Origin of the sequence: Elongatibacter sediminis, assembly GCF_037892215.1 — a bacterium.
Lineage (GTDB): Bacteria > Pseudomonadota > Gammaproteobacteria > Xanthomonadales > SZUA-36 > Elongatibacter > Elongatibacter sediminis.
The window spans coordinates 173,014-216,680 of record NZ_JAZHOG010000010.1; the positions used below are offsets into that span (position 1 = coordinate 173,014).

Here is a 43,667-nt window from a genome sequence, read left to right on the forward strand (position 1 = left end):
ACCATGGCCGAAGCGACCGGCGCGCCAAATGCCGCGCTGTCTTCAGCGACCGCCACCAATAGATCGGACTCGTCGACAATACCGACCAGCTGCCCGTCTTCGATCACCGGGAGCTGCGACACATCGTAGAGTTTCATGCGGCCATAGGCGTTGGCCAACGGTTCGTCCGGCCCCACCGTGACGGTTTCGTGCTCACCGTACGGGCGCGCGATCAGATCACGCAGGTCGCCGTGCCTGGCGCTCTCGATGAATCCCTGATCGCGCATCCAGAAATCGTTGTACATTTTGGACAGGTAACGATTGCCCGTATCGCAGCAGAAGGTGAGCACCCGTTTGGGCTCCGTCTGGTCGCGGCAGTACCTGAGGGCCGCAGCCACCAGGGTTCCGGTGGATGATCCGCCCAGTATCCCCTCGCGATTGAGCAGTTCCCGCCCGGTCAGCATGCTTTCCCTGTCGGGGATGGAGTAGGCGCGGGACACCCGCGTGAAGTCGCTGATCAGCGGCAGAAAATCCTCGCCGATACCCTCCACCATCCAGCTGCCGCTCTTGGCGGACAGGGTGCCTTCGTTAATGTACTCGGCCAGGATGGACCCTTCCGGGTCGGCGACCACCAGCTCCAGCTCCGGCGCCTCGCGGGCGAAATAGCGCGACAGTCCGGTGACGGTCCCGCTGGAACCGACCCCGAGAACGACCGCGTCGAGCTTTTCATCCATCTGCCGCCAGATTTCCGGACCGGTCACTTCCTCATGCGCCTTCGGATTGGAGGGATTGCCGAACTGGTTGACGAAGAAAGCGCCCTCGATTTCATCGGCCAGCCGCCTGGCCATATCCTGGTAGTACTCCGGATGCCCCTTGGCCACGTCGGAGCGGGTCAGCACGACTTCGGCTCCCATGGCCTTGAGATTGGAGATTTTTTCCCGGCTCATCTTGTCCGGGATCACCAGGATCAGGCGATAGCCTTTCTGTTGCGCCACCAGCGCCAGGCCCAGGCCGGTGTTGCCCGCAGTGCCCTCCACCAGGGTCGCGCCGGGCCGGATCAGACCGGCCTGCTCGGCGTCTTCGATCATTTTCAGGCCGATTCGGTCCTTGATGGATGCGCCGGGATTCTGGCTTTCGAGCTTGATGAACAGCTCGCACGGCCCGGTATCCAGGTGATTGATTCGCACCACGGGGGTGTTTCCGATCAGGTCCAGTACGTTGGCGAAAACTTCCATGCTGGGATGTACTCCGGTCCGGAGCGGCCACGATAGCCGCGGGCGCCGGCCGCGCGGGCCAGCCGACAGGATTCAGGTGGGGGCATTAGACGGGAAAAAAAGCGGCCGGGTCAATGACCCGGCCGCGAGCAGGACCCAGCAAGGCCTCATTCAGGCACTTTGCGAATCCATCATTCGAGCCAGCTGGTCCTTGGCCCAGAGTTTTTCCTTCTTGAGCTGGGTCAAAGCCAGATCTTCCATCGGAGCCGTGCCTGTTTCAGCCGCGGTCACCCGCTTGTCGAGTTCCTGATGGCGATTGAAGATGCGAAGAAAGTCTTCGTCTTCCTTCATGAGTCGTTCCATCTCGTGCTGGCGGTGTTCGAACATCGCAATCCTCCATATTCATGCATCGTCGACACGCCGGCCGGACACGGGCAAACGCCCGCATACCCGTCGAGCGGGGCGGTAGATGCGAAATGTTTAGGTGGAGCAGGTCGAAGTTCTGTTGCAGGCATGCCGAGTATATTCACCGGCAATGCCATTATCCGCGAACTTCGTTTTTGAAAGGAAAAACCATAATTACGCTTTCACACTAGCGCAAAATTCCACGGTCGGCAACCGGTCCGGACACGGCGTCCCAATGAACGAAAAACGATTCGCGGTTCTGGGTTCGGGGTTGGTAAAAAGGGTGACGTCAGTCGTCGAGCAGGATGACGTCGACCCGCCGGTTGCGGCTGCGCCCTTCCTCGGTGTCGTTGGAGGCGATCGGGAAATCTTCGCCCATGCCAGCGGTGGTCACCCGGCCGCGGTCCACGCCCAGCGAAACCAGCGTATCGAGCACCGAGTCGGCACGACGTTGCGAAAGCTGGAGGTTTCCTTCCGCGCTCCCCACGGAATCGGTATGCCCCTCGATGCGGATTTTCTTGTCGGGCTCACTCTGCAGCAGGTCCACGACTTCGACCAGGCTGGCCATGGCCTCTTCCTTGAGTTCGGCCTGGGCGGTTTCGAACAGAACATCGCCCAGGGTCACGACAACACCACTCTCGGTCTGACGCAACTGCAGGTTTTCGAGCTGGCGGCGCAGAGACTGCGCCTGCTCGGAGGCCAGTTCGGCTTCCTGACGCGCCAGGTCCGCGGCACGCGCGCTGGTCTCGGCCAGCGCCTTGGCCTGTTCGGCTTCCTCTCGTGCCTGTTCGGCAGTCCGCGCGGATACGGCTTCACGCTGACGGGCTTCCTGGGCCAGTTGCCGGGCACGCTCGGCGTCCTCGGCGGTCGCCTGCGAAATCAGCCGGGCACGCTCGGCTTCCATGCGGGCATTTTCGGCCTCCAACTGACTCGCCCGAACCAGCATGCGATTACGCTCGTCCTCCAGCGCCTGCAACTCGTTCTCGAGTTGTTGACGCTGAGCGACGGTTCGCGCGATCTGAATGCGACGGTCCGCCATGTACAGCAAATGGTTACGGTAGGTGGCGTTACCCGTCGCGGCTTCCGCGGCGCGCAGGGCCCGTTCCGCCTCGCCCAGCGACAGCGGTGCGTACCCCGACAGATCCGAATTCGACTTCAGCTCTTCGAGCTGGTTACGCACCTGTTCCAGCGCGAGGTCCTTCTTGGGCGCGCTGGTGCAGGCCGCGAGCGTCACGGCCATCAGGACGGCGGTCAGTACCGCACCGCGCGTCATTCGAACGACTCCCCGAACGTGCGTTCGAAATCCTCGCGCAAAATTTCATTTTCCCGCGCCTGCTCACCCAGACGGGCCCGCACCTCAGCCGTTCGTGATTTCTCGATGGCGAGTTCGGAATTGATTTCCGAATGCTCGATCAGGTACAGCGCCTTGTCGAACTGCTTGTACTCCATGCCTTTACGGGCCTCGGCCAGTTTTTCACGCGCAAAACGCAATTCCACGGGCGAGTGCTGCTCCGCCCCCGCGCGCACGGCGGCGGCAATGGCCTGCTCGGCCGAAGTGAATGCTTCAGGCTGCGGTTTGACGCTGGCGCAGGACGTGAGCAGCGAGGTGAGAGCGATCAGGAACAGTAAACGCATATCGGATGGACCTGGCACGCGGAATGAGCAAGGCTGCGATTATGACCCATAGCGGGCCGGGATTTAAGTCCCGGCAGCGACGATCTCCTGCTCGATGGTGCCAAAAATGCTGACGCCGTCCGCGTCGAGCATCTCGATCTTCACCGAATCACCAAAGCTCAGGAAGGGCGTGCGCGGCGCTCCGTCGGCGATGATTTCAAGCACCCGGCGTTCGGCGAGACACGACGCGCCGCGGCTCTCGTCCTGGTTCGCCACCGTGCCGGAACCGACTACAGTGCCTGCCGCCAGCGGCCGGGTTTTGGCCGCGTGGGCGACCAATTGCCCGAAATGGAACTGCATGTCCTCGCCGGCCTGCGGTTCCCCGAACCATTCCCCGTTGATGTGCGAACGCAGCGGCAGGTGCACCTTGCCCGCTTGCCAGGCATCCCCCAACTCATCGGGCGTCACCAGCACCGGGGACAGCGCGGATCGCGGCTTGGACTGCACGAAGCCGAAGCCTTTCGCCAGTTCGGCGGGGATCAGGTTGCGCAGGCTGACGTCGTTGACCAGGCCGAGCAACTGGATGTGATCCAGGGCGGCGTCGGCGCCCACGGCCATCGGCACGTCGTCGGTCACGACGATCACTTCGGCCTCCAGGTCGATTCCGTACTCCTCGCTGGTGACCACAACGGGATCACGCGGACCCAGAAAACCGGCCGAAACCGCCTGGTACATCAGCGGATCTTCATAAAACGACTCCGGCACCTCGGCGCCGCGCGCCCGCCGTACCCGCTCGACGTGGGGCAGATAGGCGCTGCCATCCAGAAATTCGAAAGCGCGCGGCAGTGGCGCCGCCAGCGATTCGACGACAAGGGGCTCTGCGCCTTCAGCCGTCCCCGCGTTGAGTTCTTCGTAGCGCGCGTTCAGGCGCGGCGCGGCCGCCGACCAGTTGTCCAGCGCCTGTTGCAGCGTGGGCGCGATATCCGCGGCGATGACGTAGTGCGACAGAGCGCGATTGACGACCACCAGGGTGCCATCGCGACCGCCGGCTTTGAGAGATGCCAGTTTCACTCGTTACTCCTTGAGCCCTGCCGGACAGGGCATGCTTGAATTCAGGTTTGCCAGGACCGGACGTAATCGCCCCACTCGATCGAACGGGCGGCTTCATCGATGTCCAGCCCGTCTCGCGCGTCGAGCATCACCGCCACCTCGTCGGTCGCATCGTTGCGGGGCGTCAGGGCATTTTCCAGGGCTTTGGGGTGCGGGCCGTGCGCGAAGCCGACCGGATGATGAGTGATCATTCCCGGATGGATGTTGTCACGGCTGAAGAACTCACCCCGGTGGTAGAAAATGACCTCGTCGTAGTCGTCGTTGCTGTGGAAAAACGGCACCTTCAACGCACCCGGATCGGATTCGAACGGCCGCGGCACGAAGGTGCAGACCACAAACCGGTTGGCCACGAACGTGGTGTGGGCCGACGGGGGCAGATGATAGCGGTGGCTCATCAAGGGGCGAATGTCACGCCAGTTGACCCGCACCGGACACAGGTCGCCCTTCCAGCCGATCGCATCCAGCGGATTGTGCGGAAACACGATGCGGGTGTCGTCGCCGCGCCGGCGCACGCGCACTTCCCATTCGTCCTCACCCTGCTGTGCCAGAAAGACGTCATCGATGGCCGGCGCGTCGAGCACGGCTTCGTCGAAGATGGCATTCGGGCCGACCAGCCCCTTCTCCGGCAGCATGTACGCACCGTTGGTGGCTTCGATCAGCAGCAGGCGCATCGGCTCATCGCTCTCAAGTCGCCACATCGTACCGCGGGGCAGCACCACGTAATCGCCGTCGCGAACGGCCAGGTGACCGTAGTCGCAAAACAGGCGGCCGCTGCCACTGTGGATGAACAGCAACTCGTCACCATCGGCGTTGCGCACCAGGTGGTCCATCGACCGGCGCATCTCCCAGATGCGCAGTTTCACGTGCGCGTTATGCAACAACGCGCGCGCATCCCATGGCGACGGCCCGAAGTCTTCGAAGTGGTTGGTGTCGAAAGCTCGCGGTTTAACGTCACCCTCGATGCGGGCCCAGCCCGTCGGGGGGTGGCGGTGGTACATGTGGGTCGCCGGCCCGAAGAAACCCTCGCGCCCCAGTTCGCGCTCGTAGCTGCCTTCCGGCAGGTCGCAATGCGCCTGCCGCGAGGCCTCGCCCTCGACGCGGGGATGCGATATCCACTTTCTGCTCATGACCTACTCCGCGAGCGGCGAATTACAGGACACCGCGCCGCATCTGATCGAGTTCGATGGAATCGAACAGCGCCTGGAAATTTCCTTCACCGAATCCGGTGTTCCCTTTGCGCTTGATGATTTCGAAGAAAATCGGGCCGATGCAGGTATCGGTGAAGATTTGCAGCAATTGCTTGCTGCCGGTTTCCGGATCCGCATCCAGCAGAATCTGGTTCTTCTTCATGCGCGCGATGTCCTCGCCGTGCTCCGGCACCCGCTGTTCGATGAGTTCATAGTAGGTATCCGGCGTTTCCATGAAACCCAGACCGGCGGCACGCATCGACTCGACCGTCGCGTAAATGTCGTTGGTGTACAGCGCGATGTGCTGAATGCCTTCACCGTTGTAAGCCTCCAGATATTCGTTGATCTGGCTGTTGGCTTCCGACGACTCGTTGATCGGGATGCTGATCTGCCCGTTGGGCGCGGTCATCGCGCGCGAGCGCAGGCCGGTCTGTTGACCGCGAATATCGAAATAACGTGCTTCGTAAAAGCCGAACAAGCGTGTGTAGTAGTCCGCCCATTCATCCATGTGACCCTCGAACACATTGTGGGTCAGATGGTCCACGTGCACCAGGCCGAAGCCCTTCGGATTCACGTCGGCGCCTTCGACGGGAACGTATTCGGCATTGAAGGGGCTGCCGTCCCGACCGTCAACGAGATACAGCAGCGAACCGCCGACCCCTTCGATCCGGGGACAATCCATGGCGCAGCCAGCGGCCTCGGTCATCGCTTTCGCACCGTTGGCCACCGTGGACTGAAAAGCGGTCTGCCGATGGGCGACACGCAGTGCGAAACCGGTGCAACTCGGGCCGTGTTTTTCCGCGAATTTCAGGGCGAAGGAACCGGGTTCCCGATTGAGGAGAAAATTCACGCCTCCCTGGCGGTAGAACACGATATCCCGGCTTTGATGCTTCCCGACCGCGGAAAAACCCATCTGCGTGAACAGTTCATGCAATTGCTCTGGCTCGGGCGCGGCGAATTCAATGAACTCGAAGCCCGCGACCCCCAGCGGATTATCGTGTTGCTCGTCCAGTTTCAAGGCTTCCACGGGCTGACGCTCCTCCACAGGTTGAGTTGCAGGAAGCCCCCATATTAGTTACATTTGCAACTACTTTCAAGCAGGCGAAAGGAACACGGCCCATGAGTGACGGCAGGCGCAACGGCCACTATCGGCATTTTGATCTCGAGGAATTCTTGCCTTACTGGCTGTCCGTGCTCAGCAACACCGTGAGCCAGGGCATCGCCCGGTTCTACCAGCAGACCCACGGCCTCAGCGTTCCCGAGTGGCGTGTCATGGCCGTTCTCGGCCGCTATCCCGGCATTACCGCGAGCGAGGTGGGTGAGCGGACCGTGATGGACAAGGTCACCGTGAGCCGTGCGGTCAATACGCTGCTGGACAAGGGCTACCTCGAGCGCGTCACGGACGCCAGCGACCGCCGCAAACGCCCCCTGCGCGTCAGCGCCCCCAGGGGCACCGCCATCATGGAAGCCGTGATCCCCTATGCTCTGGACTACCAGGCCGCCCTGCTGGCCGACCTCACCCCCGCCGAACTCGAAACCTTCCAGGACCTGTCAGCCCGCCTGCTGCAAGCCGCCGGCACCCTGAACGAGCACCACTCCCCCAACGAACCCAACATCCCCAAACCCCGCCCCAAAAAAACCGCCAACGGATAACCCAACCCACATCTTCCACTACGACACCCCTCCCAGACCAGGCGCCAAGCCCAAGCCCACCCAGTGGCAGCAGCACGTCCCGCCCGCAAGAAGTAAAGCCGATGGGGCAGGAGTGAGAGAGCGCAGCCGGTTTGCGGCGCACAGCGCCGTAAGAAGGCAAACGATCGAACGACATCCCCCTCACTTACGAAGTGCCACTCTCAAAGAGCCGATGGGGTAGGAGTGAAAGAGCGCAGCCGGTTTGCGGCGCGCAGCGCCGTAAGAAGGCAAGCGAATGAACGACATCCCCTTCCCATACGAAGTGCCAAGTCAAAAAGAGGCCGGGAGATCATCTCTCCCGGCCATTTAACGTCCCGGAAGAAGGGAGTCCAGGACGTCTCGCTTCAAGTCCGCCGGCACAGGGATCGTGAGAGATGGCGAACCCGCAGGAGCCCGTATTGGGGGACAGGCTCCAGCGCGAGAAAATCGTGAACTACCCCGTGCCGCCGCTCTCGACGAACGACGCAGGAACCGGGAAAGCAGATGTTGAAAGCGGGTTGCGCGCAGCAACCGCGAAGATGCAGCTAGTCATTGTGACCTCCATGTCAACTCAATTGTGACGGGTTGGCCGAACCGCCGCGATGGCGTGGAACTTCGGTTTCCCCTTGGCGGATCTTCATCCTGAAAATCCGACCGGAAAGCGTAGCAAAGCAAAAACCCTGATACAAATCCGGCTCGTATGCCCTGATTTTTCATACAAACTTTCGACCACAGGGCAAAGGATCGAAAGTCCGCGCCGCTGACGGGCGTCCCGGCAGCGGCACGGAACGGGCTGCGACCAGGCCGCAGGCCCCCCCGAAAATTCAACCGTGCGACGTCAAGCGCCGCCCGATCAGGCCGGTCCGTTCAGAACTGGCAAAGTGTTTCGATATCCGCCCGGCAGGCAGCTTCCTCGCCTTCCTGCAGCGGCAACTGGAGGTAGGTTTCATCCCCGTTGTTGGGCACGAAATCCGGGTCCAGCAGATAGGCGCAAGTCGAGGCATCCGTCGAAAAAGCCTCGTAACTGGGAACGCCGAAATCGATGAAAACCGCTTCCGCCGCATCATCCGACATGCAGGAAACGGGCGTGGCACTGCCATTGAGCACCGCACCGACCATCTCAGCGCTCCAGCACGGGCAGACCGGGTCCGGCTCGACCAGGCACGGCATGTCCGGATCGTCCTCGTTACGTTTGCGCTCGTAGTTGGCCAGCACCTTGTCACTGCGGGCCTCGGCCTGGCAGTAAGCAACGCACAGACCGTAAAGGCCTTTGGTGTAGTCACCATCACGAAGAACGTCGCAGACCTCTTCGCCGGCGTGTGCCGCGCCGCCGCGTGAACCCGCTTGCAAGGCGGTCGAGAACACGGCAACGAGAATAATGAGAATAACGCAAATTGAATGACGCATGATGAGCCTCCCTTTTGATCGTCAAATACATTCCCTTGCAAAGCAGTTATTCTAATGCATGTTCCATGCCAAAGAAAAGCCACGCATCGCGCCGGTAACAAAAAAACCAAAAACACATTATGTTACAGAGCCTTATAGAAATTCTTGGCAATTTCCGGCGGTAACGGACCCATCCGGCCCGGGATGAGCAGAACCAGAATTCGGTGCCCTTTTTCGTCCGACATCGGACATTTTGCGGCATTCCCTTGCCCAGGCGCTTCCGTTCTGGTATAAATCGCCGGCTCGATTGACCGGCAACACACCCGGGTTTCACCCGGACCAGGCGCCGAACATTCGAAACAAGCGGCGCGACGGACCGATCTGGATCGGCCGGCATCGCGCCAAATACGCACACGCACCGCAACGGTTCAGAGGGGTGCCCGTCACCATAAACGGGTCTCTGCAACGGGTGCGTGGAGGATTAACCCCGGACTCCAGCGCTACGGCGCTGCGATTCCTATTGCATACAGGAATTACCATGGCAAACGTCACGATGCGCCAAATGCTCGAAGCCGGCGTGCACTTCGGTCACCAGACCCGCTACTGGAACCCCAAGATGGCCCCTTACATTTTCGGGGCACGCGGGAAGATCCACATCATCAACCTCGAAAAAACGCTGCCTCTGCTGAACGACGCGATGAGCTACATCAGCAAACTGGCGGCCCGGCGCGGCTCCATCATGTTCGTGGGCACCAAGCGCGCGGCGAGCAGCGCCATTGAAGAAGCGGCGCAGAAATGCGGTATGCCGTACGTCTCCCACCGCTGGCTCGGCGGCATGCTGACCAACTACCGGACCATCAAGGCTTCGGTGAAGCGTTTGCGCCAGCTTGAGGAAATGGGCGAGAACAACGGTTTCGATCACCTGGTGAAGAAAGAAGTGCTGCAGCTCAGCCGCGAACAGGACAAGCTGGAAAAAAGCCTCGGCGGCATCAAGAACATGAAGGGTCTGCCGGACGCCCTGTTCGTGATCGACGTGAACCATGAAGACATCGCCGTCAAGGAAGCCCGCAAGCTTGGCATTCCCGTGATCGCGGTGGTCGACACGAACTGCTCGCCGGAAGAAGTCGAATACATGATTCCCGGCAACGACGACGCCATCCGCTCCATCCGCCTGTATACGCAACTCGCGGCTGAAGCCGTTCTGGAAGGGCGTGCTTCGGCACCGGCGGTGGACATCGACGACGAATTCATCGAATTGGATGAAGACGGCAATCCCGTGAAGTCCAAGAGCGACAAACCCAAGGGCGGAGCCCGCAAGGCACCGCGCAAGAAGGCCGCCAAGAAGAAGGTCGCCGCACGCAAGGCGCCGGTCGCCGCTGACGCTCCGGCCGATGCCGAAAAGGCGCCCGCCGAGGCCGCCGAAGCTTCCAGCGAGACCGCAGAGCCCGCTGCGGAAGCCGAAGCCAGCGCCGAGAAGGCGCCTGAAGCCGAAGCCAGCGCCGAGAAGGCGCCTGAAGCCGAAGCCACGCCTGAAGCCGAAGCCGCACCTGAAGCCGCGAAGGCCGACAGCGAAGCCGAATCGGAAGCCGAAACAGCTCCGAAGACGACCAAGAAAGTCGCCAAGAAAAAAGTCGCCAAGAAGGCCGCTGCCAAGAAAGCGGACGACGAATAAACCGGCAAACCCGCCACCACGGGCGCCGCGCGGCACAACCGCGTGGCGCGCCTGAACGTTACAGATACAGTGAGGTAAACCCATGGCAGTGACAGCTGCACAGGTCAAGGAACTACGTGAGCGCACCGGCGCTGGCATGATGGAATGCAAGAAGGCTCTGGTGGAAACCGGCGGTGATCTGGAAGCCGCGGTCGAACACCTGCGCAAGTCCGGGCTGGCACAGGCCGACAAGAAGGCCGGGCGTGTCGCGGCCGAGGGCAAAATCGCCATGGCCGCTGCCGACGACGGCAAGCGCGCGGTGCTGATCGAGATCAACTGCGAAACCGACTTCGTGGCCAAGGATGACGCGTTCAACGCGTTCGCCGACGCCGTGGCCGCGAACGCGCTGCCGCTGGAGTCGGACGACATCGCCAATCTGATGGATTCGCGGATCGGCGACAGCACGGTTGAAGAAGCCCGCCAGGCCCTGGTCGCGAAAATCGGCGAAAACATCCAGGTGCGGCGCTTCGTCACGCGCGCCACCGACGGCGTACTCGGCGCCTACCTGCACGGCGGCAAGATCGGCGTGCTGGTCGATCTCGAAGACGGCGATGCCGAACTCGCCCGCGATCTCGCCATGCACGTTGCCGCGCTGAGCCCGGCCTATGTTTCCGACGACGACGTTCCGCAGGACGTCATCGAAAAAGAGAAGGAAATCCTCGCCGCGCAGGCCGCCGACAGCGGCAAGCCCGCCGAAATCATCGAGAAAATGGTCAGTGGCCGCTTGCGCAAACAGCTCGCCGAGATCACACTGCTCGGACAACCCTTCGTCAAGGATTCCGACGTCACCGTGGGCAAGCTGCTGTCCCAGAAAAATGCGCGGGTCAAAGGCTTCAACCGGCTGGCGGTGGGCGAAGGCATCGAAAAACGTGAGAGCAATTTTGCTGACGAAGTCATGCAACAGGTGAAGGGTGGCTGAAGAGGCCTATCGCCGCATTCTGCTCAAGCTCAGCGGCGAAGCGCTGCTGGGCGACGAAGACTATGGCATCGATCCGAACATGATTCAGCGGATCGCGGCCGAAATCGCGGAAGTCTCGCGCGCCGGAGTCGGAGTTGCCGTCGTCATCGGCGGCGGCAACATTTTCCGCGGTGCCGGGCTCGCCGAGTCCGGCATCGATCGCGTCACCGGAGACCACATGGGCATGCTGGCCACGGTGATGAACGCACTGGCGCTGCAGGACGCCCTGGAGAGCATCGAAGCCGATGCCCGCGTGATGTCCGCGATCTCCGTTCATGATGTCTGCGAAGACTACATCCGCCGCCGGGCCATCCGGCACCTGGAAAAAGGCCGCGTGGTTGTCTGCGCGGGCGGTACCGGTAACCCGTTTTTCACCACCGATACCGCCGCCGCGCTGCGAGCCATCGAGGTGGGAGCGGACATCCTGCTCAAGGCCACCAAGGTAGACGGGGTCTACACTTCCGACCCGGTCAAGAATTCCGATGCCGAACGGTTCGACTCGCTGAACTACGACCGTGTCATCGAGCACAAGCTGGGCGTCATGGACGCCAATGCCATCGTGCTGTGCCGCGACCAGGGCATGCCGATCCGCGTATTCAACGTGTTCGAGGACGGCAACCTGATGCGGCTCGTCCGCGGCGAGGCCATCGGCACGCTCGTTTCCTGACCCGGAGCTGCCGCGCACCCGGCGCGGACGATTTTCGGGGAAGCTCTGATAGAATTCATTTCCGGCGCACGGCAGAATGTAGAATCTGCGCCGCGCTGAATCCATCCCAAGGAGTACTGCATGCTCGACGACATCAAGTCTGACGCCCGAACCCGCATGCGCAAGAGCCTGGAGTCTTTGCGCCACGAACTCGCCAAGATCCGCACCGGGCGGGCGCATCCCAGCCTGTTGGAACATGTGCACGTGGACTACTACGGCAGCGAAGTGCCGATTGGCCAGGCCGCCAGCGTCGCCATCGAGGATGCGCGAACGCTTACGGTCACGCCGTGGGACAAGAGCATGGTTCCGCTGATCGAAAAAGCCATCCTCACCTCGGACCTGGGCCTCAACCCCGCCACCGCGGGACAGGTGATCCGGATTCCGTTGCCACCATTGACCGAGGAACGGCGCCGGGATCTCGGCAAGGTCGTGCACCAGGAAGGCGAAAACGCCAAGATCGCGGTTCGCAACATCCGGCGCGACGCCATCCACCACGTCAAGGAACTGCTCAAGGAAAAGGAGATTTCGGAGGACGATGAGCGCCGGGCCGAAACCGAAATCCAGGCCCTGACCGACGATGCCGTGGGCCGGGTCGACGAAATCGTCGAAGAAAAAGAACAAGAACTGCTGGAAATCTGAGCACCGCGTCCGTTGATCGCCAACACCCACCGGACCGCGACAGCCGCATGAAAAGCGCCCGCTCATCGCCGACTGCCAACCCCGGTGCGGTGCCGGACAAGCTGCCACGCCACATCGCTTTCGTGATGGACGGGAACGGCCGCTGGGCCCAGCATCGCAACCGCCCCCGCACCATGGGGCATCAGGCCGGGCTGAAGGCTCTGCGCCGTATCATCGAGCACTGCGGACGACTGGGTGTACCGGAAGTCACGCTGTTCGCTTTTTCGAGCGAGAACTGGAATCGTCCGCAGGCCGAGGTGAGCCGCCTGATGGATCTGTTCATGCGGGCTCTGGACAAGGAAGCCCGGGAACTGCACGAAAACGAAGTGCGGCTGCGCTTCATCGGCGAGCTTTCCGCCTTTCCGGAGGCCATGCAGGAGAGCATCCGGAACGCGATGGAGCAAAGCCGGGAAAACGCCCGGATGAAACTGAATGTCGCGGTCAATTACGGTGGACGCTGGGACATCACCCAGGCTGCCCGCCAACTCGCCGAGGCCTGTGTCCGCGGCGACCTCGACCCTGCGGCCATCGACGAGAGCCTGCTGGCCGAACGCCTCGCCCTCGCCGGCAGTCCCGACCCCGACCTGTTTGTCCGAACCGGGGGCGAACGCCGTATCAGCAACTTCCTGTTGTGGAATTCCGCCTACACGGAGTTCTATTTCACCCCCACTCTGTGGCCCGATTTCGACCCGGATTGCCTGGATGAGGCACTGGCGGACTTTGCCGCGCGCGAACGGCGCTTCGGGCGCACCGGGGACCAGGTACGCCGCAGGCAGGCGGTCTGAGGCCGGTGCTACGCACCCGAGTCCTAACCGGTGCGGTCATCGCGGTGGCCGCGATCGTCATCGTCTTTTTCCTGCCGCCGGCCGGTTTTCGCATGGCCATCGCGCTGTTGCTGCTGATCGGCTGCCACGAGTACACCCGGCTGGGTTCGTTGAACCGGCCCGTCCGCGCGCTGGTACTGGGTGCACAGACCGCGATCTTCGGCTGGCTGCTCATCGCCTGGGAAGGTGTGCAGCCCCATGCGGCCGCATTCCTCGTCGCCGCCTGCCTGTCCTGGTGCCTGATGCTGCTGCGCCTGGTCACCTTCCGTCCGCAACGACCACCCGGCCTGAACTACCGCTTCCTGACCGCATTCGCGGCCCTGGCCAGTCTTTCATTCGCCGCCTATGCGCTGTTCTGGTTGCATGACAGGCCTGCCGGCGGCCTGCTGGTCTTGCTGTTGCTGCTGATCATCTGGTCCGCGGACATCGGCGCGTACTTCACCGGCCGGCGCTTCGGCCGCCACCGGCTGGCTCCGGCCATCAGCCCGGGCAAGACCTGGGAAGGCCTGGCCGGCGGCCTGATTCTCGCCACCATCGTCGCGGCGGCATACTCGGCAATGACATCCGCGATCCCGTCGCCCGCACTGCTGGTCGCACCGGTCGCCGTGCTCACCGCCGCGGTGTCGGCAGCCGGGGATCTGTTCATCAGCATTCACAAACGCACGGTCGACCTGAAGGACAGCGGGCGGCTGTTTCCCGGCCACGGAGGCGTGCTGGATCGATTCGACAGCCTGCTGGCGGGCGCGCCGTTCTTCGCCCTGGGCGTTTACCTGTTGCGCGCGGCCACATGAGCGAAGGCGTCAGCATTCTCGGATCCACCGGCTCGGTGGGCGAAAGCACCCTCGATGTGATCCGGCGCAACGGCGACCGCTTCCGGGTGATCGCCCTGACCGCGAACCGGAATGTCGAGCGGCTGGCCGAGCAATGCGCCGAACACGACGCCCGGTATGCCGTCATCGCCGACGAGTCCCTGGCCGGAGCCCTGACCACCGAACTGCAGGCCCGGGGCAGCCGGGCCCGCGTGCTGGCGGGGCCGGAAGGGCTGTGTGCAGCCGCCGATTCCCCTGAAGCCGACACGGTCATGGCGGCGATCGTCGGCGCCGCCGGCCTGGAGCCGACCCTCGCCGCCGCGAAAGCCGGCAAGAAAGTGCTGCTGGCCAACAAGGAATCCCTGGTGATCGCCGGACCGGTGTTCATGCGCGCGGCGCGCGAAGGCGGAGCCCGGGTGCTGCCCGTGGACTCCGAACACAATGCGATCTTCCAGGCCCTGCCCGGCGATTTCGGGCGCGGCCTGACCGCGACCGGGGTGGAACGCATCATTCTGACGGCATCGGGCGGACCGTTCCTGGATGTTCCCGCCGATCAGCTGGCCGACATCACGCCGGAACAGGCGTGCAATCACCCGAACTGGGACATGGGCCGGAAGATCTCGGTCGATTCCGCCACCCTGATGAACAAGGGCCTGGAACTGATCGAGGCGCATTGGCTGTTCACCGCCGACCCCGATCAACTGGAGGTGGTCGTTCATCCGCAGAGCATCGTGCACTCCATGGTCGCCTACCGCGACGGTTCGGTGCTGGCCCAGCTCGGCACGCCGGACATGCGTACCCCCATCGCCTATGCGCTGTCGTGGCCCGAGCGGATTGAAGCCGGCGTCAAACGCCTCAACCTTGTGGAACTGGGTGACTTGTCGTTTCGCGCCCCCGATCTGAAACGCTTTCCCTGCCTGCGCCTCGCGTTCGAGGCCATGCGCGAAGGCGGAAGCGCGCCGGTCACGTTGAACGCAGCCAATGAAATCGCGGTCGAAGCTTTTCTGGACGGACGCATCGGCTTCGACCGCATTCCGGCCCTGGTCGAGGCGGTACTGGAACAGGCCGAAGGCGGGCCGCTGAACGACCTGGAGCAGGTGCTGCACCAGGACAGCCTGGCCCGGACACGGGCCCGGGAATTGATGCAGGAATACACATGAGCGAAGTGCTTGGATCCATCTGGTGGCTGCTGGTCGCGCTGGGACTGCTGATCACCTTTCACGAATTCGGCCATTTCTGGGTGGCCCGGCGCCTGGGCGTGCGCGTGCTGCGCTTCTCCGTGGGCTTCGGCCGGCCGATCTGGTCGCGGCGCGGCAAGGATGGCGTCGAATACGTGGTGGCCGCCATTCCCCTGGGCGGTTACGTCAAGATGCTGGACGAGCGCGACGGCGACGTGCCTGAAGAGTTGAAGGCAGAGGCCTTCAACCGCAAGCCGGTCTGGCACCGTATCGCCATCGTACTGGCCGGCCCGGCCTTCAACCTGGTATTCGCGGTACTGGCATTCTGGGTGATGTTCATGGTCGGAATTCCCGAATCGCGGCCGGTTATCGGCGCGACCGACGGCATCGCGGCCGAAGCGGGCCTGGAAGCCGGCGACGAGATCATCGCCCTCGACGGCCAGTCGACCCGGACCTGGTCGCACGCACTGCTGTCCCTGATCACCCACGCGCTGGATCGCGATCCCGTGCAGATGACCGTGCGGGATGCCAACGGCGGCGAATCCAATCACCGGCTCGAACTGGACCGCCTGGGCAGCGACTTCAGCGAAGAGCGCGTGCTCGAGGCCGTCGGCATCACGCCATGGCGTCTCGAGGTTCCCGCCGTGGTCGGAAGCGTCACCCCCGACAGCGCTGCCGCGCGGGCCGGAATCTACCCGGACGACCGCATCGTGGAAATTGCCGGCGAGGACGTCGAAAACTGGTCGTGGGTGGGTTACCTGGTGCAGGAACACGGCGCGGCCGGGCAGCCGCTGGCGGTGACGGTGGAACGCGACGGTGCGCGGGTCGATCTGGAAGTCCGACCCGAGCGGCAGCGGTCCGGGATGCTGTCCAGCCGGCTTGTTCTCGGAGTCACCAATGCCGAATTGTCAGCCGAACAGCGCGCCGCGTGGGAGCGCGCCTCGATCCTGTTGCGTCATGGACCCGTCGAAGGCATCCAGGCCGCGGTGGGCGAGACCTGGCGTCTGACCGGCGCCACCTTCGGCCTGCTCGGCCGCATGGTGACCGGCTCCGCCTCGGTGAAGAACCTTTCCGGCCCGATCAGCATCGCGCAGTTCGCCAACTCATCGGCCAGCCGGGGGTTGTCCAACTTCCTGTTTTTCCTGGGCGCGATCAGCCTCAGCCTGGGGATTCTGAACCTGCTGCCCATCCCCGTTCTGGACGGCGGTCATTTCATGTATTACCTGATAGAATGGGTCAAAGGAAGCCCCGTCTCCGACCGGGCGCAGATGGCCGGCCAGTATTTTGGACTGGTCGCTCTGGCAGGCCTGATGAGCCTTGCTTTTGTTAACGATATTTTACGGCTGATCGGATAAACTCCCGCATCCGTTCGCGCCTCCGCAACAGGTCATATCGAATAATGAGAAAATGGGCGTTGATGCTGGGCTTGCTGCTGTGGGTCAATTTGGCCTGCGCGGCCGAATCCTTCATCATTCAGGACATTCGCGTTGATGGTTTGCAGCGTATTTCCGAAGGCACGGTCTTCAACTACCTGCCCATCAACGTCGGCGATGAGCTGACGGGTTCCAATACCCGCGCGGCCATCCGCGAACTCTACCGCACCGGATTCTTCCAGGATATCGAGTTTGGCCGCGAGGGTGACATCCTCGTCATTACCGTGCGCGAACGGCCGGCCATCGCCAACATCAACATCACCGGCAACAAGGCCATCAAGGAAGAGGACCTGCTGCGCGTTCTGTTCGACATCGGGCTCTCCGAGGGTGAAGTGTTCGACCGCCTGGTGCTCGACCGGCTGACCCAGGAACTGGTCAAGCAGTACTTCAGCCAGGGCCGCTACGCGGTCGACGTGGACGCGCGGGTGACCGAACTCCAGCGCAACCGGGTACGCATCGCCATCGTGATCGATGAAGGCGACGTCGCCCAGATCCGGCACATCAACGTGGTCGGCAACGAAACCTTCACCGACAAGGAAATCCGCGAGGATTTCGAGTCGGATATCGAGCCCTTCTGGAAGTTCTGGTCCAAGGCGGACCAGTATTCGCGCGAGAAACTCTCCGGCGATATCGAAAAGCTGCGTTCGTTCTACCTCGACCGCGGTTACGTGGACTTCAATGTCGAGTCCACCCAGGTTTCGATCAGCCCGGACAAGGAAAACATCTTCATCACCGCCAACATCATCGAAGGCGAAATCTACAGCGTCAGCGACGTGCAACTCACCGGCGAAATGGTCATCGAGGAAAGCACCCTGCGACGGCTGATCGTGATCGAACCCGATGAGATATTTTCGCGCAGAAAGGTGGAGCAGAGCGTCGAGAACATCACCGCGGTGCTGTCCAACATCGGCTATGCGTTCGCCAACGTGAACCCGATCACCGACGTCGACCGAAACGACCGGCTGGTTTCGATCAATTTTTACGTCGACCCGGGCAAGCGTGTCTACGTCCGCCGCATCCAGTTCACCGGCAATTCCAAGACCAAGGACGAGGTGCTGCGCCGCGAGATGCGGCAACTGGAAGGCGCCTGGTTCTCGCAGGCCGCGATCGACCGTTCCAAGGTCCGCATGCAGCGTCTGACCTACTTCGAATCGGTGGAGGTCGAAACCCCGCCGGTGACCGGGACCGACGACCAGGTGGACGTGATCTTCCGCGTCCAGGAACGTCCGGCGGGCAGCTTTACGGTCGGCCTGGGCTTTTCCCAGGTGCAGGGCCTGATCGCCTCGATGAGCGTACAGCAGGACAACTTCATCGGCAGCGGCAAACGCCTCGGGCTCGGTATCTCGTATTCCAAGATCATCAAGAGCCTGAGCATTTCCTACGACAACCCCTACTGGACCGAGGACGGGGTCAGCCGCGGCTTCTACGCGCGATACCAGGAATTCGATCAGGGCCAGGCCAACATCTCGACCTTTACCAGCAGTGAATGGGCGCTGGGCATGAATTTCGGCATCCCCGTGACCGAGGTCGATTACCTCCGCGCCGGTGCCGGATTCCGCAGCACCCAGATCAATATCGGCTCTTTCTCCTGCGTGGTCGTGGATCCGGAAGACCCCGATATCTGTCAGCAGTTCGGCCTGGTTCCGACCAATGGAGACCCGCTCTCCAATTCTCTGGACAACAATGGTGACGGGATCATTTCCAGCAACGAGCGCGAATTCGACGTCATCGACCTGACCTTGAGCTGGAACCGCGACAGCCGCAACCATTTCCTGAATCCGTCCCGCGGTTCAGTTCAGTCGTTCACCGTGCAGGCCTCCGCGCCGGGCAGCACGCGCGAGTTCTACAAGTTGCTGTATCGCGGGGCCAAGTACTGGCCGATCTGGGGTGGCCTGGTGTTCTCGGTACGCGGCAACCTGGGCTACGGCGATGCCTACGACAGCTACGACGACGACTCCCTGGCCACGCCGCAGGATACCGAACTGCCGCCCGAGCTCGCGGATCGTTGTGACCAGTCGGACGTCGTCGCGCTCGACACCGGGTTGCCGTTCTACGAGCACTTCTACAGCGGCGGTGTTCGCGACCTGCGTGGCTACGACGACAACACCCTGGGCCCGAAGGACCGTTTCTGCCGCTCCATCGGCGGCGATTTCAAGGTCGCCGGCGGCATGGAGTTGGCGTTCCCGACGCCTTTCCTGGGTGGGCAGAGCGGAACGCGCATCGCGCTGTTCGTCGACACCGGCTACGTGTACGAGAACATCGACGCCTTCGACGCCGACAAGCTGCGCGGTTCGTTCGGTCTGTCGGTCACCTGGGAAGCACCGATCGGGCCAATCATCATCAGTTACGCCTTCCCCTTCCGCGACCAGGAAGGCGACCGCACCGAGGACCTCCAGTTCTCCTTCGGAACCACCTTCTAGCGAGCTTTTTCAAGCGACTGCCAGGCTCCGCCCTTCATGATTCCCGGTGTTCGGGTGTACACTATGGATTATGCGGAGTTATGTCCGAACAATTTGCTGTGTCCTCGCCTGCCTCGCCGTGGCGGCGCCGGTGTGGGCGCAATCCCTGCGCATCGGTTACGTGGACATGAAGCAGGTACTGGACAACGCTCCCCAGGTCGTGGCCGGACGGGAAATCCTGGACCAGGAATTCCGTGGCCGCAGCGAGGCCATCGAGGTGGATGAATTCCGGGCAAAAACCCTGGAAGACCGCCTCGCCCAGGGCGACCTCGCGCCGGAAAATGCCCGCCAGACCGAACGTGAGCTTCGCGAACTCCGGCGCAACATCAACCGCCGCAAGGAAGACCTGCGAGACGAACTCTCCTTCCGGCGCACCGAAGAAGTCCAGCGGCTGGAGGAGGAGATCAACGTGGCCGTGCAGGAAATCGCCAAACGCAATGGATTCGACCTGATCCTTTCCAGCCCGGTTGTTTACGCCAGCCCGGCGCTGGATGTCACCGATCTCGTGCTCGAGCAACTGGAAATCGAATTCGCCGCCGACCAGCTCGAACGTCCCGTTCGCTGACTTTCGCGACCCGCCTGATGCCCGCCGGCCCCAGCGCTCACCGCCTGTCCGACATCGCTCAACGATTCGACCTCACCCTCCGGGGCGAGGATGCGGACGTGGACGGCGTCGGAACATTGCGCGGCGCTGCCGGCGGCCAGATCAGTTTTCTGGCCAATCCCGGGTATCGACCCGACCTGCCCGGCACCCGGGCCGCTGCCGTCATTTTGCGCGAAGACGATGCGGCCGACTGCCCGACCCGCTGCCTGATCGCGGCCGACCCGTACCTGGCTTTCGCCCGCGTGGCCGCGTTGTTCGCGCCGGCGCGGGATGTCCCCCCCGGCATTCATGCCGATGCCACCGTCGATCCGACGGCGAAGATCGGCGCCGACGTGCGGATCGGCCCCCGCGCCGTGATCGGCGCCGGTTGCCGCATCGGTGCCGGCAGTGCCATCGGCGCGGGGACGGTCATCGAAGCCAACAGCACCCTGGGCCGCGATTGCCGGCTGTACGCGAATGTCACCATCGGACACGAGGTGCGTCTGGGTGACCGGGTGATCATCCATCCCGGTGTGGTGATCGGCGCCGATGGCTTCGGCATTGCCCTGGCGGATGGATCCTGGGAGAAAGTGCCGCAACTCGGAGGGGTGGTCATCGGCGATGATTGCGAGATCGGCGCCAACACGACCATCGACCGCGGCGCCGTGGATGACACCGTGCTGGAAGAGGATGTGCGGGTCGATAACCTGGTCCAGATCGCGCACAATGTGCGGATCGGCGCACACACCGCAATCGCCGCCATGACGGGTATTGCCGGCAGCGCACGCATCGGTCGCTACTGCCTGCTGGCCGGGGGCTCCGGCGTCCTCGGACACGTGGAGATCGCAGATCGGGTAACCGTCGGAGCACGCAGCTCCGTGCTGGAGCCCATCACCGAAACCGGCGCCACCTGGTCGGCCATCATTCCGGCCCAGCCCCTGCGCAAGTGGCAGCGCAACGTGGCCCTGTTGCGCCGGCTGGAAGATATCTGGCGCCGCGTACGCCGGCTCGAAAAGAACCTGAAGACCGAGGGATCCGAACCCGTATGATCAATAACGTATTGCCCGAACCGGTGGAAGCCGGCCGTATCATGGAGTACCTTCCGCACCGCTATCCGTTCCTGTTGGTCGACCGCGTGATCGCCCTGCAGACGGAACCGGAAAAACGCTTGATCGCCACCAAGAACGTCACGATCAACGAACCGTTTTTCACCGGCCACTTTCCCGGCAAACCGGTGATGCCGGGGGTGCTGATCATCGAATCAATGGCCCAGGCCGCCGGCATGCTGGCGCACCTGGTTGCCGAGCTGGACGGCAAAAAAGGAGCGCTTTTCTACCTCGTGAAATTGGACAATGCCCGCTTCACGCAGATCGTGAAACCGGGCGACCAGCTCGAACTCGATGTCATCCAGAAGCGCATCATGCGCGGCATGGGTCAGTACGTCTGCGAAGCCCGTATCGACGGCCGCAAGGTCGCCAGTTGCGACATCATGTGCGCCGGAGAAAAAACATGAGCGGGATTCACCCCCAGGCCCTGGTCGATCCGGCCGCGGAAATCGCGGACGACGTCGAGGTCGGGCCGTTCAGCATTATCGGGCCCAGGGTACGCATCGGTCCCGGCAGCCGTATCGGGCCACACGTCGTGGTCACCGGCCGCACCACCATCGGCCGCAACACGCGGATTTTCCAGTTCGCGTCCATCGGCGAGGAACCGCAGGACAAGAAGTACGCCGGCGAGGACACCGAACTCATCATCGGCGACAACAACACCATCCGCGAACTGTGCACCTTCAGCCGCGGTACCGCCCAGGGCGGTGGCAAGACCATCATTGGCAACGACAACTGGATCATGGCCTGCGTCCACATCGCGCACGACTGCGAACTGGGCGACAACATCATCATGGCCAACAACGCCTCGCTGGCCGGCCACGTGCGCGTGGGTGACTGGGCCATCCTGTCCGGCTATACCCTGATCCACCAGTTCTGCACTGTGGGCGAACACAGCTTCACCTCGTTCGCCAGCCACGTGAACCAGAGCATTCCGCCCTACGTCACGGTGTCCGGCGAGAAGGCGCGCGCCAAGGGCGTGAACACGGAGGGCCTGAAACGACGCGGATTCACCGCCGAGCAGATCCAGCAGGTGCGGCGCGCCTACCGCGTGCTTTACCGCTCCGGGCTGAAGCTGGACGAAGCCCAGAACAAGTTGCAGGAAATGGCGCGCGACTCCGGCGAAATCGAACCCCTGGTCGAATTTCTGCGGACCACGGAAAAAAGCATGATCCGCTGATGCCTGCGTGACGGCATGCCAGGGGTCGTATCCTCATGAGTTCCCCTCCCACGATTGCACTGGTTGCCGGAGAAGCCTCGGGCGACCAGTTGGGCGCCGCGCTGATCGAGTCCCTGCGCCGCCGGATGCCCGACGCGCGTTTTTGCGGGATCGGCGGGACCGGCATGCAGGCGGCCGGCATGGACGTCTGGTGGGACAGCGAAGAGCTGGCTCTGTTCGGGCTGTTCGAAGTGCTCGGTCACCTGCCGCGACTGGTGCGCCTGCGCCGTGCACTCCGCGCCCGACTGCTGCAGTCCAGGCCGGATGTCTTCATCGGCATCGATGCACCGGATTTCAATCTCGGACTGGAACGCCAACTGCGCGATCACGGTATGTCCACCGTGCACTACGTCAGCCCCACGGTATGGGCCTGGCGACCGGGCCGGGTACGCAAAATCGCCCGGGCGGTCGATCACGTTCTGTGTTTGTTTCCCTTCGAACCCGCCTTCTACGACAGTCACGGCGTGCCGGCCACCTACGTCGGCCATCCAATGGCGGACCAGATCACCCCGGAGGCCGATACGCACCGCGCCCGTGAGGAACTCGGTCTCGCGCCCACCGAAGCACCCGTGGTCGCCCTGCTGCCCGGAAGCCGGGTCTCCGAGGTATCGCGGCTGGCGCCCATCATGCTCGCTGCGGCCCGGCGGCTCACCGAACGCTTCGACGGCATCCGTTTCATCGCGGCGCTGGCCAATGCCCGGGTCGCGGACCGCTTCCGTTCAGCGCTGGAAGCCCTGCCGGCCGGCAGTCGTCCCACGCTCGAGATCTTCGAAGGTCAACCACGCGACGTGATCGCGGCCGCAAACGCCGTGATGTGCGCTTCGGGAACGGTGACGCTGGAAACCCTGCTCATCAACCGGCCCATGGTGACCGCCTACCGGCTGGCTCCGGCCACCTATCATCTGGCAAAGCACCTGCGCCTGGTGCGGCCGCAGCATTTCGCGCTGCCCAACATCCTCGCCAGCGAAACGCTGGTGCCCGAGTTGATCCAGAACGAGGCCACGCCCGAGCGACTGGCTGCGGAAACCGCTCGCTGGCTGACGGACCCGCAGCGCCGGCAGCGACTGGGGTCCCGATTCGAGACACTGGGTACCGAATTGCGCTGCAATGCCAGCGAACGGGCCGCCGATGCGGTGATCCGGGTGCTCGGAGCGTCGGCGTGAACGGGAATCCCGGGCGCCATACCGCCGGTGTCGACGAAGCGGGTCGCGGGCCACTGGCGGGGCCGGTGGTGGTCGCGGCCGTGATTCTCGATCCGGAAGACTCGATCCACGGACTGGATGACTCCAAGCGCCTGTCCGAGGCCGCCCGGGTCGGTCTTTACGAGGAGATCACGGCTCGGTCGCTGGCCTGGTCCGTGATCGAAATCAGCCATGACGAGATCGACCGCTTGAACATTCTGAACGCCACGATGTTCGGCATGCAGCAGGCGGTGGCCGCCCTCACACCTGCCGCCGATGTCGCCCTGATCGACGGCAATCGTGCACCCGACCTGGCCTGCCCGGCCCGCACCATCATCCAGGGCGATCGCCTTGAGCCGGCCATTTCCGCCGCTTCGATCATCGCCAAGGTCACGCGTGACCGCCGAATGCGGGAACTGCACCGAACCTATCCGGATTACGGTTTCGACCGACACAAGGGTTACGGGACCCGCCAACACCTGGAATCCCTGGAACGCTTCGGGCCGTGCCCCATCCATCGACGGTCGTTCGCACCGGTGCGCCGCTTGTTGCAATCCGGCTTGTTCTGAGTCCGGCTTTTCATGGGACCGGCTTGTTCCGGACCCGGCCCGCGCTAGCCCGTTTCAAACCCCTGCATGCCGGGATCGGGATGGTCCTCCGCGTCCACGCTTTCGACCCGCGCCATCGGCGGACCGCGGCGCAGCCAGGCGGCCAGAGCATCCAGTGCCGCCTGCGGACCCGCGGCCACGACTTCGACACTGCCGTCGGCGAGGTTCACCGCACGGCCAGACAGGCCCAGGCGTTCCGCCTCACGCCGCGTGGACGCCCGGAACCAGACGCCCTGAACGCGCCCGGTGACCCGGAACCTGCGACAGGGCCGGTCACTCACGGACCTACAGCTCCGCCATCGATGAAGTCCTCGATGGCCTGACGGGTCACCGGCCCCAGAAAGGCCTTCACCGAAAGCCCTTCGGGATTCAGCACGATCGTCGTGGGCAGGACTTTCGGTGCGCCAAAGGGCTCGGGCGGCGCATAAACGTCCACCAGCAGGATCGGGTAGCTGACATCGAACTCGGCGAGGAAGGTTTCGAAGGCGCTGATGCCGGTATCCTCGAACGCCAGGCCCAGCACCGTGATGTCCTCGCGTTCGATGTGCAGTTCGGAAAGCTCCGGTATCTCCTTGCGGCAGGGGGCGCACCAGGTCGCCCAGTAATTCACGACCACCCACTTCCCCCGGTAATCGGAAAGCGCGGCCTCGCCGCCGCCCAGCACCGGCAGGGCGAAGTCGACGGGAGCATCGGTTTCATAGGCCGCGATGGCTGGTGGCGCCGGGGCGACAACGGCCAGCAGGAGCATCGCAGTGGCGATCAGGGGACGTACCATCATTCATGTTCTCCTTCGAGATAAAGTTCACGCAGGGGCCGGTCCAGATGCCGCAGACCCTCCCGCTGGGCGCGATTGAGCACCGTGGCGTAAACCCGGTCCCAATCCGAATCGATATGAACCGGCTCGCCATCCTGAACCGGCAGATGAAACTGGCCGCAGCGGTAAAGCACCCGCAGGGTGAGATCGCCGGCATCCCGTGCCAGCATCCAGTCCCCCGCATCGTCCCGGACCACGATGCTGGATTCCTCCAGGCGGCCGAGAATGCCCAGCATCTGCCGCTCGCCCACCCGCGGTTCGAGCGCCAGCAGGCCCTCGTGGGTGCAGGTCTGTCCCTGCCGCTGCGCCCGCCACAGGTGTCCGACGAGACGGAAGGCCATCTGCAGTTCCGCTTCCCGCGACCAGTCGCCGCCGGCACGGGGCCGATCGCGAAAGGTGGTGAGCGATGCCGCCAGCGATGCACCCAGCAGCACGACGATCCACACCAGGTACAACCAGAACAGAAAGATCGGCACGGTGGCCAGCGCGCCGTAGATCACCGTGTAGTTGGCATTGCTCACGTAGGCGACGAATCCCACCTTGGCGAGTTCGAACAGCAGCGCGCTGACGAAGGCACCGGCCAGGGCATCGCGAAAACGCACCCGGCGGTTGGGAACCAGCACGAAAATCAGTGCGAACACCATCCAGGTCATGCCGAAAATACCCAGCCGGTACAGCACCGGGTTCTGCGCCGCCTGGACGGCCACGCCACCGAACAGCATCCTCGCGCTGAGCGCCACGGCGGCGCCGATCATGATGGGAGCCAGGGTGAGCACCGCCCAGTAAACGACGATCCGCGCCGTCAACGAGCGCGAACGCCCGACCCGCCAGATCCGGTTGAATGCCACCTCGATGCGGAACATCAGCAACAGCGCGGTGAGAATCAGAAAAACGGTACCGGGCAGTGTCAGCCCGGAAACACTCTCCAGAAACGTCGCCAGGTAGTTTTCAACCTGCTCGCCCGCCGCCGGCATCAGATTGCTGAAAATGAACGACTGCAACTGGCTCGACCACTGTGAGAAAACCGGAAACGCGGCCACGATGCCGAATATCACCGCCAGCAGCGGCACCAGCGCGATCAGGCTGGTATAGCCCAGCGAAGCGGCCTCCTCGAAGCAGCGGTCGTCCTTGAAATGTTGCCACACATGACGCGCCAGCCGCCGGGCGCGGACCAGCAGGTCCTGCACATCGAGCGGACGGTTTTCCGCCGCGGCGAAGATGCGCAATCGCGACTTTCCGATTCTGTCCTGCCCGCCCGCTGGCGTGCGCTTTGCCGGCATATCGAATTACCCGTCCGGTTTACCCACCCGGATTCAATCAATAGAATGGCGGCCATCCGCCATCGTGCGCCATTCTAACCCGAGGCCTGAAATGACCGTCAGAATGCTCCACAACCCACGTTGCTCCAAGTCACGCGCAACACTGGCCCTGTTGCAGGACCGTGGAATCGAGCCGGACCTTTCACTTTATCTCGAAACCCCGCCTACCCGGGAAGAGTTGCAAACCATCCTGCAGCAACTCGGCATGAAGCCCATCGAACTGGTACGCAAGGGAGAAGCCGAATTTCGCGAACTCGGTCTGGGTGAGCCCGGCGTGAGCGACGACCGGATTCTCGATGCCATGATCGAACACCCCCGGCTGATCGAACGACCCATCGTGCTGGCCAACGGCAAGGCGTCCATCGGCCGGCCACCCGAATCCGTACTCGACATCCTCTGACTCCGGCGGCCATCAACTTGGAAATCCTGGTGCTGTATTACAGCCTGCACGGCCACACCGCAGCCATGGCCCGGCAGGTTGCCCTGGGCGTTGAAGAAACCGACGGTACCGCGGCGCGTGTGCGCACCGTGCCGCCGGTGCGGACCGGACTGGAGCAGCACACACCCGATGTTCCGGAAGATGGCCCGCCCTGGGCGCGGCGCGAGGACCTCACCGAATGCGGCGGCCTCATCGTCGGCAGCCCCACCCGGTTTGGCAACATGGCGGCACCGCTCAAGTATTTCATCGACGGAACCGCGTCGGAGTGGTTCTCGGGCGCTTTGGCCGGGCGGCCGGCCGCGGCGTTCACCTCAACCGCCAGCCTGCATGGCGGACAGGAAACCACGCTGCTCAGCATGATGCTGCCGCTGCTGCACCACGGCATGGTGCTGGTCGGTCTGCCCTACACCGAACGCGGCCTGATCGACACGGCCGGCGGCGGCACGCCTTACGGCGCCAGTCATCACTCCGGCTGGGAAGGAAACCGCGAACTGGACCGGCACGAATCCGACCTGTGCCGTGCCCTGGGACGCCGCGTGGCGGACATGGCGCTGCGGCTCAGTCAGTGAGCGGAGCTCGCGGGGTTATCCTGTCGTGGCTGGCCCTGCTGGGCTGGCAACCGGTGTGGTTGCTGGTGCTGCCGCCGCCGCACGGACCCCGCAACCTGGTACTCGCGGCAGTGGCCACAGCACCCCTGCTGATTCCCCTGGCCGGCATTCTGCGCGCCCGGATGCGCGCGATGACCTGGGGCGGATTCATCTCGGTCGCCTATTTCGTCGCCGGCGTGACGGAACTGTGGAGCAATCCGCCCATGCGGCCAGCCGCGGGGGTCGAAGTCCTTCTCGCGCTGGCCTACGTGCTTCTGCTCGCACGCCACGCAAAAAGTCTGAGAACAGGCAAACCCTAGGGACTCGCGGACTCCGTGGACCCAGCCGGTTCAGCACTGTCAGCCGGCGGACCGGTAACGCCCGGCTGGCCAGGCACACCTTGACTGGCCGGAAGCGAGAAATGCTTGCGGCTGAGAAGATGCAATCGGGCCATCGCGTGCGCGACGCTGATCGACACCGAACCCGAACGCATCACCGCCTCGGGCTGGCCGTCCCACAGCGCCTGGAACCGCTGTAAGCGAGCGAGGCCGGCATCGTGGATGTTCCCCACCGGTACATTGGCCGCGCGGAATCTTCGAATCACGGCTTCATCGAGCAGGCCGCTCTGCCCTTCCATCATGGCCCGAATGGCATCGGAATCCAGAACGGTTTCCGGATACAGCAACACCAGCAGGGAGCGCAGCAGGGTCTTGTAGGTCGTAACCTCGATCAAACGATCATGCAGGCTGGGGCCCGAATCCGGACCGAGACGGCCGGACGGCCGAAGCAGCGCACTGTAGAGCGTCTGTTGTTCGGCCTGGTACAGGCCGCGCATGTGCGCCGCGAGGCGGTCCCGGATCCCGTCCCCGGGGGCAATCTCCAGTCTCTGCACGCCGATTCCGGTAACGAACCAGTCACGCCACTCGGCGCCCCGCTCCCAGTTCGCGAGAATCACTTCCGACGGACGGCTGCGGGCGGCGGCCAGGTAGGTCAGGCGGTCCGGCACCAGGTTGAAGCCGGATTTACGCCCGCGTGACGTGACGATTCGGGTTCCGACCCATTCCGTGGGACAGCCGTCGGCGAGCACTTCATCGTCTGCCGCCGCAATGAGATAGTGGTATTCATCCGGGCTCACAAAGTGAGATCCGAACACGTCCTCGGTGCGGCCGCCCTCGTGATAACGACCCAGCAGGTTGAAGCTCAGGCGCCCGAAGTAATTGGCCACGTTCGGATCTTCCGGACGCACGGGCTCGGAACGGCGTTCGACCCATTGCATGTCGTCGTAACAGATTTCGATCCGCCCCAGGCCGGTCTGGTCAGCCAGCAGGTACTCGTCCGGGAACAGCCCGACCAGCGCCCGGGTGGCATCGAGCGCCTGGGTCATTTCGCAGCTTCGTTCGGCGGAGCAGGGCGCAATCGTCAGGTCTGGCGTACGGTAGGCCGTGCGCTGCGTCACCGATCCCCCCAGCATCACATCGGCACCGGGGCGCAGGCGGGCTTCGCGGAAAGTGATCTCGGCGTTGCGAATGCCGCGTACCAGCTCATCGAGCGCGGCCCGGTATTCGGCGAGACTCTCGCTGACGGGATCGTTGATGCCGGCCCCCGATCCGCTGATGCAGTCGACCTGCCGCGACATGGCCCGCATCAGGCGACGGCCCTGTTGTTCCATGCGGTTCACCAGGGCCTCGTTGCCGGGCGTCTGCAGGAACACCGGCTCGACATCGGCAAACCAGGTCACCAGTGAGGCGAATACGGCCCATTCCAGCGGATTGGGTAGCGGCTGATCCGGCAGCGGACAGGTGGCGGGGGCCAGTTCGTGCAGGTAGCCCAGCAGGTAATTGATCCGCTGCCAGGGCATCAGCTCCAGTTCCCGCCGCAGTTGCTCCGTGCCGTACGGACCGCTCGGTTCGCCGGCCAATTCGGAGCTGCGCAACTGCGAATCGACCATGTCCACCATGCTCTGCAGACAGCCGTCGAACTGATGGCGCGTGAACGTGGGCCGGCCATCGCTTCCGCGGGCCGCGGCCACGCTGATGCAGATGTCGATTTCCTCGGAAATCCGCTGCCGCACCGGCTGGTCGAAATAAAACGCCAGATCCGAGGCCATCAGCACCAGCTGCGCGACGGCATCGGCCAGTTCTTCCTGCAAGCCCGACATCCGGTCGGCCGGAAGTTCCCCGTCAGCCAGTTCCTGGGCCACATCGAACGCCGCCGCGATATTCGCGTTGAAGCGCGGATCGATGTCGTTGAACTGGCGCGAAAGGGTGGCCGACAGGCGCGGCAGAAACTCGGCAATCAGCGGGGGCAATCCTCCGGTCGCGGCGGGATCGTGCACATGGGTGTCCAACAGATCGGTCACCGCCCAAAGCAGGCCCTGAATGAACTCCAGGTAACGGCCGGAATGCAGACCCTCGACAGCGGACGCGAGCCGCAGCATCTGCGCGGCCGTTCGGGAAGCGGCCGGATCCAGTTCGGGCAGGGCTTCGTACAAACCGAAACGCAGACGGCGAGCGCCCAGCGCATCCGGCGGTGCCGGCAGGGTCAGTGAAAACATCAGTTCCCGCAACCTCTGGATGCCAACTTCCAAAGGCTCGCCGGCGTCTCCGCTGCGCTCCGGGGCCGGGGGTTCGGCCGCCATCCACGGGTCGAACCAGTCCGCATTCAGCGCGGCGGCGACCTGGCCGAATCCGGGGTCGCCGGCAACCCGGTCGCGGAAGGTCTGCCACAACGCGGGCGCCATCACTTCCACCTGAAACAGGGTTTCGGGCAGGAACGCGGCGGCCAGACGTTCGTCGGAGCGGTCGAACAACTGATGGGACAGTGCGGGAAATCCGGGGCCCAACGGGGAGATGTCGTGCGGCGGATGGATGTTCTGCTGGCCCAGCTCCTGCTGCACGAACCACGAGGCCGGATCCAGGATGGGGCTGCGCGAAGGCAGATGGACGTAGCGGGCCGCCAGCAGGTCCAGCCACCCCCGATCGTCGCGGAACTGGTCGGCCCATTCACCGACCGCCTCTTCATCCACCGGGCTGGTGCGGCCCAGCAGACGGGACACGGCCAGCAAGGTGAGCAAGGTGTCGTTACGCGAAGAGGGTTCGGCCAGCGACGCCGACAGTTCGCGAAGATCCGGCAATTCCGGTGGCTCCCAGGCGGCTTCGGGCGCCTCCTGGGCCGCACCCGTTGCCGCGAACAGCAGCAGCACGAGGACCACCACAAACCGCGGCCATCCGGGCAAGCTGATTTTTCTCGTCCGCCTCATTTACTGCCCACCTCCGGCGGGTACCCGGCAATCGGAGCAGGTTATACTACGCGATGCCGGCACCCGGACGAAACAACCGTTTCCCGGTCACTCTTTCCCCGCAAACGTCACCGCATGCCACCATGAACCAACTGCTGATCATCACCACGGGCGGAACGATCGACAAGATCTACTTCGACGACAAAAGCGACTACCAGATCGGAGAACCGCAGATCAGCCAGATTCTGCACGCCATGAACGTGGGCTTCGAGTTCGAGGTCAATGCCCTGATGCGCAAGGACAGCCTGCACATGAGCGACGAGGACCGCAAGCGGATCCGGGCGGCCATCGTGGAAAGCGATGCCGAACACGTTCTGATCACCCACGGCACCGATACGATGGTCGACACCGCCAGCGTGCTGCAGGACATTCCCGGGCGAACCATTGTGCTGACCGGGGCCCTCAACCCGGCCCGGTTCCGCGATTCCGACGCGGTGTTCAACATCGGCTGCGCGGTCGGCGCGGTCCAGAGCCAGCCCGCGGGCGTCTACATCGCGATGAACGGCCGCGTCTGGGACCCCGCCCGGGTGCGCAAGAACCGCGACGCCAACCGTTTCGAACCGATTTGAGCCAGTCCGCCGCGCCGTGCTCAGCGAAAGCGCGGCGGCACGTAATTGTAGCGGAGCATCTGTTCGCGGTGACGGTCGACGATGCGGGCGACCTGCTCGTCGCTGAGCTGCTCGACCCACTGGTTCTTGGTGCCCTTGCGGAAAAAGGCCTTCGAATTGGGGCAGGGGGCGAGCCAGACGATATTTCCCCTGTCGAATTCCCGTACCTGATATGAGGTTATGCAGGTTTTTTTGGATTTTGACGGAGGGGTTTCGATTTTGATTGCATAAGGTATCACTATTAGATACTTTAAGAGAGTGAAATCGAATGAAGGCCATATCTCTGCAAAAGACCTGATCGAGACTTTGGCCTCGAAGGGACGCTATAGCTTTACTTCCGGGGAAGCGCGAGCAGCCCTGAGGGTCTCTTCCGATGCCAGCAAGCTGGCACTAAACCGGCTGGCCCGCCAGGGACGAATAGCCTCCCCCGCGCGGGGGTTCTATGTGATCGTCCCGCCAGAATACAAGTCTTTGGGCTGCCTGCCCGCCGAGCAGTTCATACCGGACCTAATGAATAGCAAGGGACTGAGCTATTACGCTGGGCTGCTAACGGCGGCGCAATTGTATGGGGCCGCCCATCAACGGCCTCAGGAATTCCAGGTTTTCACCGAGAAAAACCGCAGGCCGATCCGCTGCGGAAGCGTGCGGGTCAGGTTCATCGCAAAAAAGAACATCGATGACGTGGTGGTACGAAAATTCAACACCTCACGCGGTGAACTGAAGGCCTCCACGCCCGAATTCACGGCGATCGATTTGGCCGGATATCCGCAGCATGCCGGTGGACTCGACCAAGTTGCCACAGTCCTTTCTGAATTGGCAGTGGAGATGGATGCTACGGCGTTGGCCAAGGCCGCCGCGACTGCTCCGGTCACTTGGGTGCAGCGCTTAGGATACATGCTGGAACTCGTCGAAGCTGCACACATAGCTGAGGGTATCAAGGAATATGTCGATCAACAGGCCCGTGAGTACACGCTACTCGTTCCCGCGGCCAAGAATGATGTGGGAGAACGTCTTCCAGATTGGAAGCTCATCGTCAATACAGAACTGGAGCCGGATATATGATCCCACGCGATTACATCACGGAGTGGCGCGGGCAGGCACCGTGGGTGGACGATGCACAGGTTGAGCAGGACCTTGTGATTAGCCGGGCGCTGATCGATATTTTTTCCAACGACCTGCTTCATGATGCCCTGGCCTTCCGAGGGGGTACGGCTCTATTCAAGCTGCACTTACCTGCCGCGCGGTATTCCGAGGATATCGATCTCGTTCAAGTAAAAGCGGAAGCGGCCGGCCCGATGATGGCTGCGCTCCACGAAGTGCTGAACCCATGGCTGGGAGAACCCACCTACAATCAGACCGACGCGCGCATCACATTCAAGTACCGGTTCCAGTCTGAAGATGGCCAGCCTCTCCGCCTGAAAGTCGAAATTAATACTCGAGGGCATTTCGCAGTTGAAGGATTCCAGGAAATGCCGTTCGAAGTGAACTCGCGGTGGTACGAAAGATCCTGTTCAATTTCGACTTACGGGCTTAATGAACTATTGGGCACAAAACTCCGTGCCCTCTATCAGCGAAAGAAGGGGCGTGACCTCTTTGATCTCGCGGTGGCGCTCGATGAAACGAATGCTGATCCGGAGAAGATCATCGAAACGTTTTGCGCCTACATGAAGCATGGGGGCCATCACGTAACAAGGAAGCAGTTTGAGGAGAATCTCGCTAACAAACTGGGCGACAGCAACTTCCACAGCGACCTTGGGCCGCTTCTTGCTTCGGGGTACGAATCGGACCTCGATGCGATGTCAGTCAAGGTGAACGACTTGTTGATAACACGGCTTGCTGACTAATCCGCCAATCAGCGAAAGCGCGGCGGCACGTAATTGAAGCGGAGCATCTGTTCGCGGTGACGGTCGACGATGCGGGCGACCTGCTCGTCGCTGAGCTGCTCGACCCACTGGTTCTTGACGCCCTTGCGGAAGAAGGCTTTCGAATTGGGGCTCTTCTCGACGAACCCGCCTTCGCGCTCCTGTTTTTTCAACACCCGGAACGATGAATACTGGATGGCCTTGCGCACGCGCTTGCGGTCGCGGTCCATGCCTAGCAACCGGGCGATCGAACCAAAGGCCTTGGCCGGCTTGTCCTGCATGTCCTCGTAGCGGACGACGACGATCGACGGGTGCGGCTGCACCGTCCAGCTCGCGACGTGAGTCGACCACGAACCCATGTAGCCGGCCACGTTCTCCGGATTGGTGGGCGTGCCGGTTTCCTCGCTGGCCATGAAGTCGATGGCCTCATCAATACCCAGCCCGAAGTGATCGGCGACCGACAGCACCACGTCCAGCGGATTGCGCACCACGTAGATCGCCCCGGCCATCACGGCAATGTTGTGCAGGGACGCGCCGCCGAACTGGCCGAACATGTTGTGGGTTTTGGTGAACACGCTGCCTCGGAGCCGGCTGTCCGCGATGTCCTGGTGTACCTGGGGCCGCAGGGCCATGGCATCGTCGAAGGACAATGATTCGAAGCCGCCCTCCCCCGCGTGCGGCTGATACCAGCGCGGCTTGGATTCGTCCTCGAAGTACGAGGGCAGGTCCGCGATGGCGCCGGGGCGCGGCGGATCCTCGATCAGGTTGTAGATGAACGCCCGCAACCAGGTATTCCCCGACTTGGGGTAGGAGGCGAGCCAGACGATGTTTCCCATAATGAAATTCCGTACCTCGAGAAGATCGACCGTTCGTTCAGCCCCAGGGGCCGAACACGGTTAACGCGTGGATCACCAGGCCAACGAGGCCGCCGACCAGAGTACCGTTGATGCGGATGAACTGCAGATCGCGGCCGATGGCCAGTTCCACCCGCTCGCTGGTCTCGCCGGCATCCCAGCGCGCGATGGTGTCGCTGACCAGGCTGGCGATGTCGCGGCGGTGGCGATCGACCACGGCGACCACGGCTTCACGCACCCAGCGGTCGGCCACCGCCTGCATGTCGGCATCGCGCGCCAGCTGCCGCGCCAGGCCGTGTATCCAGGACTGCAAAAAGGCCCGGACCCGGGAGTCCGGTTCACCCAGATCCCCCTCCAGGCCCGTCAACAGGTCCATCCAGAGCCGGTAAAGGTATTCCTGCAAAGCATCGTTGTCCAGCAGGCTGTCGCGCAGGTGCTCGAGGTCCTGGCGGGCCGCCGGCGAACGCCTCAGTTCGTCCGCGAGACGCAGTATCGCCGCGTCGAAATCATGGCGCACGGGATGCCCGGGATCCAGCGACATCTGCAACAGCAGGGTCTCGATGCGGTCGAGCATCTGCTGCACGATGCGGTCGTCGATGAAGCCCGGCATCCACCACGGGCTTTCGTGCTGAACCTTGCCGCGAATGGTGTCCCGGTGATCGTGCAGCACCACCACCGAATAACGCAGCACCTGGGTCAGGATGCGGTCGTGACGACCATCACGCACCAGACCTTCCAGCACACCGGCCAGCAGGGGCGCCAGTTCCAGCCTTTCGAGCTGATCCCGGCTGAGCTGGCGCAGGAATCGCCGCACGCTTTCTTCCTGCCAGGCGCCGGTGGCCCAACTGAGCAGCTGACCGATCCAGTCGGTGACCGTGCGGCCCCCGGCCGGGGTTTCCAGCCATTCGGCCAGGCGATGCGACACACTGACCGTCCCGAACTGGGTTCGGACCACGTCCGGGTCGAGGAAGTGATCGGCGATGAAACGCGCCAGGCTTTCACCGATTTCATCCTTGCGGCGCGGGATGATGGCGGTATGCGGAATGGGAATACCGAGTGGATGCCGAAACAGCGCGACCACGGCGAACCAGTCCGCCAGAGCGCCCACCATGCCCGCCTCGGCAAAGGCGTGCAGCCAGCCCGCCCAGGCCTCCGGCCGGCCCAGAGTAACCCCGAACAGCACGGCCATCGCGGCCAGCAGCAGCAGCGGAATGCGCTTCATGGCACGCAGGCGGCGTTCCTGCTCGGCGACACTCACCCCTGGCGTCAGCGAATCGACGGCATGCCTCCGCCACGGCTCACGTGGTCTTTGCCGCCACTAGATGCGGACCTTGCCGACCAGGACGTCTTTCCACATCACCCAGTCGCCCATCAGGCTGTACAGGGGATAGGTAAATGTCGCCGGCCGGTTCTTCTCGAAGAAAAAATGCCCAACCCAGGCGAAACCGTATCCGACCACCGGCACCAGCAGCAGCCACAGCGGCTGGCGGGCCCAGACGGCCCAGCCGATCACGAACAGGATCAACGTGGTGCCTACGAAATGCAGCCGCCGGCAGGTGCGGTTGCTGTGCTCGGCGAGGTAGTACGGGTAGAACTCACCAAAATTGCTGAATTTTCGGGCCATCGATGCCATTCCGGGTCATTTCCCCGCATGATAGCCAATGAACCGCCCCGGATCGAATCACGACCCGGACCCGAAAAACCCCGAAAAACGCTTGCGTCCCACCGCCGGCGAAGTAGAATATTGGCCTGCGCCCCGTCCCCGGGGCCATCCGCGTGAGTCACCCGAACGCACGTGGGCGATTAGCTCAGTTGGGAGAGCGCTGCAGTCACATTGCAGAGGTCACTGGTTCAAGCCCAGTATCGCCCACCAATTAAATCAAATACTTATACTGATATCGCGACTGGGCGTTATGCTTACGGGGTGCATGAGGGGTGCAATCCATGCCCGAATTCGCTCCAATGTCTGTGGAACATTGCCAGCCATGACTTTGATTGACAGCCCTGATCCTCACGGGCCTGAGTTGCGAACTACTGTCCGTTTTTCAGATTTTCCGCAACCCTGAGAGAGGCCCAAAAGCCCCCGGCCCCGAATTTAAGTACACGCCCGTGATTTCATGGGTGCGACGTGTGTGTTTTTTGGGCTGGCTGACTTGCTATCTATGCCCAAAAGGGAGGCAGACTGTGATTGGCATAACCATTGGAAAAGACCTGTCAGGGAAGAAATCAAATCCAGCGCTAACACTCGACCAACAGACGGTGCTGGAGCGCTTAAGCGCTATTCGAGACTCAATTTGGTTTAGCGTCGCTGGATATGCTCTGCTGACTCAGAATCCCACAAAGTCAGCGATCCGAGACTACAGCGTAGTGCTTGCGAACAGCGGTTTGACAGTAATTAGGAAAGATGAACCAGATTCTCAACTTGATGCACTCAAGCAAAGAGTCAACTTCCTTGAAGACGTATCAGAACCCGCTGCCCGTGAAGTGGTGGAGAGGATTCTCGGTGTGATGATCAGCGACAGCTTCGATCTCGTTCTTGAGTTCGCAACCAAAAATAGAGTGCTGGGAAAGCTACATAGAGAGGAATGGTTTCTATTCGCAAAGCACTACAGAAATGCCGTGGCTCATGGGAATAAATGGCATTTCAAATCGGAGAAGGGATTTCCAGTTGAGTGGAGAAAAATGACTCTTGTGCATCCAATGCATGGAAAGCCGATCACGGGCTTTTTGAAGTGGTTTGATGGACTCCAACTAGGCTCACAAATGGCAGGATTTGTGCAAAGCAGCGTAAACCTTTAATTATGAGTCGTCTCTGGAACGTCCGATCACCCTGCAGGCCAATTTTCCAATGGTGCCTACCACGCCTGCTACCCTGATCTCCGTGCGATTATCTCCACTCCGGGCTGAAAGCGTTCATCCTGGAACCCTTGGCCGAGGTTTGTTCAGTTTTCGAAATGGAGCAAGAAGTAAAATCCTGACGTAACCATTAAACGCAGCAGCACGACATCAAATCGCCTGACCCCTGACCTGGGATATATCTTAGTAGTTTTATGAGTTTGCAGCCGCCTCCAGCAGGGCGTAGAAGCGTCAAGGATTCCTTTTCTGAAAGGAATCGTCAATCGAATGTCTGCTTCGTCGGCACAGTAGTATGTTTAGGGGCTGATGCATACAACCCGCAGTTGAAGGCAGAGAAATGCGAGTCGAAGAAATTTGCCACCATCTAGACCAAGTCAGGAAGCTTCGGATGAGACTTCAGGACGCGTCAAACCCTCCTCGCCTAATCAGGAAACCAGCGGGAATGCGCACCCTAGTCTTCCAGAACAGGATCGAACGTCTTCGCAGACATGAAGATGCTGTGCAGAAGAAACTAATTAGCGGATTGAGGACTTTCAGCACCATGATCTAGCGCCAAGGGAATGAATAGTTTTTACGCAACACTTGAACTGAAAGCGGGAACGAGTAGAAACAGTAAGTGAGAGATTGAGTCTTAAACTCGCACTTACTTTCATGAGGTCCTTTTCAGTGCAATGGCGCGGCGAATAGGTCACATCACCTTACCGGATACTTGAAGCGGTAGACCATATTGCACTCGAAGGAATTACCAACGAACGATAGGGGATAAAAAAATGAGCCGCAATGCCGTCAGCCGTCTACCTTTTTTATGTGCACTCTCTCTCTATGTAACAATCGAAGTGCCCGCAGATGAACCCGACTGGCACATCTTGAGTAAGCAACTAGATGTCGTGGCACAAGCTAATGAGAAGAACAACAAGGTCTCAGCAGAGCTCCGCGCCTTACACGGTGAGTTTGTGCTTTTCCAAGCATCGAAAGCCCAACACTTTCAACCTGCCAATCCTAGCCTAAAGCTAAACGATGATTTCGTACTTATTGAAGCGACAGCGAAAGGAGAAAGCCAGGCCCTTCTGGCTGCATTATCCTCCCTTGGCGGGCTGCACTTAGCTTCTGCAAATTTCCTCGTTTCTGGGTACATGCCAATCTCCGCAATTCCGGCTCTGGAATCGCTCCCATCTCTTGCTATCGCACGAGCGTCTTACCCATACACCCGCTCAGGCCTGGTTACGTCGCAAAGCGATATAGCCTCGCGCGCAGATATTGCCCGAAATCTTTACGGGCTCGATGGATCAGGCGTGGTCATAGGGACAATGTCAGACAGCTTTAACTGCCAAGGCGGCGCAGCAACCGACATTGCCAACGATGATTTACCTTCTTCAATTACAGTAGTTCAAGAGTTGCCTGGGTGTGTCGGAGGAAGTGACGAGGGTCGGGCCATGATGCAAATCATTCACGACTTAGCCCCTGGAGTGTCTCATTTGTACTACACCGCATCGGCAGGACCGGCTGCATTCGCTAACGGCATCCATGCTCTGGCTGACCTCGGCGCAAATATCATTGTTGATGACATCGGGTACTTTAGTGAGCCCTGGTTTCAGGATGGGCCGATTGCTCAAGCTGTAGACGCCGTCACTACCCAGCATGGAGTTTCCTACTTCTCTGCGGCCGGCAATGATGCCGACAACTCTTACCAGGCCACATTTTCACCTGATTCGACCAGCGCGCAGTTTCACGATTTCGATTCCGGTGCCGGCGAAGATTTGCTGCAAAGGATTTTTATTCTCGGAGGCCAAACTGTAACTATAGTGCTTCAATGGTCAGAGCCATATGCCTCTGTTAGCGGTGCCCCAGGGGCCACAACGGATATTGATATCTGCATTGGTGACGACCCCTTCACGACAACACTATCTTGTACGTCAACTGGGAATATTGGCGGTGACCCAATTGACATCATGAACTTCACAAACCCCGGCCCGGATTCGTTTTTTAATATCTACATCAACAGATTCGCTGGAACGGGCACACCATTTCTGAAATACATTCATTCACCAACCATGGCGGTCGCTGAGTTCGCGAACACCAGCAGCACCATCTATGGCCATCCCAATGCAGGCTTCGCGATCGCCACAGGAGCCGCCAACTTTCAAGACACGCCGGAGTTTGGAACGAGTCCGCCACAGGTGGCCCCTTACTCATCTCTTGGTGGCACGCCAATTCTCTTCGATTCTTCAGGCGCACCGATTTCGCCCGCAGTTAGACTCAAACCAAACTTCACTTGTACGGACAATGGAAATACCACGTTTTTTGGCACAGACAGCACCGCAGATGCAGATACTTGGCCAAACTTTAGCGGCACATCTGCAGCAGCCCCAGCAGCAGCTGCATTAGCCGCATTGATTCGAGAATTCGATCCGGATTCGACCTATTTGGAGGTCTACCAAGCACTAACATCTACTGCAATTGATATGGACGCATCTGGCACTGATCTCTTGACGGGGCACGGACTCTGTGATGTCACGGGTGCGCTTGGCAGCATTGAATCTCCGGACATCACTTTGAATGTGACACCCGCTCCTCCAACTTTGCCCGAACCGGGTGGTGGTGTGACATTCAACATCAGCGTCTCCAATGTTGGTGACATACAAGCCTCCTTAACGACATTAAGTGATGATGCCGTGGGAAACCTTGATGGTTTTGGAACTTGCTCTCTACCGCAAATCCTTACGCCAGATGGGGGCAACTATCAGTGTTCGTATGCCCTTACGGCATCCGGAAACGCTGCCGACAGCTTGCCACTATCGGTAACCGCAACAGCGAACGGCCCTCAGAAATCAGATACTGAAGTTTTAACAGTTTTTGTCACACTAACTGATGTTCCGCCTACGGCCACACTATCAGCTTCAACGAACTCGCCCGAAATTGCAGAGCCAGGAGGAATGGCGTCAATTCATGTTGCGGTACTGAATACGGGTGCAGCGGAGGCAATATCGCTTATTTCGCTTTCAAATTCGGAACTGGGCAATATCGCCGGCCAAGGAAACTGCCTCGTTCCTCAGACTATTGACCCAGGGTCGCAGTACCAATGTAGTTACCCAAATGAGTTCACAGGAAATGCCGCCGACGTAGTTTCCCACCAGATCAACGCTGCTGTAAGCGACGATGAGCTAAATGAGTTGGGCGTTAGTGATACCGTTGAGGTAGCCATTACAGATGTCCCACCTTCCGCATCATTGAATGCATCGGTGGAGCCAACGCAACTGACGGAGCCTGGGGGCTCCGCCACGATAAGTCTTTCGATAGTCAATTACGAGGTTGATGACTTAGACCTCACGTCACTAGCAGACTCCGTTTTAGGTGGTCTAAATGGACAAGGAACTTGTGATTTACCGCAAGTGATCGAATCCGGCGAATCCTATAGTTGCGAGTATATTGGCGATTTCGTCGGTAGCGCGGGGCAAACGATTGTCCGTGATATTGATGCAACAGTTCAGGACGACGAATTAAACCAGTTAGGGGTTGGCGATTCCATCACTGTCGGCATACTAGGTGTGGACATCATATTTGCAGATGATTTTGAGGACCTTTAATAAGGGACTTTTATCAATTTCTACTCGAAGCAGGACAAGTGCATATACTGAAGATGATTGTGGCTGGCTGTACTAGTTTGAACTCTGCAAGTATCCAATGTTGGTGGCGGCCAATGCCCACCAGTGGACATCGCCAATCCTCGGAACCCTAGCCACAAATAGGCGCCCAGCCAGTAAGCACTCGTGAAACTTTCCAAGGCCTTTTCATCGGCAGATGACCGCTGAAATTATTGCAAAAGGCTCATTTGCTCCAGCACTTCCTCGGGTGAAACTTGCGCCCGGAGTACTCCGATCAAAATAAACTGATATGGCCTTGCCTTCATGGTGCCCATCACGAAGTGCAAGTTAGCTTTGGGGATGTTTTCACCATACTCCTGTGCCAACTTTTCCAGAGCTTTACCTTCTCCGTTATATCGCCTTACGTATGCACGGAACGCCTGCTGAACTTCCCAGTCTTGGATCTGGCAGGAATGCTCTTTCCCATCAGAAACGAAGTCGAAATAGAATAGGTAGCGGGGCCGCTCTAGAGCCTTTAGGGGCTCCTCGAACATCAGACCCTGCTCTTGCAGAACCCCCTGAGACTCTGAGTCATTAGGCTCGTATAGCTTATATCGAAACCGCACAGAGCTGGGTCGAATTATTCCCAGGCTGGTACCGGCACTACTTTGCAGCTCGTGCAATTCATCAAGTCCGGAGTATATGAACGGCTTCCAAAGGGAAACTTTCTTTTCTGTTGGAAACTTAGCGTCTTTTGCTCTTTCCAAGACTCGTATTGAATCTTCACTGACCCTATAGCTTTCAGGACGAGGGTCTGAGCTGGCTTTTGTAACAACCAACTCTACGGCGTCATACCGCGTGAAGCGCTGGTCATCTGTTAACCTGCGAAATCGAATTGGGTATAGGCGGAGTAACTTTCGGGTTTCCTCGCAGACGCCCGCACAGCAAACTGTTTCTTCGTATTTCTTGCTACGCTGTGGAAAGGCTTTTACGAGAATTCGAACTCTGATTTTTGTATCTTTGCCGCTGAGCACGATCCTGCACTCCAATGTGCCTCGGTTTAATCCCCGTCGCCTCTGAAAACTTCTCCGCAACCGGGGTTCGATGACATTGTGTGTGGTTTCGCTCGAAACAGAGCAAAGCAATGTGACCTCTCAACTCCTCGGCCAACTCTTCAATTTTTCCGTGTTGTTCTTTTAGATGATCATTAAACTGTAAGAAAAAGCGCTCATAATCCCAACTCTCGCGCAACTCGTGACGCATGACTTTTGGCGACCCCAAACAACGCTCGTGCTGATAGGAGATTCCCACCTCCGCGAGTGCTTCACTCAGCGCTTTTTTCGAAAACCCCTTTCTGCGCGAAATCGGAAGTTCTCTGACGTCAAGAAGCACATCGACCTTGAACAACTTCAACGTCTCCAAGAAGTCTTCAAGAGCTGCACCCTCGTACCCGATTGTGGAAAGTTCCTTCACTATTCTCCCTTCCTCGAATTGGGCGGCCACTCAGAGAATTCCCGAACAGATATTAATCGAGCCATGGGCCACTAACAACAGTTGCAAACACGGTCACCCCATGACGACGCCGCGACTTTGCCAGTGGCTACCGCCCTCTAGAGTCTTCGGCCCCACCGATAGCCCTCCACCCTACCTACACTGATTGCGAGCGCTTGTGGTTTGCAGGTACCGCCCGTTGACTTAGTGCGGGCCCTACCCCAGGCGTGTCCCGTTTGGCCTGCCTGCTGCGGCTTGCTGCCGGCCTGAGCAGGTTAAAATCGATCCCCCCACACCCTTTCCCTGCTTTACGTACCAAATGCGCAATATGGGCCTAGAACTTCGCTTTTTTTGTGTCGGAAAACTCCTTGTCCACGTGTTCAAAACTGACCGCCCTTGCTTGTGTGCGCCGTGAACTAGAACTTAGCGATAGCACCCCTTTTTATGGACTCCAAAAACTATTGGCACGACCAATCTTACTGTCCGAAAAATCAGGCACCATTCCAAGCTCCCCAATGACGATGGCTGCGAGGTTATTGACTCGCCAGCGCCACGTAGACTTATGGTCATCAGCGACTTGATCAGCCTCTTGCACTTTGATGTGTCAGACGTCTGTTTCCCCGATACCCGGTGGCAGATTCTTAGAGGACAGTAACCAATACCGGTGAAGAAGGGCGGCCTTTCTACCCTTGTCGGTACTGGTTACTGTCAGGGTCGGCGTTCTGCGGGCCATGCCGGTAATTAATACTGTCATCAGCGGTAATGAATACCGTCGGATTTTTCATGCCGCATCCTTGTCTGGCGTCCATTTTCTAAATGTGTGTGCTGCAATTTTGGTCTTGTTGGAGTATTTCGTATCGTCGAGTTGTCTCCAGGTCAGGGCGTACATGGCGGGTCGGGGAGGAACTCGGCTCGCGTACTCTGTCTTGTCAATGAGCCCCCTATGCTCCAGCTCGCGAAGCGCGACATAGAGGGTTTTGTCAGACTTTATACCCGATTTTGAGGCTTGACTTGCCGTTAGGCCGACTGCGCCGTTGTTGTACCCGTTGTACTGCCCAGCTAAAAGTACTAGCACCCGAAATGCAGCGTGCGATAGTGTCGTGACGGACTCATGCTTCAGCACGGCGTCGGGCAGCATGGCGAACGGCCCGGATTTACGCTTTCTGCCTGGTCGAGCCACTTGCTTACGCTGACTCTGTAACCGCCTCAGCGAACAGCTCACGCCTCGTGGGCCAGTCCTTGCGATGGACATGAGCACGAATCCCGACTACTGCAGCTTGCAGCCGCATGGAGACGGCTTCAACGTGCTGCACAAAATCCTCGTTTTCTGCTTCGCGCTTACAGGTCTTCTCAAACAGACCATCCAGTAGCATTGGGATGGTGGGGTAGTAACCCACCGGCCTCCAGGTCTTCTTGGCTCGCCGGTAGAGGATCCAGTTGTAGGGTTCGGCCCCCACTCCCCATGAATCGGAAATCAGCCAGCGGGGTACAGATTCCTTCATAAGCCACCCCGCATTTGGGTCGTATGGCGCTGTTCAAGTTGGAGGCGAAACTCGTCGAGTGCTTCCCGATTGATAAGCCGCCGCTGACCCAGCTTAAATGATCGGAGTTCCCCGCTATCGAGATACTTGTAGATATGGTTTTTGCAGATTCCGAGCTGTTCGGCTGACTCAGCCGGAGAATAACAAAGCTTAATGGTCATGGCGGTTCCTCATGGATTGGTTTGTGCCCATGAGGATGCAGGTTGGCTTGCTAAACTTCGCGGCAGATTTGCGCAGCAAAAAGATCAAAATCTACCGTAATTCTTCTCCAGGTCGAAATTTCGAAGAATAGAATTGATTTTATCTGCGTTAACTTCCTGACTTGGATTCAACTGCGAAGCGCAACGGTGAGTGATTCCTGAGTGTTGTTGAACACTTCATAAGGCGTCAAGTAGTCG

Annotated in this window: 42 protein-coding genes, 1 tRNA gene and 1 pseudogene (1 of these 44 running past the window's edge); 25 read left to right on the forward strand and 19 right to left on the reverse strand. The window is 60.8% G+C overall.

Features of this window, described 5'->3' with window-relative positions; genetic code table 11:
* The 7 genes from V3330_RS15135 to hppD all read right to left on the reverse strand — a co-directional run.
* Positions 1 to 1,214 carry the 5' portion of a pyridoxal-phosphate dependent enzyme gene (locus V3330_RS15135; RefSeq protein WP_354696279.1) on the reverse strand. 163 nt of this gene lie to the left of the window's left edge, so 1,214 of the gene's 1,377 nt are visible here — the first part of the coding sequence; the start codon lies at positions 1,212 to 1,214; its stop codon lies off the left edge, out of view.
* 150 nt (positions 1,215 to 1,364) lie between these two features.
* Positions 1,365 to 1,580, reverse strand: coding sequence for an HP1242/YdcH family protein (locus V3330_RS15140; protein WP_354696280.1), 216 nt, complete (start codon positions 1,578 to 1,580; stop codon positions 1,365 to 1,367).
* A 307-nt stretch (positions 1,581 to 1,887) separates the two neighbouring features.
* Positions 1,888 to 2,871, reverse strand: coding sequence for an OmpA family protein (locus tag V3330_RS15145; RefSeq protein WP_354696281.1), 984 nt, complete (start codon positions 2,869 to 2,871; stop codon positions 1,888 to 1,890).
* Positions 2,868 to 3,233 carry a DUF4398 domain-containing protein gene (locus V3330_RS15150; protein WP_354696282.1) on the reverse strand — a complete coding sequence of 122 codons (366 nt, stop codon included), beginning with the start codon at positions 3,231 to 3,233 and terminating at the stop codon, positions 2,868 to 2,870. The genes V3330_RS15145 and V3330_RS15150 overlap by 4 nt, the downstream gene beginning before the upstream one ends.
* A 63-nt stretch (positions 3,234 to 3,296) precedes the next feature.
* A complete protein-coding gene (locus V3330_RS15155) occupies positions 3,297 to 4,283 on the reverse strand; it encodes a fumarylacetoacetate hydrolase family protein (protein ID WP_354696283.1) in 987 nt (328 codons plus the stop codon).
* A 41-nt stretch (positions 4,284 to 4,324) separates the two neighbouring features.
* Entirely contained in the window at positions 4,325 to 5,449 is a 1,125-nt protein-coding gene (locus V3330_RS15160; RefSeq protein ID WP_354696284.1) for a homogentisate 1,2-dioxygenase, read from the reverse strand.
* A gap of 22 nt (positions 5,450 to 5,471) precedes the next feature.
* Positions 5,472 to 6,536, reverse strand: a complete 1,065-nt coding sequence (gene hppD, locus V3330_RS15165) for a 4-hydroxyphenylpyruvate dioxygenase (RefSeq protein WP_354696285.1) — start codon at positions 6,534 to 6,536, stop codon at positions 5,472 to 5,474.
* Positions 6,537 to 6,628: 92 nt separating this feature from the next.
* Between hppD and V3330_RS15170 the strand changes: the two genes are divergently transcribed.
* Complete coding sequence (locus V3330_RS15170; protein ID WP_354696286.1) at positions 6,629 to 7,162, forward strand: MarR family winged helix-turn-helix transcriptional regulator; 534 nt, start codon at positions 6,629 to 6,631, stop codon at positions 7,160 to 7,162.
* A gap of 885 nt (positions 7,163 to 8,047) precedes the next feature.
* Here the strand turns inward: V3330_RS15170 and V3330_RS15175 are convergent.
* On the reverse strand, positions 8,048 to 8,587 hold the full coding sequence (locus V3330_RS15175) for a hypothetical protein (RefSeq protein ID WP_354696287.1): 540 nt from the start codon (positions 8,585 to 8,587) through the stop codon (positions 8,048 to 8,050).
* A 517-nt stretch (positions 8,588 to 9,104) separates the two neighbouring features.
* Between V3330_RS15175 and rpsB the strand changes: the two are divergent.
* The 15 genes and pseudogenes from rpsB to rnhB form a co-directional block, all read left to right on the forward strand.
* Positions 9,105 to 9,830: pseudogene (rpsB, locus tag V3330_RS15180) on the forward strand (30S ribosomal protein S2); the annotation flags it as partial.
* Positions 9,831 to 10,320: 490 nt separating this feature from the next.
* Positions 10,321 to 11,196, forward strand: coding sequence for a translation elongation factor Ts (tsf, locus tag V3330_RS15185; protein WP_354696288.1), 876 nt, complete (start codon positions 10,321 to 10,323; stop codon positions 11,194 to 11,196).
* A complete protein-coding gene (gene pyrH, locus V3330_RS15190; RefSeq protein WP_354696289.1) occupies positions 11,189 to 11,902 on the forward strand; it encodes a UMP kinase in 714 nt (237 codons plus the stop codon). Before tsf ends, pyrH begins: the two co-directional genes overlap by 8 nt.
* Positions 11,903 to 12,022: 120 nt before the next feature.
* Positions 12,023 to 12,580, forward strand: a complete 558-nt coding sequence (gene frr, locus V3330_RS15195; protein WP_354696290.1) for a ribosome recycling factor — start codon at positions 12,023 to 12,025, stop codon at positions 12,578 to 12,580.
* 47 nt (positions 12,581 to 12,627) lie between these two features.
* Entirely contained in the window at positions 12,628 to 13,404 is a 777-nt protein-coding gene (gene uppS / locus V3330_RS15200; protein WP_354696291.1) for a polyprenyl diphosphate synthase, read from the forward strand.
* Between the two features lie 5 nt (positions 13,405 to 13,409).
* Positions 13,410 to 14,234 carry a phosphatidate cytidylyltransferase gene (locus V3330_RS15205; protein ID WP_354696292.1) on the forward strand — a complete coding sequence of 275 codons (825 nt, stop codon included), beginning with the start codon at positions 13,410 to 13,412 and terminating at the stop codon, positions 14,232 to 14,234.
* Complete coding sequence (ispC, locus tag V3330_RS15210; RefSeq protein WP_354696293.1) at positions 14,231 to 15,412, forward strand: 1-deoxy-D-xylulose-5-phosphate reductoisomerase; 1,182 nt, start codon at positions 14,231 to 14,233, stop codon at positions 15,410 to 15,412. The genes V3330_RS15205 and ispC overlap by 4 nt, the downstream gene beginning before the upstream one ends.
* The gene (gene rseP / locus V3330_RS15215; RefSeq protein WP_354696294.1) at positions 15,409 to 16,785 is read left to right on the forward strand and encodes an RIP metalloprotease RseP; all 1,377 of its coding nucleotides are present in this window, start codon (positions 15,409 to 15,411) and stop codon (positions 16,783 to 16,785) included. The genes ispC and rseP overlap by 4 nt, the downstream gene beginning before the upstream one ends.
* Positions 16,786 to 16,829: 44 nt before the next feature.
* Complete coding sequence (gene bamA / locus V3330_RS15220) at positions 16,830 to 19,283, forward strand: outer membrane protein assembly factor BamA (protein ID WP_354696295.1); 2,454 nt, start codon at positions 16,830 to 16,832, stop codon at positions 19,281 to 19,283.
* Positions 19,284 to 19,401: 118 nt separating this feature from the next.
* Positions 19,402 to 19,887: an OmpH/Skp family outer membrane protein gene (locus V3330_RS15225; RefSeq protein WP_354696296.1), complete on the forward strand. Its 486-nt coding sequence runs from the start codon at positions 19,402 to 19,404 to the stop codon at positions 19,885 to 19,887.
* Positions 19,888 to 19,904: 17 nt separating this feature from the next.
* Complete coding sequence (gene lpxD / locus V3330_RS15230) at positions 19,905 to 20,954, forward strand: UDP-3-O-(3-hydroxymyristoyl)glucosamine N-acyltransferase (RefSeq protein ID WP_354696297.1); 1,050 nt, start codon at positions 19,905 to 19,907, stop codon at positions 20,952 to 20,954.
* A complete protein-coding gene (fabZ, locus tag V3330_RS15235; RefSeq protein WP_354696298.1) occupies positions 20,951 to 21,418 on the forward strand; it encodes a 3-hydroxyacyl-ACP dehydratase FabZ in 468 nt (155 codons plus the stop codon). The genes lpxD and fabZ overlap by 4 nt, the downstream gene beginning before the upstream one ends.
* Positions 21,415 to 22,191, forward strand: coding sequence for an acyl-ACP--UDP-N-acetylglucosamine O-acyltransferase (gene lpxA / locus V3330_RS15240; RefSeq protein ID WP_354696299.1), 777 nt, complete (start codon positions 21,415 to 21,417; stop codon positions 22,189 to 22,191). The genes fabZ and lpxA overlap by 4 nt, the downstream gene beginning before the upstream one ends.
* Before the next feature lie 35 nt (positions 22,192 to 22,226).
* Complete coding sequence (lpxB, locus tag V3330_RS15245) at positions 22,227 to 23,393, forward strand: lipid-A-disaccharide synthase (protein WP_354696300.1); 1,167 nt, start codon at positions 22,227 to 22,229, stop codon at positions 23,391 to 23,393.
* A complete protein-coding gene (gene rnhB, locus V3330_RS15250) occupies positions 23,390 to 23,980 on the forward strand; it encodes a ribonuclease HII (RefSeq protein ID WP_354696301.1) in 591 nt (196 codons plus the stop codon). The genes lpxB and rnhB overlap by 4 nt, the downstream gene beginning before the upstream one ends.
* Positions 23,981 to 24,024: 44 nt before the next feature.
* Here the strand turns inward: rnhB and V3330_RS15255 are convergent, their stop codons facing one another.
* From V3330_RS15255 to V3330_RS15265, 3 genes are read right to left on the reverse strand one after another with little or no spacing between them, the layout of a single operon-like run.
* Positions 24,025 to 24,300 (reverse strand): acylphosphatase, encoded by a 276-nt coding sequence (locus tag V3330_RS15255; RefSeq protein ID WP_354696302.1) that lies wholly within the window; start codon positions 24,298 to 24,300, stop codon positions 24,025 to 24,027.
* Positions 24,297 to 24,797, reverse strand: coding sequence for a TlpA family protein disulfide reductase (locus tag V3330_RS15260; RefSeq protein WP_354696303.1), 501 nt, complete (start codon positions 24,795 to 24,797; stop codon positions 24,297 to 24,299). The genes V3330_RS15255 and V3330_RS15260 overlap by 4 nt, the downstream gene beginning before the upstream one ends.
* Positions 24,794 to 26,113, reverse strand: coding sequence for a YihY family inner membrane protein (locus V3330_RS15265; protein ID WP_354696304.1), 1,320 nt, complete (start codon positions 26,111 to 26,113; stop codon positions 24,794 to 24,796). The genes V3330_RS15260 and V3330_RS15265 overlap by 4 nt, the downstream gene beginning before the upstream one ends.
* Positions 26,114 to 26,216: 103 nt before the next feature.
* On the opposite strand from V3330_RS15265, the gene arsC reads away from it, so the two are divergent.
* From arsC to V3330_RS15280, 3 genes are read left to right on the forward strand one after another with little or no spacing between them, the layout of a single operon-like run.
* A complete protein-coding gene (gene arsC, locus V3330_RS15270) occupies positions 26,217 to 26,552 on the forward strand; it encodes an arsenate reductase (glutaredoxin) (RefSeq protein ID WP_354696305.1) in 336 nt (111 codons plus the stop codon).
* Positions 26,553 to 26,581: 29 nt separating this feature from the next.
* Positions 26,582 to 27,160: an NAD(P)H:quinone oxidoreductase gene (gene wrbA, locus V3330_RS15275; protein ID WP_435791836.1), complete on the forward strand. Its 579-nt coding sequence runs from the start codon at positions 26,582 to 26,584 to the stop codon at positions 27,158 to 27,160.
* A complete protein-coding gene (locus V3330_RS15280; protein WP_354696306.1) occupies positions 27,157 to 27,498 on the forward strand; it encodes a DUF2069 domain-containing protein in 342 nt (113 codons plus the stop codon). The genes wrbA and V3330_RS15280 overlap by 4 nt, the downstream gene beginning before the upstream one ends.
* Here V3330_RS15280 and V3330_RS15285 read toward each other — a convergent pair.
* The gene (locus V3330_RS15285; protein ID WP_354696307.1) at positions 27,495 to 30,437 is read right to left on the reverse strand and encodes a hypothetical protein; all 2,943 of its coding nucleotides are present in this window, start codon (positions 30,435 to 30,437) and stop codon (positions 27,495 to 27,497) included. The genes V3330_RS15280 and V3330_RS15285 overlap by 4 nt on opposite strands.
* Positions 30,438 to 30,559: 122 nt before the next feature.
* On the opposite strand from V3330_RS15285, the gene V3330_RS15290 reads away from it, so the two are divergent.
* Positions 30,560 to 31,045, forward strand: a complete 486-nt coding sequence (locus V3330_RS15290; protein ID WP_354696308.1) for an asparaginase domain-containing protein — start codon at positions 30,560 to 30,562, stop codon at positions 31,043 to 31,045.
* A 20-nt stretch (positions 31,046 to 31,065) separates the two neighbouring features.
* On the opposite strand, the gene V3330_RS15295 is transcribed toward V3330_RS15290, so the two are convergent.
* Positions 31,066 to 31,323, reverse strand: a complete 258-nt coding sequence (locus V3330_RS15295) for a hypothetical protein (RefSeq protein WP_354696309.1) — start codon at positions 31,321 to 31,323, stop codon at positions 31,066 to 31,068.
* Between the two features lie 19 nt (positions 31,324 to 31,342).
* Here V3330_RS15295 and V3330_RS15300 point away from each other — a divergent pair, with 19 nt between their 5' ends.
* Entirely contained in the window at positions 31,343 to 32,146 is an 804-nt protein-coding gene (locus tag V3330_RS15300) for a type IV toxin-antitoxin system AbiEi family antitoxin (RefSeq protein ID WP_354696310.1), read from the forward strand.
* Entirely contained in the window at positions 32,143 to 32,928 is a 786-nt protein-coding gene (locus tag V3330_RS15305; RefSeq protein ID WP_354696311.1) for a nucleotidyl transferase AbiEii/AbiGii toxin family protein, read from the forward strand. The genes V3330_RS15300 and V3330_RS15305 overlap by 4 nt, the downstream gene beginning before the upstream one ends.
* Positions 32,929 to 32,936: 8 nt before the next feature.
* On the opposite strand, the gene V3330_RS15310 is transcribed toward V3330_RS15305, so the two are convergent.
* The 3 genes from V3330_RS15310 to V3330_RS15320 are packed head-to-tail and all read right to left on the reverse strand — an operon-like array spanning position 32,937 to position 35,424.
* Positions 32,937 to 33,782 (reverse strand): sulfotransferase domain-containing protein, encoded by an 846-nt coding sequence (locus tag V3330_RS15310; protein WP_354696312.1) that lies wholly within the window; start codon positions 33,780 to 33,782, stop codon positions 32,937 to 32,939.
* 37 nt (positions 33,783 to 33,819) lie between these two features.
* Positions 33,820 to 35,058 (reverse strand): DUF445 domain-containing protein, encoded by a 1,239-nt coding sequence (locus tag V3330_RS15315; RefSeq protein WP_354696313.1) that lies wholly within the window; start codon positions 35,056 to 35,058, stop codon positions 33,820 to 33,822.
* A gap of 60 nt (positions 35,059 to 35,118) precedes the next feature.
* Positions 35,119 to 35,424 carry an Mpo1-like protein gene (locus V3330_RS15320; RefSeq protein WP_354696314.1) on the reverse strand — a complete coding sequence of 102 codons (306 nt, stop codon included), beginning with the start codon at positions 35,422 to 35,424 and terminating at the stop codon, positions 35,119 to 35,121.
* Between the two features lie 173 nt (positions 35,425 to 35,597).
* On the opposite strand from V3330_RS15320, the gene V3330_RS15325 reads away from it, so the two are divergent.
* The 3 genes from V3330_RS15325 (at position 35,598) to V3330_RS15335 (ending at position 40,240) form a co-directional block, all read left to right on the forward strand.
* Positions 35,598 to 35,673, forward strand: a tRNA-Val gene (locus V3330_RS15325).
* 311 nt (positions 35,674 to 35,984) lie between these two features.
* On the forward strand, positions 35,985 to 36,599 hold the full coding sequence (locus V3330_RS15330; RefSeq protein ID WP_354696315.1) for a hypothetical protein: 615 nt from the start codon (positions 35,985 to 35,987) through the stop codon (positions 36,597 to 36,599).
* Positions 36,600 to 37,426: 827 nt separating this feature from the next.
* Positions 37,427 to 40,240, forward strand: a complete 2,814-nt coding sequence (locus tag V3330_RS15335) for a S8 family serine peptidase (protein ID WP_354696316.1) — start codon at positions 37,427 to 37,429, stop codon at positions 40,238 to 40,240.
* Positions 40,241 to 40,467: 227 nt separating this feature from the next.
* Here the strand turns inward: V3330_RS15335 and V3330_RS15340 are convergent, their stop codons facing one another.
* From V3330_RS15340 to V3330_RS15350, 3 genes are all read right to left on the reverse strand, one after another.
* A complete protein-coding gene (locus V3330_RS15340) occupies positions 40,468 to 41,271 on the reverse strand; it encodes a DUF8758 domain-containing protein (protein WP_354696317.1) in 804 nt (267 codons plus the stop codon).
* Positions 41,207 to 41,740 (reverse strand): DUF488 domain-containing protein, encoded by a 534-nt coding sequence (locus tag V3330_RS15345; protein WP_354696318.1) that lies wholly within the window; start codon positions 41,738 to 41,740, stop codon positions 41,207 to 41,209. The genes V3330_RS15340 and V3330_RS15345 overlap by 65 nt, the downstream gene beginning before the upstream one ends.
* 1,486 nt (positions 41,741 to 43,226) lie before the next feature.
* Positions 43,227 to 43,430 carry a helix-turn-helix domain-containing protein gene (locus V3330_RS15350; protein WP_354696319.1) on the reverse strand — a complete coding sequence of 68 codons (204 nt, stop codon included), beginning with the start codon at positions 43,428 to 43,430 and terminating at the stop codon, positions 43,227 to 43,229.
* Between the last annotated feature and the right edge of the window lie 237 nt (positions 43,431 to 43,667).

Bases quoted from the DNA above. Each gene is read 5' to 3' on its own strand.
- frr (WP_354696290.1), top strand. From the start codon at position 12,023: ATGCTCGACGACATCAAGTCTGACGCCCGAACCCGCATGCGCAAGAGC.
- rseP (WP_354696294.1), top strand. From the start codon at position 15,409: ATGAGCGAAGTGCTTGGATCCATCTGGTGGCTGCTGGTCGCGCTGGGA.
- arsC (WP_354696305.1), top strand. From the start codon at position 26,217: ATGCTCCACAACCCACGTTGCTCCAAGTCACGCGCAACACTGGCCCTG.
- V3330_RS15150 (WP_354696282.1), bottom strand. From the start codon at position 3,233: ATGCGTTTACTGTTCCTGATCGCTCTCACCTCGCTGCTCACGTCCTGC.
- uppS (WP_354696291.1), top strand. From the start codon at position 12,628: ATGAAAAGCGCCCGCTCATCGCCGACTGCCAACCCCGGTGCGGTGCCG.
- V3330_RS15285 (WP_354696307.1), bottom strand. From the start codon at position 30,437: ATGAGGCGGACGAGAAAAATCAGCTTGCCCGGATGGCCGCGGTTTGTG.
- V3330_RS15170 (WP_354696286.1), top strand. From the start codon at position 6,629: ATGAGTGACGGCAGGCGCAACGGCCACTATCGGCATTTTGATCTCGAG.
- fabZ (WP_354696298.1), top strand. From the start codon at position 20,951: ATGATCAATAACGTATTGCCCGAACCGGTGGAAGCCGGCCGTATCATG.
- lpxB (WP_354696300.1), top strand. From the start codon at position 22,227: ATGAGTTCCCCTCCCACGATTGCACTGGTTGCCGGAGAAGCCTCGGGC.
- V3330_RS15335 (WP_354696316.1), top strand. From the start codon at position 37,427: ATGAGCCGCAATGCCGTCAGCCGTCTACCTTTTTTATGTGCACTCTCT.
- V3330_RS15160 (WP_354696284.1), bottom strand. From the start codon at position 5,449: ATGAGCAGAAAGTGGATATCGCATCCCCGCGTCGAGGGCGAGGCCTCG.
- lpxA (WP_354696299.1), top strand. From the start codon at position 21,415: ATGAGCGGGATTCACCCCCAGGCCCTGGTCGATCCGGCCGCGGAAATC.
- V3330_RS15260 (WP_354696303.1), bottom strand. From the start codon at position 24,797: ATGATGGTACGTCCCCTGATCGCCACTGCGATGCTCCTGCTGGCCGTT.
- V3330_RS15175 (WP_354696287.1), bottom strand. From the start codon at position 8,587: ATGCGTCATTCAATTTGCGTTATTCTCATTATTCTCGTTGCCGTGTTC.
- V3330_RS15290 (WP_354696308.1), top strand. From the start codon at position 30,560: ATGAACCAACTGCTGATCATCACCACGGGCGGAACGATCGACAAGATC.
- V3330_RS15305 (WP_354696311.1), top strand. From the start codon at position 32,143: ATGATCCCACGCGATTACATCACGGAGTGGCGCGGGCAGGCACCGTGG.
- ispC (WP_354696293.1), top strand. From the start codon at position 14,231: ATGAGCGAAGGCGTCAGCATTCTCGGATCCACCGGCTCGGTGGGCGAA.
- tsf (WP_354696288.1), top strand. From the start codon at position 10,321: ATGGCAGTGACAGCTGCACAGGTCAAGGAACTACGTGAGCGCACCGGC.
- V3330_RS15320 (WP_354696314.1), bottom strand. From the start codon at position 35,424: ATGGCCCGAAAATTCAGCAATTTTGGTGAGTTCTACCCGTACTACCTC.
- V3330_RS15265 (WP_354696304.1), bottom strand. From the start codon at position 26,113: ATGCCGGCAAAGCGCACGCCAGCGGGCGGGCAGGACAGAATCGGAAAG.
- V3330_RS15145 (WP_354696281.1), bottom strand. From the start codon at position 2,871: ATGACGCGCGGTGCGGTACTGACCGCCGTCCTGATGGCCGTGACGCTC.
- V3330_RS15140 (WP_354696280.1), bottom strand. From the start codon at position 1,580: ATGTTCGAACACCGCCAGCACGAGATGGAACGACTCATGAAGGAAGAC.
- V3330_RS15350 (WP_354696319.1), bottom strand. From the start codon at position 43,430: ATGACCATTAAGCTTTGTTATTCTCCGGCTGAGTCAGCCGAACAGCTC.
- V3330_RS15310 (WP_354696312.1), bottom strand. From the start codon at position 33,782: ATGGGAAACATCGTCTGGCTCGCCTCCTACCCCAAGTCGGGGAATACC.
- lpxD (WP_354696297.1), top strand. From the start codon at position 19,905: ATGCCCGCCGGCCCCAGCGCTCACCGCCTGTCCGACATCGCTCAACGA.
- bamA (WP_354696295.1), top strand. From the start codon at position 16,830: ATGAGAAAATGGGCGTTGATGCTGGGCTTGCTGCTGTGGGTCAATTTG.